Origin of the sequence: Paenibacillus sp. IHBB 3054, from assembly GCF_051594305.1 — a bacterium.
Classification (GTDB): Bacteria; Bacillota; Bacilli; order Paenibacillales; family Paenibacillaceae; genus Paenibacillus_AQ.
Genome location: NZ_JBOFBG010000048.1, coordinates 1 through 55,670, shown reverse-complemented (window position 1 = coordinate 55,670; position 55,670 = coordinate 1). Strand labels below are relative to the sequence as shown.

The 55,670-nt window shown below is 49.6% G+C and carries 49 protein-coding genes and 1 riboswitch; of the genes, 37 read left to right on the top strand and 12 right to left on the bottom strand.

All coding sequences use genetic code 11. The annotated features are described in order from the left end of the window. The first annotated feature begins 423 nt into the window (after positions 1–423). From ACQ76X_RS31775 to ACQ76X_RS31745, 7 genes are all read left to right on the top strand, one after another. Positions 424–972 carry a TetR/AcrR family transcriptional regulator gene (locus ACQ76X_RS31775; protein WP_438497744.1) on the top strand — a complete coding sequence of 183 codons (549 nt, stop codon included), beginning with the start codon at positions 424–426 and terminating at the stop codon, positions 970–972. An 821-nt stretch (positions 973–1,793) separates the two neighbouring features. Continuing rightward, on the top strand, positions 1,794–2,768 hold the full coding sequence (locus ACQ76X_RS31770) for an NAD-dependent epimerase/dehydratase family protein (protein WP_438497743.1): 975 nt from the start codon (positions 1,794–1,796) through the stop codon (positions 2,766–2,768). 102 nt (positions 2,769–2,870) lie between these two features. After that, the gene (locus ACQ76X_RS31765; RefSeq protein WP_038597878.1) at positions 2,871–3,227 is read left to right on the top strand and encodes a nucleotide excision repair endonuclease; all 357 of its coding nucleotides are present in this window, start codon (positions 2,871–2,873) and stop codon (positions 3,225–3,227) included. A 237-nt stretch (positions 3,228–3,464) separates the two neighbouring features. Further along, positions 3,465–4,187: a hypothetical protein gene (locus tag ACQ76X_RS31760; protein ID WP_038597876.1), complete on the top strand. Its 723-nt coding sequence runs from the start codon at positions 3,465–3,467 to the stop codon at positions 4,185–4,187. 5 nt (positions 4,188–4,192) lie between these two features. Continuing rightward, the gene (locus ACQ76X_RS31755) at positions 4,193–5,494 is read left to right on the top strand and encodes a polysaccharide deacetylase family protein (protein WP_438497741.1); all 1,302 of its coding nucleotides are present in this window, start codon (positions 4,193–4,195) and stop codon (positions 5,492–5,494) included. Positions 5,495–5,861: 367 nt separating this feature from the next. Then, positions 5,862–6,959 (top strand): 23S rRNA (adenine(2503)-C(2))-methyltransferase RlmN, encoded by a 1,098-nt coding sequence (gene rlmN, locus ACQ76X_RS31750; RefSeq protein WP_438497740.1) that lies wholly within the window; start codon positions 5,862–5,864, stop codon positions 6,957–6,959. Positions 6,960–7,082: 123 nt separating this feature from the next. Then, on the top strand, positions 7,083–7,370 hold the full coding sequence (locus ACQ76X_RS31745) for a DUF6509 family protein (RefSeq protein WP_038597869.1): 288 nt from the start codon (positions 7,083–7,085) through the stop codon (positions 7,368–7,370). Between the two features lie 110 nt (positions 7,371–7,480). Here ACQ76X_RS31745 and ACQ76X_RS31740 read toward each other — a convergent pair whose 3' ends face one another. Both ACQ76X_RS31740 and ACQ76X_RS31735 read right to left on the bottom strand, forming a co-directional pair. Continuing rightward, positions 7,481–8,230: an esterase family protein gene (locus tag ACQ76X_RS31740; protein WP_438497739.1), complete on the bottom strand. Its 750-nt coding sequence runs from the start codon at positions 8,228–8,230 to the stop codon at positions 7,481–7,483. 13 nt (positions 8,231–8,243) lie between these two features. Further along, positions 8,244–9,413, bottom strand: coding sequence for an ATP-grasp domain-containing protein (locus tag ACQ76X_RS31735; protein WP_342437622.1), 1,170 nt, complete (start codon positions 9,411–9,413; stop codon positions 8,244–8,246). A gap of 250 nt (positions 9,414–9,663) precedes the next feature. On the opposite strand from ACQ76X_RS31735, the gene greA reads away from it, so the two are divergent. After that, complete coding sequence (gene greA, locus ACQ76X_RS31730; RefSeq protein WP_038597863.1) at positions 9,664–10,149, top strand: transcription elongation factor GreA; 486 nt, start codon at positions 9,664–9,666, stop codon at positions 10,147–10,149. A 151-nt stretch (positions 10,150–10,300) separates the two neighbouring features. Here greA and ACQ76X_RS31725 read toward each other — a convergent pair whose 3' ends face one another. Together ACQ76X_RS31725 and ACQ76X_RS31720 are read right to left on the bottom strand one after the other, a co-directional pair. Then, the gene (locus ACQ76X_RS31725) at positions 10,301–11,020 is read right to left on the bottom strand and encodes an SDR family oxidoreductase (protein ID WP_438497738.1); all 720 of its coding nucleotides are present in this window, start codon (positions 11,018–11,020) and stop codon (positions 10,301–10,303) included. Positions 11,021–11,225: 205 nt separating this feature from the next. Beyond that, entirely contained in the window at positions 11,226–11,564 is a 339-nt protein-coding gene (locus ACQ76X_RS31720; protein WP_438497736.1) for a winged helix-turn-helix transcriptional regulator, read from the bottom strand. A gap of 179 nt (positions 11,565–11,743) precedes the next feature. On the opposite strand from ACQ76X_RS31720, the gene ACQ76X_RS31715 reads away from it, so the two are divergent. From ACQ76X_RS31715 to ACQ76X_RS31685, 7 genes are all read left to right on the top strand, one after another. After that, a complete protein-coding gene (locus tag ACQ76X_RS31715; RefSeq protein ID WP_438497735.1) occupies positions 11,744–12,673 on the top strand; it encodes an AEC family transporter in 930 nt (309 codons plus the stop codon). Positions 12,674–12,885: 212 nt separating this feature from the next. After that, a complete protein-coding gene (locus tag ACQ76X_RS31710) occupies positions 12,886–13,722 on the top strand; it encodes a hypothetical protein (protein WP_438497734.1) in 837 nt (278 codons plus the stop codon). Positions 13,723–13,851: 129 nt separating this feature from the next. Beyond that, complete coding sequence (locus ACQ76X_RS31705; RefSeq protein ID WP_438497733.1) at positions 13,852–14,733, top strand: AraC family transcriptional regulator; 882 nt, start codon at positions 13,852–13,854, stop codon at positions 14,731–14,733. A gap of 830 nt (positions 14,734–15,563) precedes the next feature. Next, positions 15,564–16,898: an SMI1/KNR4 family protein gene (locus tag ACQ76X_RS31700; RefSeq protein WP_438497732.1), complete on the top strand. Its 1,335-nt coding sequence runs from the start codon at positions 15,564–15,566 to the stop codon at positions 16,896–16,898. A gap of 192 nt (positions 16,899–17,090) precedes the next feature. Then, entirely contained in the window at positions 17,091–17,648 is a 558-nt protein-coding gene (locus ACQ76X_RS31695) for an RNA polymerase sigma factor (protein ID WP_438497731.1), read from the top strand. Then, positions 17,645–18,598: a hypothetical protein gene (locus ACQ76X_RS31690; RefSeq protein ID WP_438497730.1), complete on the top strand. Its 954-nt coding sequence runs from the start codon at positions 17,645–17,647 to the stop codon at positions 18,596–18,598. Before ACQ76X_RS31695 ends, ACQ76X_RS31690 begins: the two co-directional genes overlap by 4 nt. Positions 18,599–18,647: 49 nt before the next feature. Then, positions 18,648–19,385 (top strand): YwqG family protein, encoded by a 738-nt coding sequence (locus ACQ76X_RS31685; protein ID WP_438497729.1) that lies wholly within the window; start codon positions 18,648–18,650, stop codon positions 19,383–19,385. Between the two features lie 65 nt (positions 19,386–19,450). Here ACQ76X_RS31685 and ACQ76X_RS31680 read toward each other — a convergent pair whose 3' ends face one another. Beyond that, a complete protein-coding gene (locus ACQ76X_RS31680) occupies positions 19,451–19,819 on the bottom strand; it encodes a DUF1304 domain-containing protein (RefSeq protein ID WP_438497728.1) in 369 nt (122 codons plus the stop codon). 266 nt (positions 19,820–20,085) lie between these two features. Between ACQ76X_RS31680 and ACQ76X_RS31675 the strand changes: the two genes are divergently transcribed. Further along, positions 20,086–21,582 carry an alpha/beta hydrolase family protein gene (locus ACQ76X_RS31675; RefSeq protein ID WP_438497727.1) on the top strand — a complete coding sequence of 499 codons (1,497 nt, stop codon included), beginning with the start codon at positions 20,086–20,088 and terminating at the stop codon, positions 21,580–21,582. Here the strand turns inward: ACQ76X_RS31675 and ACQ76X_RS31670 are convergent. The 3 genes from ACQ76X_RS31670 to ACQ76X_RS31660 form a co-directional block, all read right to left on the bottom strand. After that, positions 21,579–22,562 (bottom strand): MerR family transcriptional regulator, encoded by a 984-nt coding sequence (locus tag ACQ76X_RS31670; RefSeq protein WP_438497726.1) that lies wholly within the window; start codon positions 22,560–22,562, stop codon positions 21,579–21,581. The two genes, ACQ76X_RS31675 and ACQ76X_RS31670, sit on opposite strands and share 4 nt — an antisense overlap. Positions 22,563–22,731: 169 nt before the next feature. Next, entirely contained in the window at positions 22,732–23,574 is an 843-nt protein-coding gene (locus ACQ76X_RS31665; protein ID WP_438497746.1) for an aldo/keto reductase, read from the bottom strand. A gap of 90 nt (positions 23,575–23,664) precedes the next feature. Continuing rightward, positions 23,665–24,870, bottom strand: a complete 1,206-nt coding sequence (locus ACQ76X_RS31660) for an MFS transporter (protein WP_438497725.1) — start codon at positions 24,868–24,870, stop codon at positions 23,665–23,667. 162 nt (positions 24,871–25,032) lie between these two features. On the opposite strand from ACQ76X_RS31660, the gene ACQ76X_RS31655 reads away from it, so the two are divergent. Both ACQ76X_RS31655 and ACQ76X_RS31650 read left to right on the top strand, forming a co-directional pair. Further along, positions 25,033–25,425, top strand: a complete 393-nt coding sequence (locus ACQ76X_RS31655) for a winged helix-turn-helix transcriptional regulator (RefSeq protein ID WP_438497723.1) — start codon at positions 25,033–25,035, stop codon at positions 25,423–25,425. A gap of 240 nt (positions 25,426–25,665) precedes the next feature. After that, positions 25,666–26,346, top strand: a complete 681-nt coding sequence (locus ACQ76X_RS31650; RefSeq protein ID WP_438497721.1) for an S-layer homology domain-containing protein — start codon at positions 25,666–25,668, stop codon at positions 26,344–26,346. A gap of 124 nt (positions 26,347–26,470) precedes the next feature. On the opposite strand, the gene ACQ76X_RS31645 is transcribed toward ACQ76X_RS31650, so the two are convergent. From ACQ76X_RS31645 to ACQ76X_RS31635, 3 genes are all read right to left on the bottom strand, one after another. Beyond that, positions 26,471–27,646, bottom strand: coding sequence for an ATP-binding response regulator (locus ACQ76X_RS31645; protein ID WP_438497720.1), 1,176 nt, complete (start codon positions 27,644–27,646; stop codon positions 26,471–26,473). Positions 27,647–27,698: 52 nt separating this feature from the next. Further along, positions 27,699–31,136: a response regulator gene (locus tag ACQ76X_RS31640; RefSeq protein ID WP_438497718.1), complete on the bottom strand. Its 3,438-nt coding sequence runs from the start codon at positions 31,134–31,136 to the stop codon at positions 27,699–27,701. A gap of 163 nt (positions 31,137–31,299) precedes the next feature. Further along, complete coding sequence (locus tag ACQ76X_RS31635) at positions 31,300–31,842, bottom strand: hypothetical protein (protein ID WP_438497717.1); 543 nt, start codon at positions 31,840–31,842, stop codon at positions 31,300–31,302. Positions 31,843–32,061: 219 nt separating this feature from the next. Then, positions 32,062–32,165, top strand: a riboswitch (purine riboswitch). 225 nt (positions 32,166–32,390) lie between these two features. On the opposite strand from ACQ76X_RS31635, the gene ACQ76X_RS31630 reads away from it, so the two are divergent. The 19 genes from ACQ76X_RS31630 to ACQ76X_RS31540 all read left to right on the top strand — a co-directional run bounded on the left by ACQ76X_RS31630 (position 32,391) and on the right by ACQ76X_RS31540 (position 54,181). Next, positions 32,391–33,008, top strand: a complete 618-nt coding sequence (locus ACQ76X_RS31630; RefSeq protein ID WP_038597834.1) for a xanthine phosphoribosyltransferase — start codon at positions 32,391–32,393, stop codon at positions 33,006–33,008. Continuing rightward, positions 33,002–34,297 (top strand): nucleobase:cation symporter-2 family protein, encoded by a 1,296-nt coding sequence (locus ACQ76X_RS31625; RefSeq protein WP_438497715.1) that lies wholly within the window; start codon positions 33,002–33,004, stop codon positions 34,295–34,297. Before ACQ76X_RS31630 ends, ACQ76X_RS31625 begins: the two co-directional genes overlap by 7 nt. A gap of 81 nt (positions 34,298–34,378) precedes the next feature. After that, positions 34,379–36,706, top strand: a complete 2,328-nt coding sequence (locus tag ACQ76X_RS31620) for a hybrid sensor histidine kinase/response regulator (protein WP_438497714.1) — start codon at positions 34,379–34,381, stop codon at positions 36,704–36,706. Further along, a complete protein-coding gene (locus tag ACQ76X_RS31615) occupies positions 36,658–37,476 on the top strand; it encodes a histidine kinase (protein ID WP_438497713.1) in 819 nt (272 codons plus the stop codon). The genes ACQ76X_RS31620 and ACQ76X_RS31615 overlap by 49 nt, the downstream gene beginning before the upstream one ends. A gap of 228 nt (positions 37,477–37,704) precedes the next feature. After that, a complete protein-coding gene (locus ACQ76X_RS31610; RefSeq protein WP_038601107.1) occupies positions 37,705–37,911 on the top strand; it encodes a hypothetical protein in 207 nt (68 codons plus the stop codon). 22 nt (positions 37,912–37,933) lie between these two features. Next, complete coding sequence (locus ACQ76X_RS31605; protein ID WP_438497711.1) at positions 37,934–38,626, top strand: hypothetical protein; 693 nt, start codon at positions 37,934–37,936, stop codon at positions 38,624–38,626. Further along, positions 38,623–39,840 carry a glutathionylspermidine synthase family protein gene (locus ACQ76X_RS31600; protein ID WP_438497710.1) on the top strand — a complete coding sequence of 406 codons (1,218 nt, stop codon included), beginning with the start codon at positions 38,623–38,625 and terminating at the stop codon, positions 39,838–39,840. Before ACQ76X_RS31605 ends, ACQ76X_RS31600 begins: the two co-directional genes overlap by 4 nt. Continuing rightward, positions 39,833–40,495, top strand: a complete 663-nt coding sequence (locus ACQ76X_RS31595) for a signal peptide protein (RefSeq protein ID WP_438497708.1) — start codon at positions 39,833–39,835, stop codon at positions 40,493–40,495. Before ACQ76X_RS31600 ends, ACQ76X_RS31595 begins: the two co-directional genes overlap by 8 nt. Next, on the top strand, positions 40,492–40,884 hold the full coding sequence (locus tag ACQ76X_RS31590) for a DUF350 domain-containing protein (RefSeq protein WP_038597825.1): 393 nt from the start codon (positions 40,492–40,494) through the stop codon (positions 40,882–40,884). Before ACQ76X_RS31595 ends, ACQ76X_RS31590 begins: the two co-directional genes overlap by 4 nt. A 97-nt stretch (positions 40,885–40,981) precedes the next feature. Further along, positions 40,982–41,995 (top strand): potassium channel family protein, encoded by a 1,014-nt coding sequence (locus tag ACQ76X_RS31585; protein ID WP_438497707.1) that lies wholly within the window; start codon positions 40,982–40,984, stop codon positions 41,993–41,995. Positions 41,996–42,382: 387 nt separating this feature from the next. Then, positions 42,383–43,351: a hypothetical protein gene (locus ACQ76X_RS31580; RefSeq protein WP_438497705.1), complete on the top strand. Its 969-nt coding sequence runs from the start codon at positions 42,383–42,385 to the stop codon at positions 43,349–43,351. A 46-nt stretch (positions 43,352–43,397) separates the two neighbouring features. Next, positions 43,398–44,939, top strand: coding sequence for a glycan biosynthesis hexose transferase WsfD (gene wsfD, locus ACQ76X_RS31575; RefSeq protein ID WP_438497704.1), 1,542 nt, complete (start codon positions 43,398–43,400; stop codon positions 44,937–44,939). 20 nt (positions 44,940–44,959) lie between these two features. Beyond that, positions 44,960–46,477: a hypothetical protein gene (locus ACQ76X_RS31570; RefSeq protein ID WP_438497702.1), complete on the top strand. Its 1,518-nt coding sequence runs from the start codon at positions 44,960–44,962 to the stop codon at positions 46,475–46,477. Between the two features lie 29 nt (positions 46,478–46,506). Beyond that, positions 46,507–47,757 (top strand): glycosyltransferase family 2 protein, encoded by a 1,251-nt coding sequence (locus ACQ76X_RS31565; RefSeq protein WP_438497701.1) that lies wholly within the window; start codon positions 46,507–46,509, stop codon positions 47,755–47,757. Between the two features lie 43 nt (positions 47,758–47,800). After that, on the top strand, positions 47,801–49,897 hold the full coding sequence (locus ACQ76X_RS31560) for a cellulose biosynthesis cyclic di-GMP-binding regulatory protein BcsB (RefSeq protein WP_438497700.1): 2,097 nt from the start codon (positions 47,801–47,803) through the stop codon (positions 49,895–49,897). Then, complete coding sequence (locus ACQ76X_RS31555; RefSeq protein ID WP_438497699.1) at positions 49,887–50,741, top strand: diguanylate cyclase domain-containing protein; 855 nt, start codon at positions 49,887–49,889, stop codon at positions 50,739–50,741. Before ACQ76X_RS31560 ends, ACQ76X_RS31555 begins: the two co-directional genes overlap by 11 nt. A 113-nt stretch (positions 50,742–50,854) precedes the next feature. Further along, positions 50,855–51,643, top strand: coding sequence for an SDR family oxidoreductase (locus ACQ76X_RS31550; protein ID WP_038597815.1), 789 nt, complete (start codon positions 50,855–50,857; stop codon positions 51,641–51,643). Between the two features lie 223 nt (positions 51,644–51,866). Then, the gene (locus ACQ76X_RS31545) at positions 51,867–52,115 is read left to right on the top strand and encodes a type B 50S ribosomal protein L31 (protein ID WP_038597814.1); all 249 of its coding nucleotides are present in this window, start codon (positions 51,867–51,869) and stop codon (positions 52,113–52,115) included. Between the two features lie 491 nt (positions 52,116–52,606). Further along, positions 52,607–54,181, top strand: coding sequence for a diguanylate cyclase (locus tag ACQ76X_RS31540; RefSeq protein WP_438497698.1), 1,575 nt, complete (start codon positions 52,607–52,609; stop codon positions 54,179–54,181). Positions 54,182–54,274: 93 nt separating this feature from the next. On the opposite strand, the gene ACQ76X_RS31535 is transcribed toward ACQ76X_RS31540, so the two are convergent. After that, complete coding sequence (locus tag ACQ76X_RS31535; protein WP_438497697.1) at positions 54,275–55,312, bottom strand: copper amine oxidase N-terminal domain-containing protein; 1,038 nt, start codon at positions 55,310–55,312, stop codon at positions 54,275–54,277. Positions 55,313–55,670 lie beyond the last annotated feature (358 nt).

Genomic DNA, 55,670 nt, shown 5'->3' with positions numbered 1-55,670 from the left:
TAAGAAATACATCTATCTCTAAAAAAGCTCTATTGTACCCCTGGATAGTTGCAGTAAATACATTTATTTTGAAGGGGGCACCATAAGCTGATTCAGCGTTCATTCGCAAGTGTGGTATCGGACAGAATGCTCAGGGGAAATCCCAAGCGTAACTATAATTCGAAGAAGACCTGCGGACTATTTCCTAAACGGCACTCTGGCTGCAAGTGATACGGACATTTCCATCCAGTCCTTCATTCCGGCTGAGGACGACAGTCACGCGATTGAAAAGGTGGAACAGCCGGCTAGGCGTTTAAAATACGGGCTTGATTATTTAAGAATTGGAGTATATACTTCTAACCAAGAAAGTGATTGATCAATAACCAACTATTGAGGCGTGAATTACTTTATCTACTTCATCAGAAAAGGAGGCATAAGGCCATCATGAACAAACAATCCAGTACGGTCCGGTCTAAGACAGATGAAGCGACCTCCGTTAACCGGCGGGAGCAGATTTTGGAGGCGGCGGTTGTGGCTTTTGCCGAACTTGGTTATTACCGGGCGACCACTGCACAGGTGGCGGAGAGAGTGGGTATCTCCCAGCCGTATATTTTCAAGCTGTTCAAGAACAAGGAGGAACTGTTTGTAGCCGCACTGGACCGTGCCTTTGAGCGGATTATCCGTACCTTTAGGAGTGTTGAGGCTCCGGCAGATCAGCTGCTTGCGGAAACAATCCGGGTATATGAACAATTGATGGAGACCCATCCTAATGAGATTCTTCTGCAAGTGCAGGCACTGGGCATCCGTGATGAAATGATCCTCCATGCGATGCAGAAGGGAATGCTTGAGGTCACCAATCTGGTTAAGGGGAAATTTGTGGCTGCCGGAATGGAGCATCCGGAGGTTGAGGTCAGCACCTTTATGGCCAACGGCATGCTGTGCAATATCGCAATGGCGCTGGGAATGCCGGAACTAAAGCCAAAGCATCTGTAAGCACCAGCGAGTACTAGGGTGAGTTTGGTTAGTGAGCAGGATCTAAGGGCGGAGTCCCTTAGATATTAATGAGTTTTAGTTAGTGATTAGCCAATAACAAAAGTGCCCTGTTAGAAACTAAAGTACTAAGGAGCAACGGTATCTCGAGCCGATTATCAACTGGTTAAATAGTCAATCACCAAGCAATAGTGTCCATCGGTATGCCGTATGGCCATATGGTTAAGTACCCGAATCGCTTAACGCCAATCTAATCGCCTAACGCCTATCTTACAGCCTATTCGCTATATCGCTAATCCATATCACCTTAAAGCCAATACGATTTCCTGATGGTTAACCCGTATCGCGTTCCGGACACCAGAGCTCTTATTTCGGTGAAATTGCCTGTTTGCGGCTGTGAACGGACCTCAGTGCAGCTATTGTTCACAATCGCACTCAATTTGTTGATTTTCACACTCAATAAGTGCATCTGGGTCCGAATGGAAGTCAAATAGACTCCGATCAGCAAGATAACGTCTCTCCAGTCCGGGACAGTCAGAAATCGCGAAAACATTAAGTTAGTGATCAATCACTACTGAATATGGCGAAACCCAAAGCCAAAATCCCAAAGCTGAAGCCCAAGAGCCAAGAGCCAAGAGCCAAGAGCCAAGAGCCAAGAGCCAAGAGCCAAGAGCCAAGAGCCAAGAGCCAAGAGCCAAGAGCCAAGAGCCAAGAGCCAAGAGCCAAGAGCCAAGAGCCAAGAGCCAAAAGCCAAGAGCTAGGGTCCCAAACCCAAACCCAAACCCAAACCCAAACCCAAACCCACTAATCAGGAGGTAATTAAAATGTTAAACAAAGCTGTCGTGTTAGGTGCAACCGGAGGAACAGGAATGGTCATTATTGCCGAGCTGCTGAAAAGAGGGGTGGAAACGATCGCCTTTGGGCGATCCCTGCCAAAGCTGGAGCAGCTTGCTGCGAAGCTGGGGAATCCAACAGGACTCCGCTTGAAGACCGGCGACGTATTTAAGGCGGGCGATGTACAGGAGGCCGCGCAGGGGGTTGATGTTATTTTCCACTGTGCTTCGGTGCCTTATCACGAGATGAGCACCAAGCTGCTGCCGATGGGGGAAGCGGTCTTGGAGGCGGCAAGCAAGCTAGGGACCCGGGTTGCTGCGGTAGACGGCATTTATCCGTACGGCAAAAGACGGAATGAGCAGCCGATCAGTGAGGATTATCCGAAGAATCCGCATACCCAAAAGGGAAAGGTCAAGTTTGAATTTGAGCGGATGTTCTTCAGCCCGCGCTGGAATCGGGCCAAAAGATTGATCGTTCGCTTGCCCGATTATTACGGTCCTACCGCCAACGAGGCATCGTATCTGGGCTCGACGCTGGAGGGGATTGCCGCCGGGAAACCGGCGATGTTCATCGGAAATATGAGCGTTCCGCGTGAATACGTTTATCTCCCGGATGCCGCAGTGATGATGGTGGAGCTGGCGGGCAGGGAGGAAGCGTACGGGCAGAATTGGAACATTCCAGGAGCGGGCATCATCTCGGGTAAAGAGATCGTCCGGATAGCCCGGGCGGCTAGCGGATCATCAAAACCGGTTATACCCGTCGGTGCCGCCGGCTTGTCGCTGCTGGGACTGTTCATCCCGGTCATGAAGGAGATTGTCGAGATGCTCTATTTAACGAAGGAGCCCCTTATTTTAAGCGGCAGCAAATATGAACGTACCGTTGGGCCGATTCCGGCCACACCGTTTGAACAGGGAATTACGGAAACGATCCGCGTGCTTAAGGCCCGGCAGGATAAATCTTTGTGAACACGCTTATAAAATACATCAAAGCCGCAGAAGATAGAAATAGTCAGGCCACTTGATCTGTGATACTATTTATTTCTATATACAAGAGGGAAGTGAGCACGAATGATCAGCATTACCATCCCGGCACCGGATGTTACGATTACCAAGCAGGAGAATCCTGTGCTGAGCCATATTTACGGATTTACGGATTTCCACCTGATTACGCGTGAAGCCGGCGGCATCTTTATGTTCTATAACGACAACGACGAGCTGTTGTTTGTAGGCAAGGCCAGAAAGCTGAGACCCAGAATCAAAAAGCATTTTGAAGATAACGTATCCGTAATGAAGCCCCATCGCGACGAAGTCACCAAGATTGAGGTATGCCTCGTTGAGGATCCGGTCGACAGAGAGATTTACGAAACCTACATTGTGAACAAGCTGAAAGCCAAGTACAATGTGGAGAAAGTCCTGTATAAATAGTGAATTTAGTGCAAAAGGCGTGGTCCAATGGGGCTGCGTTTTTTTTTGCGAAAAATTCGGAAACCGCGGAAATCCGGCCTATCGGCGTGGTTAATCCTTTCTGGGACAGCAAACTGGGTCTTTAGATGTATTTAGGAAAGTTAGATATTAAGGCTCACTTACATCCAGGACAAATCATCTATAATAAACTCGTATATGCTCGACATTTTTTGACATTTATAATGAGGTGATATATAGATGGCTGCTCCTTTTTTTAAGAAAAGAGACGCGGTGGACAAGACGCCGAAGCCGGGCATGGTTCAAAAGGTACAATTGGCGGAAAGTCCTCCTGAAGATTCGGAAAGCTATGAAAAGAGTGACAGCCAGAACAGCCTGATTTCGACGGGCAAAGCACAGCTGGACAAGAAATCACTGGATTTAATTTTTGCGGTTGAACAGATGATTCAGGACCGGACGCATGCCGAGACGAATAACCGTGAGCTTCAGGACCGGCTTGCGCATTCCAGCGGACATGTGGAGCGGTTGAACAAGGATCTCAAGAACCTCAATAAGGTGATTGAAGACCGGGAGAAGAACATTATGGAGCTGGAGCAGAAGCTGGTAGAGCGTAATCTGAAGGTGGATCAGGTGCTGGAGGATTACCGCGAGCTTCATATCACTTTTTCTGCAGAAATGGACGAACTCAAGAGCACCATTGACCTGGAGCAGCAAAAATACGTTAACCTTGTGCAGAAGCACAATGAGGTCCACGCGGAGAAGCTCAAGAAAATGAATGAGCTGGAAGAGAAGATCGGACGCCTGGAGACGGAAAATGGCCATCTTCGACAGAAATACGAAACGGTCCGGCAGGAGAAAGCCTACCTCTCCAGCATGATCAGCGATTTCACCAACCGGATGACAGCACCTTTTGGCGGCAGCAGCCTGCCTGCAGAGCGCAGTGATGAGAATGGGGATACATAATATTTATGCCAGTTGAGGAAAAAAGCGCCGCTCTGATGATAGAGTTGCTGTCGCTTGAGCACGGGCAGGACGGTTATCGGATGGAGGTAGGTCTAACCCGCAGCGGTGCCTTTACCAGACAAATGGTCCACATAGATGAACTTACATATCTGCAAATGAACGCACTCCCCCCTTTTGAAGGACAGCGGATTCGGCTGTCACTGTACGCGAAGTGGGATCCCTTCCGCCAGACACATTTCAGCTCGCTTATCAAAATGAACCGGACTTTCAGCGAAACGCTGTATTTCGCCTGCTCCGAAGAATATATCTCCTTACTTCATCGCTTGAAGCAGCCGGAATGGGTGGGTGCTGAACAGGTAAAGGACAAGGAGAAGGAAGAGGCAGCAGTGAGTCCTTCCCCAGCGGTAGCGGCAGTACCGAAACCGGTTAAGCGCAGCAGTTCCAGGGCTGGAGCCCGGTCGATTGCCCTGCGAGGACTTGTGTTGAGCCTTCTGCTGATCGTATTCTTGCTGCGTATGGACGATGGACTGTTCTCGGACAGTGCCGAAGCGAAGGTGGAAGTCACCCAGTCTGAGGCTGGTGCTCATAGTTCCGAGCAAGATGACACCTTGTCCGCTCCTTATACCCCTGTGGTGCGGCTGACTTCACTTGAGAGCAGTATAGCCGAGGCAGCCACGGTGCCAGTAGTGGATGAGAAAGAAGTGCAGAAGCTGCTGTACGAGGAGCTTGAGCTTGGCGGAGACAGCTATGAATACGCCTTGCCCAAGGGATATGTGGCGCTCTCCTTCGATGATGGCCCCTCGAAGTATACCAAGGAGATCGTGGATATTCTGCAGGCGGAAGGCATTGCGGCCAATTTTTTATTTATTGGACAGAATGTACTCCACTACCCTGAGGCAGTAATCTATACCGATGCACAGGGCATGGCGGTCGGCAATCATTCGTGGGATCACAGCGTCATGACCAGGAACAGCGGTGAAGAGAACCGGAACAATCTAAGTCAAGTTAACCATGCGCTGGCACAGCTCATCCAGTCTCCAGTAACGGTCTTCCGTCCTCCGTATGGAGCGGTAAATGAAGAGCTGGCGGCTGAAGTCGGCAGACAGCATATGAAGGTGTTGCTCTGGAACCGTGACCCTGAGGATTGGAAGGCGGACAGCCCGGAGGAGATTCTTCATTATTTCCGCGCAACCGATCCGTCGGGCGGCATCTATCTTTTGCATGAAAAAAGCATAACCGTAAAGATCCTCCCTGAAATCATCCAATATCTTAAGAGCAAAGGCTTGAAATTCGCCATCTTTAAATAATTTGCAGGGTTTGAGCGTATCCATCGTACATGGATACGCTTTTTAAATGCCCTACAACTAACTTAATATGTTGTTAGAAGAAGTGAAGAGACTCGCTGTTCTAGTCTCCGGAAAATTACCGGAGGGCAACGACCGGCAAGGCTGTCTGGATATAATGTGCATAGCCGGCTGCATACTGCTCCAGCTGTGTATCGGTAACTTCACGGATACGGGGCTGCAGGCCTGAAATTGTTAATATAACTGGGCTGCAGGCAGGGATTCCCCTTGTTTTAATATACGAAATTTGAGACAATAAGTAGATGTTGTTGGAAGAGTCCTGTCAAGGTAGAATAGATTGAACTTTAAAGTTTTGAAAAGAGGATATGAAATGAATAAAGAATCCATTTATGGATTAACATTGGATCAACTGGCGTCATGGCTATCGGAGCGCGGCCACAAAAAGTCCCGTGCAGCCCGGGTCTGGGACTGGATTTACCGCAAGCGGATTACGGATTTCACGGAGATGTCTGATCTGAATAAGGATTGTGTGCAGCTGCTGTCCGAGCATTATGTATTTCAAACGATGGATGAGCATGTGAAGCAGGAATCGGCTGACGGTACGATCAAGTTCCTGTTCCGTCTAAAGGACGGCAATCTGATCGAAACGGTACTAATGCGGCAGAAATACGGCTTGTCCGTCTGCGTCACCACTCAGGTCGGCTGCAATATCGGCTGCAGCTTCTGCGCGAGCGGACTGCTGGCGAAGAGCCGTGATCTGTCCAGCGGCGAGATTGTGGAGCAGATTATGAAGGTGCAGCAGCATCTCGATCAGGCCGGACTGGGGCAGAGGGTCAGCCATGTAGTAGTGATGGGGATCGGCGAGCCGTTCGATAACTTCGAACACCTGCTGAATTTCCTGACGATCATCAAGGACCACAAAGGGCTGGCGATTGCCGGCAAGGGCATTACCGTCTCCACAAGCGGTCTGGCCGACAAAATCAGAGAATTTGCTGATGCCAACATGCAGGTCAACCTGGCGATTTCTTTACATGCGCCGAATAATGAGCTGCGGACACGGATTATGAAGATCAACCGTGCGATTCCTATAGAGAAATTAATGCCGGCGATTGATTACTATCTGGAGAAGACGAACCGGAGAATTACGCTGGAGTACATTCTGCTGAAGGACATCAATGACCGTGAGGAGCATGCGCTGGAGCTGGCAGAACTGATCGGCGAGCGGCGTCAGCTGGCCAACGTCAACCTGATCCCATACAACCCGGTGGATGAACATAGTCAGTACCAGCGGAGCGAGCGGGAGTCGGTACGGGCCTTTTTTGACACGCTGAAGAAGCAGGGAGTCAGCGTCAGCACCCGGCTGGAGCATGGTACTGATATTGATGCCGCCTGCGGCCAGCTGCGCAGCAAGCAGATTAAGAAGACCAAGGACAGCAGCGCGGATAAGAACGGGGTAGTTGCCGGGTAAGGCTGGAGACCATTTCAACGGTTTGCGGACGGCCTGGTTAGCAGGACGTAATCCCTTCCATCACCTGCTAAGGATTTTTGTGATACAATAGCTTGGCAGTGATTAGGAAAGAAGGTATGCGTTGTGCTGACATTTACAAGCTACACCGTGGAAAATTTAAGAGACCCATTCGGTATTTTAAGCGGCAAGCGATATGAGTTCATGATTAACCTGGATGTGCCGGAAGAAGATGAACTGTACGAAGAGAACGGGGTATCGGCCCGCGTGATTTTCAAAGTTGAGGAAGAGAAGAGTGCCATCGTCAGTTACGATCTGCTGGAAACGACGACAGGCCGCGTTTTGGATTTCGATATGGAAGAGGACGAGGAAGCAGCACTGGCCTTGTTCTGTACAGAACATCTGCCGGAGTAAGGAAGTATGCAAGAGAACCACGGTGGCTATCTGAGGCAGTAAGACGGGTTCTGCATAGGAAAGGGGAGCTGCCAGCTATGGCAGCTCCCCTTTTTGCAACATTATAACGACTATAGGCAGCCGCTGACATAATAATGAATCTGTTTGTTCCACCAAGGCCAGTCATGGTTCACATCGTGGCCCCAATAGTCAAACCGGGCAGGGATCTCCTTGCGCTGCAGCAGTTCCTGCAACAGGCGGGTCTCATGAAGCATTTCGTCCTCATAATCGCCCTGGCCGACACAAATGATGATGTTGCTGTTCCTATATTGCTGCAGATAATAATCATCCTGAAGTCCCGGCAAATAGTGGAGCGGAGAGTTGAGATAGACGTTGTCGCTCATATAGTCGCCAAAGAAATAATAGGTGGAATAGACGCCGCTAAGGGCGATCAAGGTATCGAAATATTGCGGATAACGGAAAAAGAAGCTGGCACTGTAGTAAGCGCCCATGGAGCAGCCGGAGATGAGGATGCGCTGGTCACTGCCGCCATTGTTCCATTTGCTCTGGTGGAGAATGCCGGGGATCAGCTCCTGCGTGATGTATTTGTCATACTGCTCATGCCGTTGCACTTTGTCCTCGTGATTCCAGTGGGCAGAGAAGAAGGTCTCCTCATCAATGCTGTCGCAGGCCCAAATCTGCAGCTTGCCGGCCTCAATGAATTCCGAGAGCGTCTGGATTATGCCCGAATCTTCGTATTGATAGAATCTGCCGAGTGACGTAGGGAAGACCAGCATCGGTTTGCCGGCGTGGCCATATATTTTATACTCCATTTCCCTGTGCAAGTTATGGCTGTACTCCTTATGGTAGCTTGTCCTCATCCGTTAACACATCCTATCCCTCTTCTTGTTGAATATAGTTCACGATGTCTCTGACATCCTCTAATGCGGCGGAACGGAATTGATAGGCGCTGTTCCCCATAGCTCTGCTGAATACCTCTTCGATCTCGGCATAATTCACGATCTTGTCGCCATAGGTGCGGTAGATGTCTTCATGGCTGTGGGTGTAATGCTTATGCTTCTTGCGGCTGGCATAGCCGGTATAATATTTGCCTTCATAGGGTCCGCCAACCTCGTTGTGTGCGATCATGCTGGCCCATTCCTTATAGATGTCCACGTCGTATGAGAAGTTTATGGCATCAGTCATCCAAGCGCCTGGCGGACGCATATTCACTTCTAGGGCGATAATCCGGCCATCTTTATTCGACTTGAACAGCTCGATATGGAAGAAACGCTCTTTGATGTCAAAAGCCTTCAGAATGCTTCTGCCCGCCGCCTCAACCTCCGGACTAATCTCCCGCAGACAGAAATAGTACAGATGGTTATCGGTGTTGACGACCTCCATCACGCTGTTCTCGAACAGATGGCTTACGGCAAAGCGCACTTCACCATGGATATCGACCAGTCCGTCATAGGTCAGAATGACCCCGTCAATGAACTCTTCGATAATAAAGGGGACCTCAGCGGGTTTGGTGTCAAAAAATTGCTGCAGCTCATCCTCGTTATTGATCTTGTAAGTCATGCTGGCCCCGGAGCCGAGATCGGGCTTCACAACAAGCGGAAAGCCGGCTTCACGGATGAACGCATCGACGCTCTCCCGGGTGGTTCCGGTGGAGAACTGCACGGTGTTGACGCCGCTTTTGCGGAAAAATTCCTTCATCTTGGACTTCTGCTTCAGATTGTAGACGAAATCGGTCTTGGTGCCGTAAATGTTGAAGTCACTGCGGATGGCGGCATCCTGCTCCAGCCAATATTCGTTCAGTGACTCGAACCGGTCAATCTTGCCGTATTTATGTGTGAAATAGCCTACCGCCCGCAAGATCTCCTCGTAATTTTCCAGATCATTCACTTTGTAATACTCCGTCAGCGCGAGCTGCAGCTTGTCCTCCAAGTGTGCATATTCGGCATCACCAATCCCGAGCACCAGCACACCCTGACGCTGCAGCTGAGTACAGAAATCGGCACTGTTCCTCGGGAAATGAGGGGAAAAGAAAATAAAGTTCACGGCGATCAACCCCTTTGGCTGGAATATAATTCCGAGTTAAATTGTATGATTAATTTAATTTAATTTATCAGGTCCATCCCTATCCGTCAATGTTTTTGGAGAGTTAAGAGGGATTCATACTTCTTCGGCCTTGGCATCTTCGCATTTGTGCCGGGTAAAGGAGGAGGGGGTAATTTTCTTTTCTTCTTCGCATGTTTACGCAATATGGGGTAAAATACAATAAAGCAGGCAAAAATAGGAGTTGTAGAACATGTCTAAGTCCAATGAAGAAGTATTCTTGACTAAAGAAGGATTGGCTAAGTTAGAGGAAGAGCTTAGGGATCTGAAGACGGTAAAACGCAAGGAACTGGCAGCCCGCCTTAAGCTAGCGATCAGCTACGGGGACTTGAAGGAGAACAGTGAGTACCACTCTGCCAAGGAAGATCAATCGTTCATGGAAACCCGGATTATGATCCTGGAGAAAATGCTGACGAAAGCCCAGATCGTTGATTCGAGCAAAATGGATCTGAGTGCAGTCAGTGTAGGTTGCATCGTGATCCTGAATGACGTGGAATACTCCGAAAAAATCGAATATAGAGTGGTGGGCCCGGCTGAGGCTGATGTGCTCGACAACAAGATTTCTTATGAAAGTCCGCTGGGCAAAGAGCTGATCGGCAAAAAAGTGGGCGACATCATCAGCGTCAATGCCCCGATGGGCATCATAAAATATGAGCTGCTTGAAATCAAAATGCTGTAACAAACAAAATCCTCATCCCCTTGTCATTTCGCTGGGGATGAGGATTTTTGTTGTAGACAGGTGAGCGCATCTCCGGAATAACGGCATTACGGCGTAACGGCGGCCGGGGGAATGACGGAACGCAGCTTCCGGGACTGCGGCTCTGCCGCTTTCAGATCAGGCTATGGCCGCCGTCGATATGAAGTACCGTGCCTGTGGTGAATCCGTTATGGATCAGGTAAAGCACACCCTCAGCCACGTCCGCCGCGGTGCCTACACGCTGTACCGGCAGCTTGGCAGCTGTGCTGCTGTAAAAGGCATTCCGGGACTCCTCCGCCATCCCTGCCCGGGAAGGCGTGTCAATAATGCCCGGAGAGACGACGTTCACCCGCAGTGGGGCCAGCTCCAGGGCCAAGGTCCGGCCAAGATTTGCGACAGCAGCATTCACTGCGCCCAGCATGGAGGAGCCGATCATTGATTTGAACGCTACAACCCCCGAGAAGAGGGTAATGGAGCCATTGGGGTTCAGCATCGGAGCCGCATATTTGGCGGCATAATATTGGCCCCAGAATTTATTCTCGAACAGCGAGCGGGCAGTGCTTGTCGGCGTTGCCAGGAAAGGCCCGCCGCTTGTTTCGGCCGCACTGACAACCAGATGATCAAAAGTCCCGGTCTGCTCGAAGAACAGCCGCATCTGCTCCTCATCTGTCACATCCAGTATGTGTGAAGTTACTTTCGCCCCTGTACCGATGGCAGACTTGGCCTGTTCCAGCTTATGCCGGGAACGGCTGGCAATTACAATCTCCGCACCTTCCGCGGCGGCCCGTCTGGCCGTTTCCAAACCGATTCCCGAGCTTCCGCCGACAATAACTACTTTTTGTCCTGTTAACATCTCTTTTCCTCCTCAAAGGTTTATGGAGCATTACTTTCAGACATCCGCCGCAATAAAACTCGCTTCGGAAGCATCGCTAAGCATGTTGTGCTCTGTGAGGAGAGTATATGTCTATAACTTCCTTTTGGGAAGTAGTTACCTTATTGTTATACAGTTTCCGAAAGTATAGTTTTGTACGGCGGAAGGGTTGTCGGATTAAAGTTTTTTAGAGCGTGAGTCCGTATCGTTTAAGCTCGATAAAAATTCCTTCCAGCTGTTCCCCCTTCGTGGTCAGGGTATATTCTACGCGCGGCGGCACCTCCGGATATACTGTACGTTCCAGAATGCCATGGTTCTCCAGCTCACGGAGCCGCAGCGAGAGCGTCTTCGGGCTGATTCCCTCCAGGGATTTCAGCAGATCGCTGAAGCGCATCGTGCCTTCGATCAGCAGATCACGGATAATGAGAAAGGTCCATTTGGTCCCGATAACATCAAGTGTTTTGGCAATGGGACAGGGCTCGCCGGGAGTGCCCTTGGTTATAAAGACAGGCTCTGAATGGTTCATATTCAACTAGCCTCCTGAGTGAATACCAATTTTTCTTAATCATATCACTATACTATCTTTTGGGAAGTTATGTGCAGCCATAGGCAGTTTCTATTAAGCATATTGTTTCCATATCTTAGACGGACCTTGCTTCAGCAGGTATAGTAGGGAGTAACTATAGAACAGAGGAGTCCTGGCCCGTGATTGAGACTGTGTTGTCGACGTTATTTAAGGTCATAGTGCCGCTGTCCATTCCGGTCATCGCCGGAGCGCTGTTGGGCCGGTTCAAGAACCTCGATACGAAACCGCTGTTAACGCTCTATTTGTACTTTTTGAGTCCGGCGATCATCCTCGATACGCTGGCTACTGCAGAAATTTCCTTCGACGACGTCTATAAGACACTGTCGTTCTCCTTGCTGAATCTGTTTCTCTTATGGGGCCTGGCCAATGTGCTCGGGCGAATACTGAAGCTGGCTCCGGCGGAAGCCGCCGGACTAACACTGGTCTCCACGTTTACGAACAGCGTCAATTACGGGCTTCCGCTGGTGCTGCTGGCCTTCGGCCAGCTTGGCCTCGATAAAGCATCGGTCTATGTCATTGGCCAGATGGTAATCGTTAATACCATCGGCGTTTATTTCGCTGCGAGATCACAGTTCTCAGTGCGCAGCGCCGTTAAATCCGTGTTTTCGCTGCCGGCCATCTATGCGGCAATTCTGGCCTTGATGCTACGGGCGCTCGGCCTGCATATGCCGGATGAACTGGCATCCGGGGTCGCGATGGTGGCCGGGGCGTATTCGCCCGTGGTGCTTGCGATTCTGGGCGCGCAGATGGTCAAGGTCAAAGCGGCCCAGACAGAGCGCAATGTGCAGCTTGCCTTCTGGACCGGGATCACGGTCCGCCTTCTGCTGGCTCCGCTGCTTGCCGCACTCGTTTTGCTCCTGCTGAATATTACCGGCACCTTATTTTCGGTGCTGCTCATTCTGGCGTCCATGCCTGTCGCCGTCAATTCCGTCGTGCTGGCCGAACGGTTCAGCAGTTCTCCCTCCCTGGTATCCCGCTGCATTGTATGGACAACGCTGGCTTCTTTCCTTGTGCTGCCGGTGCTCATTGTGGTGGTCGGCGGCGTGTAACGAGCCGCGCTTCTGCCGCTCCTTTGCTACATTGATTTGTATATATTTAGCTAGATAAGGTACATGAAAGCCGATTCTATAATTGGAGTAACTATGGATTCCCAAAAAAATTTAGTTTAACCTATATATCTTTAATAATTCCGATTGTTGGAAAATCCATTAATAAATATAATAGTAGCAAATATAGTTATAGCCAGGAAGGGGAAGCTTAAATGATTCCATTAGATGATGTAGACAAATGCTACCCATTAATAAATGAGCGGGCACAACGTTTTTTGAGTGAGCAAGAACTGAAGCAATATCTCTCCCTCCCGCAAAACGAGGTTGAACACCAGCTTAAACTGTTGCTGGAAAGTCCGATTGCCCAATTTACCGTTGTAAATGAAGTCTACTTCAGAGCACGTTGGGCGGAGGTTTTTGAAGCACTGCAGTTGGGAGATGAACTGACATTATTGGAGGTGGCTTCCGGCGATGCAGATATGGTTCCCCAGGTCATGGCACGAACCCATCCGAACAGTACATACATAACGGCGAATATGAATAAAAGCCTCACCACCAGCTTGCTGCAGAAAACGCGGGGCCTTCCCCTGCATATGAAAATCATAGAGGACGATGCAGCTTATCTCGAACAACATCTGCCTTCCAGGTCAGTGGATCTTATCGTTTTTCAGCATGCGGTCAATGATATCATCCAGGCGATATTGTGCGGCCAGGCTGGAATCGACACCATACATACAGATTGGATGGAAACTCTGCCGGCCATGATCAAACTTCTTCAGCAGGAGGTTGCCTCAGGTACACTCGAAGTTCATGCCATGCAGCCTTTTATCACCTTGATCCACACTTTATTGATTTTTTTGCGAACAGATGGCATTATCGCTATGAATCATTATATGTTCCAATTAGACCTTGACTGGGGCTACCCGTTAGATTTGTTTGAGAATATCATCCCCCTGACCAGACGCTGGCTGAACGGGATTCAGGGTTGCGAAGAGATTTTTATTCCCGGTTTTGACCGGCAATGGTGGATCTTTTTGCAAAAAAGATAAGGATGTTTCACAATCGCGGTGGACCGTATCACAAGTAGGGGCAAGTTTTTCAGACAAAACGAAGCACTTTCGAACAGGAATTCTTTCAGCCGTTCTTCTAGACTGAATAATGAAAGGAGATGAGAGCGAGTGGAAACGCTTCGGTTGCTTCGGCAGGCGATTGATTACGTAGAAGAGAATTTGCAATCGAATATTGAGATCGACGATATCGCAAGGTCCGCGATGTCTTCGAAGTACCATTTTCAGCGGATATTCCATGCCTTGACGGGCTTTACGGTGACCGAGTATATGCGTAACCGAAGGCTCACGCTTGCGGCGGAAGATCTGGCAGGATCGGATAGTAAGGTCATTGATATTGCGCTGAAATATGGTTACGAGAGTCCTGAAGCATTTGCCAAAGCATTTCAACGGATGCATGGCGTAACACCACTTGCGGCAAAGAAAAAGAATGTGAAGCTCAAAGCGTTTTCTCGAATCTCCTTTCAAATTCAGATTAAAGGAGAAACAGAAATGAACTATCGTATTGTCGAGGAAAAGGCTTCAACAGCAATCGGCAAGGTCGTCATCATCAAGAAAGACCCTTTCACGGAGATACCGACTTTCGTAGAGGTAATTTGGAAGAATGGCACGCATGACCAGATTAACGAGACTGTTGGCAGGCCTGTAGGTTCTCTGTTAAATGGATATTACTTTGATTTCAGCGAGGATGGTACTAAGAGCTATATGACGGGTGTCGAGTTGCCAGAAGGAAGAGGAGTACCGGATGGGCTGAACATCCTTCAGATTCCTAATCAAAGCTACGCGGTATTCGATAGTCGAGAATCGATTCCAGACGACATGGAGATCGGGTTAGAAATCCTAAACGTCTGGAAACGAATTTATTCGGAGTGGTTCCCATCCTCGAATTTTGAACAAGTTGAAGGACCATGTATGGAGAAGTACTATTGGGTAAATGATGATCACACCGAATCGATTTGCGAAGTATGGATCCCGGTTAGAAGAAAGTCGTAATTTAATTTTAGGCCGCCATTATGGCGGTCTTCATTATATAAAAGATACTTGCCGTTACAGACAGCGTGGTGAACTGTATCACAAGTAGGGGCAAGTTTTTTGAAGAAAAGCTCGCAGGAACCAGTATTAGCATCATGCGGACCAAAGGAGCAGGGTAGGTAACACTCTGGTCGGAACGGTGCTAAACAGACTTCTGAGAGTTTTATTTGTGCTACAGAGGGCTGGTATTCGTTAGAACAGTACAATTTTATCCCTGGAGAGTGGGCTTACCCCGCTCCTTTCTTTTTGAACAAAGATTATAGTAAAGGCGTAACTCCGTTTGAAAGGAAATGAAAGCGGTTACTATTCTCCGCGATGGTCCTGGCAGTTGAATTGGCCAGGCATGCAGAAAGAGTAATCAAGGGTACCACCAAAAAGAGGAAAAGGGAGGGGGTTAATCAGCCGTAAAAAATGGGACTGGTTATACACTGTATTGGTTTCCCATGCTTAAGGAGCAGAATATTGCTTGAGGAGGCACTGTAACCATCACGGCAGCGGGCGACAGAATGCGATCGGGACCATTTTGGGAGAGGAGCGGTATTATCCGGTGTAAAAGTTGAAGTGAAAGATTGTTGCCCTTATCGTATAAACGTATAATTATGAGTGATTAAATGAGCACCCGTCAGGCGGAAGCTTGATCTACAAAAGAAAGGGTCATCCTGTGAAGGGTGGCCCTTTTCAAAACTGCCTTGCATACAGGAACTGTTGTAACTTACGGATATAAATTATATACATACTATCATTGTGGCAAACAAAGAAAACCTGGATATAGTCAACAGGAGGGTTCAAATATGTGGTTTGGGAAGAAAGAAACGCAACTGGATCGAATAAAAAACAAATTGAATCAAGCCATGCGCAAAGACACGGCTTTCTCGGAGTTTGGATCATCCTCACATCAATACAGGGTTAATGGGAAGCTTACAGCAAAAGAGCTGGCCGACTGGCAAGCCCACAATCAGGTCACACTTCCTGAGCCTTTCGCGCAGTTTTTAACGAAAGTCGGCAACGGAGGCGCCGGACCCTATTATGGAATTTATTCGATCGAAAAGGCAGCTTCCTATACCGAGCGCCAGGCGCTCCTTGCAGAATCTGTTCTGCATCCCGGGATGACCAAAGAGGAATGGAACCATCTGACGGAGCCCTTGACCAACGACGAGGACATCCCCGATGAGGAATACGACGACGCCCGTAATAAGGTGCTGGGCGGCATGTTGTGCATAGGCACCCAAGGCTGCGAATACGATATGTATCTCGTGCTTGAAGGGAAACACAGGGGGAGAATGGTGTACACCTCCGATTTTCATCCCGATCATCCCTTTTTCTTTGTCTATGAAGACAACTTTCTGGACTGGTATGAGCGCTGGCTGGATGAAATTATTCTGGATTATGATAACGGGTGGTTTGGCAGTCGAATGCCGGGTGACGAGAATGCGCTGATCCAGATTTATCAGAGCGCTCCAAACGAAGAAATCCAGGCAAAAGCGCTGGATGGAATGTTTAAGTTTAAGAAAACCTCCCAGACAACCCTTGATTTTTTGAAAAATGTTGCGGAGCAAAGTCCAAAAAATCGTGCCGCAGCAATTTCGCTAATCTGCAAAACTTCTTTTGACGCGGGTAGAAAATATCTTCTGGAGCTGTTGCAAGCGGATGGGCATGAGGGTTTTCTGCAAGCTTTAAGGATTCTGCATGCTTCCAGTAAAACTGTGGATTTAACGGAATTTATTCCAGTGATCTTGCAAAGGCTTGACAGGATTCACGACCCGGAAACGTTGCGTTATGCAGGGTATATCCTGGAAGATTACGGTGCGATTACTCTCCCGAACTTTGCGCCTTTCTTGTGTCACGCCGACCCGAAGATGCAAACCACTGCCATCTATGCCGCGCGCAGTTGCGAGAACAAGCAGGGAAGCTGGGAGATCATTGAACAGATGTTGATGGGGGGCGGCCCGCAGGTTCTGAATAACTCGATTTTATACTGGGGCATTATTCCACATGAGAAGTTGCTGCCTTACTATAAGGCGGTATGGCCGGAGTATAAAAGCAATCCGAATTTCAGAGAGAAATTTATCGGTTGTTTGCGGGAACTGCATTTGCCAGATGATTACTTCGACAAAGACGAATCGTGAGAATCGTAATCCATATCGAAATAGAGAATGTCAGTTCAATCTTTCCATGAAGAGGCCATCCCGTGCAAGGGAGGGTCCTTTCTTGCTGTTTGGACCCACTTGTCACTGTCTCCGGCAACACAAGTGCAACCAATCCTACGAACTTTCTACTATATAGATAAGAGGGATAAGATTTGTAAAGGAGAATACCGGATGGAAGACCAGGGAATAGTTCGCCTATACTTACAGCGTTCGCAGCAAGCCATTTTAGAGACTAAGAATAAATATGGGGCATACTGCAGAGTGATTGCAAGAAACACACTTTCCAGTTATTCGGATGTTGAAGAGTGTGAGAACGATACATACTTAGGAGCATGGAATGCAATACCCCCAAATGTGCCTAGGAAGTTCCCTGTATTTCTAGGGAGGATCACACGTAATATTGCGCTTGATAAACATGGTTATAACACAGCGAAAAAGCGCAATCGTGAGTTTGAAGTTATTTTAACTGAATTAGAAGAATGTTTAGCTTCCCCTGATACTGTAGAAACAGAGTATGAAGCAGGTGAGATAGCCAATATAATCAATCAATTTTTATATGCCGTAGATGAGCAAGCAAGAAATTTATTTATTGGGAGGTACTGGTACTCCTATTCAATAAAGGATCTTTCTATGAGATTTAATATGAGTAGTAGTAAAGTGAAGTCCATTTTATTTAGGTTAAGAAATAAACTTAAAGTTTATCTGGAGAAAGAGGGGGTTAACCTATGAAAAGAGAAGAGTTATATAGAGAGATCGGATTAATTGATGAGAACTTAATTGAAGCGGCCGAGCACAGTGGAACAGAGAAAAGGAAAAAAAGTATTTCTAAAAAGTGGGTTGTTTTGGTTGCCTGTCTTATCCTTTATAGTTCAACCGCTTCAGCTCTATTGGCAACAGAATATTATAAAAATCAAAATTCAGAGCCTTATATACGTTACTTAAGAGCTGAAGACATGGAGTTAGTACCTGTTACTCAATATGATGCGGAAAAATTTCTACACGCTTTAAAAAGTGATAATGAGGAACATGTATATATTGCTATTAATAGGCTAGTAGAATGCTTTAATAATCAAAAGTTGAGAGAAAAAGCGTTAAAGGAACTCCAGCCATTTTTAGAAAATGATAATCAAAAAATCGCCGATTCGGCTGCTTTCGCTATAGATATTCTGTCAAAAAGTTACCGGAGCCCTTATATTTTTAAGTTGGCAGACGGAAGTATATTGTTTACATTATTTAATAATTATTCGGATTATGGAAGTCAAAATGTCCTATGGAGGATAAAAGACAATGTGCTTAAAGAATATTCAAGTTTTTCGCCACCATCTATGTATATTACAGATATTATTCCTTCACCCAATAAGAAGTTAGTTGCGATAGTGACATGCTCTAATAAAAGTGAATTCGTTCAAATTATTAATATTGAAGAGGGAATGACAAGTCCAGAGTTAGTAGAATCTGCAAGAGTCAAATATGGTGCACAAAAAGAATTAGATACATGGATTCGCACAGATTATGAGAATTATAGCTATGCAGATAAAATAGTGTGGAAAGACAATGATACTTTAGAGTTTGAGGGCTCTCTTGCATATCAGGATACTGCGATTATAGAAAATGTTACTGTAGCGTATCAGTTTAGTAAAAAGGTAATAGAAGTAAAAGGACTTAGTGAGTCTAGATGAGAAGTAATTATAGGAAAATCTTGAAGTTTTCAAGGAGAGGGAGATACAAATGAATAACAACGACTTTTTAGAGACGATAGAACAGTCAGAGATAGCATGCCATAAAGAGTATCTACGCCAAGTTGTGAGACCGGCAATGGATATACTTAAGAATAATGATGTTGAACCACGATTGGGCTGTAGCCGTTTTGGAGGAGCGCCTGATTTACCAGCCGGTAGCGAATGGCCTACATATGAGGGCAATCCATATCGTTTCCTGGGCCAAATCAATTTTGCGGAAATCTCATTAACTGGAGCAGACTTGCCATCCACAGGACTCCTAAGTCTTTTTGTAGCGGATGATCCCGAGGGTGAGGGTTGCCTGGAGGCTTTTGAGGACGGATATGTTCATGCTATATATATTCCTGAATCCATAGATCTGGAGGAGATATCGCCGCCCAATTCCGATAATGGCAAGACCACTGTGATTGAATTTATCCCGGCGATGGATATTCCTTATGACGAATACCAGGTGAAGGCTTGGCCTTTCGGGGAAGAAGAGAACGACCTATACACTGAAATACGAGATTCTTTGCATAAAAGCTCAGACTACCTTCTAGGTTATTCTTCTCATTGTACACTGGCATATGATCCATCGCCTGGAGCAGGGTGGATCTCTCTGTTAACCATTGCTTCCGATGATGATCTTGAATGGTGTTGGCATGATGGCGACAATTTAATGATTTTTATAGAAACGGAACGGCTTAAGAAATTGGACTTTAGTGCGCTTAAGTCTGATGCCGGTTAATGTTCTGGAGAAGAGGGGACAAAAAGAGCCATCCACAAAGGATGGCTCACTATGGGGAAATTGACCTACAGATTCGCCACAAGAACAGCCAGAATAGCCACAAAGGCCGGGAGGCCCTGAACCCATAAAATCGACTTCTTGGCAGTGACGCTGCCATAAATCGCTGCCACACCGACACAGATCAGAAAAAATAGCTGAAGCTGAAATCCCGTCGTTTCATTCGGATGGAACAATCCCCATAATAAACCAGCGGCCAGGAAGCCATTATACAGTCCTTGGTTAGCGGCTAGTGACTTTGTTTCCTGCGCAAACTGCTTGCTGGTTCCAAACGCCTTCTGCGCTCTTGGAGTAGTCCACATAAACATTTCCAAAACTAAAATATATACATGCTCAAGCGCAACCAGTGCTACGAGTATCGTACTCAAAATCATCATTACAATCTCCTCCATTCCATTTAAATTAGTAGTTATCCAAATTATATTTTGCAAAATATAATATTACGAAATTAAATATATCTAATATCCGAATTTTTGTCAATTGTTTATGAAAGTGAGCACTCCTAATCGCTTCTTCCTGGTACAAAGCCCCTCTGAAAATTGTCTTTTTTCATATTAACTCTTGAACCTCCTGTTACAGGAGGTTTTATTGTTTGTCTACGGCAGATTCAAGCCACAGAAATATTTAAGGGGGTTTTCAGGAGATGAGATTATTTGAGGCAATATTTATCGTATTTAATGTAATGCTGCTTATAGGGTTGCTGCTTGGCGCCAAAAAGTCACGACCTATGCTATGGGCAGCTGTTACTGTATCGGGTGCTTTATTTCTAATTCATTGGCTGCTTGAAGGCTTGCGATGGCCGCTAATCCCAGCGTATGTATTGATTGTTTCACCGTTACTTGTCTTGCTATGGAGACGGATTACAGGTGCAAGGAAAGCCGGAGGCTTTCAAGGAAGCAGTGAAGCAACCAAACCCCGCTTGCTTTTTCGGGTAGTGGTTTGGCTGGGTGTGGTGTGCTATGGAGGAATTAGCGTAGCAATGCCGCTATTATTTCCTATCTTCACTTTTGATAACCCAGAGGGAGCCTACGGTATAGGAACTGTTACGTATTCGTGGGTGGATGAGGCCAGAGAAGAAACCTTTGCTGCCGGAAGAGGCAGCGACCGGGAGTTGAGAGTACAGATTTGGTACCCTGCAGATAAGGAAGCTCAGGGAACAACTTCACCCTATGTGCCTGACCCTAAGGTTTATGCTGAGGCATTTCAGGAGGTATTAGGTCTTCCCCAACCGCTTTTCACCAGCTTAGAATATGTTCGTACACATGCAGTAGAGCAAGCAGCATTATCAGAAGAGGAAGCTTCTTATCCCGTGCTTATTTTCTCCCATGGGCTGCATGGATATGAGAGTCAAAATACGTTTCAGGTAGAGCAGCTCGTGAGCCAGGGCTACATCGTGGTTGGCATTAATCATACCTACAGCAGTCTGGCTTCAGTTTTTCCTGATGGCAGGGTTGCTTTGTTTGATTCCCAAGGGAGGAAGGGGTTTGAAGAGCTGCAGTTTGATTTTATGGACAAGCTCAATGAAACATGGGTGAAGGATGTTAAATTTGTACTGAATGAGCTGGAAGCCCTTAATGGAAACGATTCAGATGATCGGTTTACGGGACATCTCGATCTGGAGCGTCTTGGAATGTTCGGACATTCCTTTGGTGGAGCTACTACGCTGCAGATGTTGATGGATGATGCCCGCATAAAGGCAGGCATTAATATGGATGGCGTGTTATTTGGAGAAAAGCGCATTCCAGTAGAAGGAGTAGGGAAGCCATTTCTCATGCTAAGTGCAGATAGCACTTTAGCTGGAACCAGTGTTATGAGTGAGGATCAAATTGCTGCAATGGGAACAACCCGTTCGGAGGCAGAGGCCTATTATGAGGAAGTCTATGCACGATATGAGCCGGTAGCAGCAGGAGGGAATTACTGGATTACTCTAAACAATACGCTGCACTTGAGCTTCTCTGACCTTTACCTAATCTCTCCATTGCTGGAATGGATGCAGGGTGTAGATCCAAGAGGGACGCAACGCCTAGTGAATGAGCTTACACTTGAATTCTTTAATCACTATTTAAAGGGGCAGCCCTTACAGCTATTGAATCAAGAGACCGGAGAGCACGAGGGATACAACTTGGAGCGTGGAAATTAATTGTTCCTCTTCTTGGCCAATAATGCTTGCATGCCCTGCATCAACAGTTCCATTCCACCCGTAATATCTTGCCACTCCGGGTTTACAATGGTACAGAGCTTATTAAATCGCAAGATTCGCTCCGTTACGGAGTCCAGCAGATGCCGGGCTTGTCTTGGGATGAACTCGTCAGGCTGACCAAGCTCCTCCACATTTGCATATAGTAAAAGAAAGTCATGTGTAAGGGTCTGGACTGCAGGGCTGCTTGGCGGCCATTGGTGCTGGATTGCTTCCAGGGTGCGAAGGCGGATTTGCTCCATTTGCCCAATCCAATCGTGGGCTTGATGCTGGGGATGAAGCGCCATACGGAAGAATGGAAGCTCACAACTGGCTAGTTCCTCCATATATGTTGAATCGTTCATCAATTTTTGCAGCTCTATCCATGCTTGTGTCTGGCGGGCGGTTAGCTTGGACTCCTTCATAATATATTTGTTGAAGAGATGCATAAATGATGCTTGCCAATCTTCTGGCAGATCCTCTAACAGCTTTGTCTCTTCTATTTTATTATTGATAAATTGTTGGCGTTTTACAGAATGGGCAGAGCGTGAAGCAACCAGATCGGCAATATAATGCATGGAATCCTCTGAGCTATTATGAATGGTGCGTTGTCTCGCTTGTTTCAAAATAGCGAGCATCGAGGAGATCGCACCAAGCTCTACCTCTAATGCATCAATTTGCAGGTTTAGAGCCTCTGTCATGCTGAGCTCTCCTGAAATCATTTTGCGTATATCTTCAAGGCTGAAATTAACATAGCGCAAGGTTCCAATAAGCTCCAATGTCCATAAATCTGCTGCAGAGTATAGCCGATGCCCTCCTTCAGTGCGTTTTGAAGGCCGCAGCAGGCCAATTTCATCATAATAATGAAGGGTTTTAACAGTAGTGTTAACCATGGAAGCAGCCTGCCCGATGGTGTAGGTAGGTTGATGCTCGGTAGGGGTCATTGCAATTCACCTCATATGTTATTATACACGCCCCATTCGTTAGGCATTATTTGGCGAATTATTTCCGGTATCCGAAGGAGAAATATAAAACGACGGCAGTCTAGGACTTTATTCTTGTCCATGGCTGCCGTCGTTTCTTTTATTGTAGCGATTCTAGCGCGGTGTCTGCTTAGAAATCAAAGTTATCGGGATCCGGACCGACCCGCTCATCGCGGTTCAGCCCGTCAATCCGGCTCATATCTTCATCGCTGAGCTGGAAGTCGAACAAAGCAGCATTCTCGATAATCCGCTGTTCCTTCGTTGACTTCGGAATCGTGATAATGCCATGCTGCAGATCCCAGCGCAGGATAACCTGTGCTACGGATTTGCCGTATGCGGCGGCGATTTCCTTCAGTACAGGCTGCTCCAGCAGCTGTCCCTGCATGAGTGGCGACCAGGCTTCGATCTGGATGCCCTGTTCCTTGCTGAAGGTTCTCAGGGGCTGCTGGGACAAGTATGGATGCAGCTCCACCTGATTGACCATCGGCTTGATTACGGCATCCTTCATCACATCCTCCAGATGATGAATCTGGAAGTTGCTGACGCCGATCGCTTTGACCCGGCCCGTTGTGTACAACGTTTCCAGCGCCCGCCAGGACTCTTTGTATTTGCCCTGTACCGGCCAATGGATGAGATACAAATCCAGATATTCCAGGCCCAGCTTCTCCAGACTGGCTTCGTAGGCGGCAAGTGTTGCATCGTAGCCGAGATCAGCGTTCCAGACCTTGGAGGTGATGAACAGTTCTTCACGGTTCAGTCCGTTATCCTTCATAGCCTCGGCTATCGCCTGGCCAACGCCCCGTTCGTTCTGATATGCGGCAGCGGTATCAATGCTGCGGTAGCCATGGGCAATGGCCTGCTTCACGGACAGTACCAGTTCCTCCCCGTCGGCGACCTTAAAGACTCCCAATCCTAGCCAGGGCATCTTCACGCCGTTCTGCAGTTTAGTCGTATCCTGTAAATGCTGTGCCATCATATAATAACCTCCAGAATGTAATGTGATTAGTGATTTGCAGTTTGTACTTTGTGTATTTGAAACAGGATTGTATGGAGCGGCAGGTGATCAGGCGGCTTCAGTCTGAAGTGTAAGCTCGTCTTTTCGTTCCAGCGCACGGCTCCAGGCGGTAAGGATTACAGCCCCAAATACCATGATTGATCCTACCCATGTGGTATGAATCAGTCCCATATGATCGGTGACAAGCCCTCCAAGGTATGCTCCGATGGCAATGCCGGCGTTAAAGGCGGCAATATTGACAGCAGAGGCGATATCTCTGGCGCTTGGCGCATACCGGTCGGCGAGCATTACGACAAAAACCTGCAGGCCCGGTACGTTCATGAATGCGAGCAGCCCCATGAAGAAGATGGTGACCAGTGCTGCGGCCTTAAAGGGTGCCGTGAAGGCCAAGACCAGCAGAACGACAGCCTGCAGGGCGAACATATAGAACAAGGCATTCATCGGCTTGCGGTTGGCTGCCTTGCCGCCAATCACATTGCCGATGGCGATGGCGATGCCGTACACCAGCAGAATGACGGCAACCGTCTTTTCCTTGAAGTCGCTGATATCATGCAGCAGAGGCGATAAATAGGTGAAGACGACAAAGGTGCCGCCGTATCCCAAAGCTGTAATTGCAAAAGCGAGCAGCAAGCGGCCATTCGTCACCAGCTTGACCTGGTCGCGCAAAGGCGTCTTCGTGCCTTTGCGCAGACCGGAGGGAACGAGAACCAGGTTCCCGATCAGCGCGACGAGGCCGGTAATGACTATGGCGATAAAGGCAGCCCGCCAGCCAAGCTGCTGCCCGAGGAATGTACCGAGCGGCACTCCGGTTACGGTAGCAACCGTAAGTCCGGTGAACATCACCGAAATGGCGCTGGCCCTGCGGTCCTCGGGCACGAGATCGGCAGCAATGGTTGAGGCAATGGACATAAACAGGCCATGTGAGAGGGCCGAAATGACCCGTGCGGTTAGCAGCATGGCAATTCCGTCAGCAGCAGCGGCCAGACTGTTGCCGGCGATGAACAGAACCATCAGCGCCAGCAGCAGGGTTTTGCGCGAGACCGCCGTGGTCAGCGACGTTAACACAGGTGCGCCGAAGGTAACACCCAGCGCATATAGAGTGACGGTCAATCCCGCAGTAGTTACGGATATATGCAGGTCATCAGCAATGAGCGGCAGCAGGCCGACACTGACAAACTCGGTTGTTCCTATCGCAAAGGCGCTGATCGCCAAAGCCAGCAGCGCCAGGGTGCTTCTTTTTTTATCTAAGAACATGTTTTCCACTCCTACAGTATGGTAATCACCGGCCGGTAAGTGCTATTATGGATTACCAGGACGTTAAAGGATAGTACGTACTTTTTAGTGCTATAGGTACCAAAAAGTACCCGCAGGTGTGTTTGAAGACAAAGCTCACCAAACTTTTCAGGAGGAATCCTCATGGCTAAAAAATATAATATTTCCGTGGAAGCGACGCTGGAGGTGATCGGCGGCAAATGGAAATGCGTTATCCTCTGCCACCTGACCCACGGCAAGATGCGGACAAGTGATTTGAAGCGCCATATGCCGAATATTACACAGAAGATGCTTACCCAGCAGCTCCGCGAGCTGGAGCAGGACGGCATCGTCAACCGGATCAGCTACAACCAGGTGCCGCCTAAAGTGGAATATGAGCTCAGCGAATACGGCTTGTCGCTGCGGTCGATTCTGGATTCCCTCTGCGCTTGGGGGGAACAGCATATCATCAGGGAATATGGCGATAAATTTGCCGTTCTGGAGGACAATGTGCTGAACCACAAAAAGCTGGACGTACAGACGGCCAGCGTAGAGTAGCAAGCGGTCCACTGCCGGACCCGCGCCTATTCAGGGAGGCTGCAATTCCATGTAGCTGATTAAAGAGACCCTAACACTAAGACAGACGAACAGCCCCGGCTCTGTGCGGAAATGACGCATTGAGCCGGGGCTGTCCTACGTTCCAATAGCAGCAGATGAACTGCAACTTTTTATAATCGGCTCCGTCTGGTAGAAAGAAGGCACGATCAAGCAAGTAAAACTACCGTGAGGTGAGTAGACATGAATAATCATACATTCAAACAGCTTGTGCTGTCCGCAGCGGCAGTGCTGACGTTGACTTTTGCCGGGCAGAGCTTTGCAGCCGCCGCTTCTTTTCAGGATCTGGCCGGTATCCCGGCTAAAGCAAAAATTGAAGAGCTGCAGCAGAAGGGGATCATTCACGGGGTCACTGATAGTAAATTCCTGCCGAATGCTCCGGTTACTGCTGCCCAAGGCATTCAACTAATCGTCAACGCCCTGGATCTGAATATCGACATGGTTCGCTTCATCAAAGCCCCGCAGGCGACGGACTATTTCACGAATGCCAGCAATACAGCTTGGTATGCAGATGCGCTGATTATCGCTGCCAATAACAATATTGGCCTGCCGGCAGATTTGGACCCTGCGGAGAACTGGACGCGGGAAGAATTCACCCATCAGTTGATGCTGGCGATTGAGAAGCACAGCAACCTTCCGATGATCAAGCTCATGCCGGTGGATATTGCCGACGGAGCTGATTTTACGGGCGGTTACGACGGCTCCATTCAGCGGGCGCTTGCCCTTGGAATCGCCAGTCTGGACAACGCGGGCAATTTCCATCCGGCCAAGGAGATTACCCGCGCAGAAGCAGCGGAACTGATCTACAATGCCCTGGAATATATCGCTGCCCATCCAGCTCCTGCCGGTGGATACGGTGAATAAGTAAGCGCAGGATAACGGGATCGCCCTCTCTTTTACAACCATAGAACCTGCCAGACTGACACAAAAAACCGCAAGCCTCCAAGGAATGGAGCGATTGCGGTTTTTCTGTGTTCCCTTAAGCGGACTAGTCCGGCTGGCCTTCGGTAACCTGAATGGTGAAAATGAATACGGCGCCCTGTTCGCTGCCCTGTTTGGCATAGATGGTGCCGCCCATGAGTTCAACCAGCATTTTGCAGATGGACAACCCAAGGCCGGTTCCGCCGAACTTGCGGTTGATGGTGGCACCGATCTGTGTGAAGGGCTGAAATAAATAACCCATTTTATCCGCCGGAATGCCGATGCCCGTATCTTCAACCACAAACTCCAGCTGCAGAACTCCATCCAGCGATTGTCTGAGACGGGTATGTACCTTTACACCGCCGCTTGCCGTGAACTTGATGGCATTGCCAATCAGATTGTTCAGGACCTGTCTAAGACGGTTGGGATCGCCAACCAGCAGCGCGGGAATCGCCGGGTCGATATCCAGTTCCATACTTAGGTTGCGTTCCTTGGCGAGCGCGCTGAACAGATCCATCGTTTCTTTCAGGCAGGCATGCAGGTTGAACAGCTCGTAGTCCAGCTCCATTTTGCCCGATTCAATCTTTGTGAAATCGAGAATGTGATTAATTACGGACAGGAGTGCATGACCGCTGGTATGAATAATTTCTGCCATTTCCAGATCGTCTGTCTTCAGCTCTGAAGTTCTGAGCACATCCGACATTGCAATAATTCCATTCAAAGGGGTGCGGATTTCATGGCTCATCATGGCCAGAAACCCGCTCTTGATCCTCAGGGCAACCTCGGCAGTCTCCTTCAATTCAGTAAGGATGACATTTGCCACTTCCAGCTCCTGCGATTTGATCTGCAGTTCCTTATGGGTCTGATACAGGCGGACAAAGCCGTCTATTTTGCTTTTCAGGACAATAGGGTGGAAGGGCTTGGTCAGAAAATCAATCGCTCCCGCCGTGTACGCCATCATATAATTCTCCAGCTCGGAGGTTAGTGCGGTTAGAAATATAATGGGGATATCCCGCGATTTCTGGCGCGTTTTAATCCGCTTGGCCGTTTCGAAACCATCCATGTCCGGCATCAGTACATCCATAATAATAAGAGCGAATTCCTGCTCCAGCAGGCATTTCAAGGCATCCATGCCAGAACTGGCGCCAATTAGCTGGTAAGGAGTGTCTGCAAGCAGCGCCTGAATGGACAGAAATTCATCCGGACGGTCATCAACAAGTAAAATATTCACAGGATAATCCATATTGCCTCCCACAGCCAGCTAAAATTTCTAAAATATGAAGTCTGTCTGGTAATTATTGAATTAACCACACCTTCAGTACAGTAACCAGCTGGGTGGTATTAATCGGTTTGGAGATATAATCGGAAGCGCCAGCCTGCAGACATTTAACCCTGTCTTCTTCCAGAGCCCGGGCGGTCAGGGCAATAATCACAAGCTGATCATACTCCGGCATGGCACGGATATGCTTCATCGTCTCGTACCCGTCCATTTCCGGCATCATAATATCCATAAAAACAAGCTGGGTCTCGGGATGCTGCTCCAGATGCCGTAACGCTTCTTTGCCGTTCTGCGCAAAACTGATATCCATATTATAACCTTCCAGGACACTTGATAACGCAAAGATATTGCGCATATCATCATCCACGAGCAGGATGCTCTTCCCGGCAAAAGCCGCTTCCGGATTGTGCAGCTTCTCGATCAGGCGCTGCTTGTCCGGCGGCAGATCGGCATGCTTGCGGTGCAGGTACAGCGCGGTTTCGTCGTACAGCCGCTCCATGGAGCGCACGTTCTTGATGACAATGCTCTCGGCATAATGCTTCAGACGTTGTTCATCGCCCTTGCTGAGGTCCTTGCCCGTATAAATGATGACCGGCAGGGTTTGCAATTTGCGGTTGGTTTTGACCTGCTCCAGCAAATCGAAGCCGCTGATATCCGACAGGCCCAGATCAAGGACCATGCAGTCAAAATGATGGCTCACCAGCTGCTCCAATGCTTCCCGCCCTGTCCCCACTGCGACAATGCGTACATCGGGATGCCCGATGAACTCTACAAGGCTGCTGCGCAGATCCTTGTTGTCCTCAACAATTAGCAGGCTTTTCACCGGCCTTCTGATATAGGTTTCAATCTGCAGGAAGGCAGCTTCCAGCTCGGCCTGATCGCTGGGCTTCTTCCAGAAGGAGAGTGCGCCCATGGCCAGGCTCTGCTGATTCTCTTCGGCGGTTGAGATCACATGCACCGGAATATGACGCAGCTCCGGCCGGCTCTTCAGGCGGCTGATGATTGACCAGCCGTCAAGGACGGGAAGATGCAGGTCGAGCAGGATGGCATCCGGCTTGTAGGCATGTGCCAGAGCCAGACCCTGATCGCCCTGAAAGGCGACGATCGCCTTGAAGCCTCTGCTGCGGGCCAGCTGCAGCAGAATGGCCGCGAACTCGGCATCTTCTTCAATGATCAGGAGCAGCGTGTCATCGCTGAGCAGATTTCCCCGGTCATCCTCCATTTCAGCGAACTGCAGCAGCTTCGGATTGGATATGGAAATATCGGGCACGAAGGATTCCCGGAAGGCGGTATTCTCCTGGCTGCTGGTGTCCGGATTGAGAAGCTCGCTGCTGGCGGCAGCTGCGAACGTCTCAGCTGCCTGGGCAAGAGCGTTACCCTCCGGCTCAACAGCGGGAATAGTCAAGGAGAAGGTGCTGCCTTTGCCTTCTGTGGATTCAACTTCAATTCTTCCACCCAGCATGGTGGAAAGCTCGCGGCAGATGGTCAGGCCAAGACCGGTTCCCCCATATTTGCGGCTGATTGTGCCGTCCGCCTGCTGAAAGGCCTCAAAGATGCTCTCCAGCTTGGATTCGTGAATCCCGATACCGGTGTCGCTGACGGAGAAGACCGCCTCATTTCCGCTCATGCGGATAGATAAAGAGACGGAGCCCTGCTCCGGAGTGAATTTAACGGCATTCGATAACAGATTGTTGATGATTTGCTGCAGCCTGTGGCCGTCGGTCATGAGATGGTCAGGCAGCCTGCTGTCACAATGGACATCAAAGCGGATATTCTTTTTCTTGGCCTGCTGCTCAAAGTGGCGGAACAGGTGGTTGCTTAGATCATGCAAGGAGACCGGTTCAAGGACAGCGGTCATCTTGCCTACCTCAAGCTTGGCCAAATCGAGAATCTCGTCGATCAGCTGCAGCAGATCTTTGCCTGCGGAGAAAATGGTATGCACATATTCAAGCTGCTTAAGGCCAAGATTGCCTTCTTTGTTCTCGGCAAGAATCTGCGACAGAATCAGCAGGCTGTTCAGCGGAGTGCGAAGCTCATGCGATACATTGGCTAGAAATTCTGATTTGTACTGGGCGGCCATGAAGATTTCTTCCGCCTGGGTTTTGATTTCCTCTTTTTGCTGCTCGGTCAGTTCGATTTGCTGCTGCAGGTGAATATTTGCGGCCGAGATCTCTTCCGTCTGCGCCTGAAGTTCTTTCGTCTGCGCTTGAAGTTCTTCGGTTTGCGCCAGCAGCTCGTCGGCTTGTGCCTGTATTTCTTCCTTTTGCCGTTCGGAAATCTCCATCTGCTTCTGCAAATCTTGGTTAGAGGCAAAAAGTTCTTCCGTCTGCAGCTTTAATTCGTCGGCCTGGGCTTCAATTTCGGCTTTTTGCTCTTCCGTCAATTCCATCTGCAGCTGCAGCTGCTCATTCGAGGTCAGCAGGCTGTCTGCCTGCATCTGCAGTTCTTCTCCCTGCGCCTGCAATTGCCCGGTCTGTGAACGCAGCTCATCGGTCTGTGCCAGCAGCTCTTCGGTTTGCGCTTCGAGCTCCTGCGTCTGGGCCTGCAGTTCCTCTGTCTGGGTTTCCAGCTCTTCCTTCTGCAGCTGGGTTTCACCCAGCAACTCTTCGATTCTGGCCACGTCTGCCAAAGTATTGATCAGCACGCCCATGTTCTGGCCGGTCCGTTTAATCAATTCGTACTCTTTGTCAGCCAATGTGTTCAGGGTAGCCAGCTCGACTACGGCGACAACATCCTGCTCATAAATGACAGGAACCAGGATCAGCGTAGTGGGGGCAGCTTCACCCAGTCCGGAATGCACGCGGATGTAATGCTCCGGCAGATCATGCAGCACGACCATCTTCTGATCGAGTGCGCATTGTCCAACCAGTCCGCTGCCAAGCGCAAAGGGTTCGCGGCGGCTAGCGGCTTCATCGAAGGCATAACCGGCGGTGAAGTGCAGCTTGTCCCCTTGCTTCAGATAGACCGCTCCGTAGGTTCCGCCGACAGCGGCGCTCAGCTTGCCGATAAAAACCCGGGCTGTGGTCTCTAAATGTACCGATCCCTGAAGCATCAGGGCCATTTCTGTAACTTGGGTATTGATCCAGGCCTGCTCTTCGGCTTGGAGCCGCAGGCTGCGTTCTTCTGTGGTCTTGTGCTCCAGATTAACGGCTAAAGCGTGAAAGGAATGCGCCAACTGCCCGAAATCATCTCCAGTTTCGGGGCTGATTGCGGAGGAATCAAGGGTGCCTTGCGCAATATCTACGGATAGCTTCATAATCCTATCCCGACCCCGGCGGATGTTCCGCTGGATACTCATCATGAGTCCACTTCCAAGAATAATGCCGGCTGCACCGAATGCTAAAGACAGGAGTAGAGGAACCCCTTCAAGATAAATTATAGATACAGCAATCATGCTGCTGAGAAAAAGGATAAAGGCAAATGATGCTAACCAAACCCGTTGTTTTATTGTCATGCTCGCCCGTCCTTTGTCCAGTTAGTATCACGAATCACCTTTAATTATACTTTTAATAGAGAGGAGGCGATAGGGGAAGGCGAGAGAAAACGCCGGCATATCCGCAAAAAAACAGGATTTACTGGCGTTACTCTCAGATTACTCTATGAATTGCGGACGAAAGTTAACGGGACCGTCTTTTTCCCTGGCGGTGCTTGGCTGAACCCCTGTTCAGGGCATGGCCTCCTGCGCCCCCGCCGACCGCCTGCTGCTGGCGTGTATAGGGGCTGTCGATGGCAGAGTTAGTTCCGCCTGTACTGTATGTTCCGCCGCCGCTGCCTACCTGTGTCGCCGATGAACTCATGCTGCCTTTAGGGAGCTTGACCGTCTGGTTGTTGATGACAACGACGATCTCCTTGCCGCGCGGACAAATCAAAGGGAGAGGATGTTTGCCTCCGTTTCGTCCTTTGCTCCCCAGGTTAGCGGCATCTCCTCCGGCGCCGACGCTCTGCTGCTGGCGTGTATAAGGGGAAGCAATGGCCGCATTGCTGCCGGCTGCGCTGCTTCGTCCCGCACCGCTGGCAATTTGGGTGGTATTGGCTGCGTTGGTGTATTGATTATTGATGACAAATACGAGCCGGTCTACTCCCGCCAGCGGCGTCCGTGTAACAATCCGCCGTTTTCCCTTTTGAATAATAACGACAATCCGGTCCTTTTGTTTGGCCACCCGTATCGTTCCTCTCTGAGTAGTTTTCCTTATCATAAATGCATGGGGGCGGAAATCGTGAGCAATACGGGCGGAGTGTGCTTAGAAACAAACGCTTGCCTAATAGGCTGATTGAAAACATATGTATTTCATGAAAATATGTCATAAATGGATGAAATAATGCTTAAAATTTTGCTTGTAAGGTTCGGACAGAGCGTGTAAGATATACAAGGTATTTACTACGACTTTTCATAAACAACTCATATAATCTTGGGAATATGGCCCATAAGTTTCTACCGGATAACCACTGTAATTATCCGACTATGAGTGAAATAGCGCATCTAGGGTTCCGTTTTTTGTGCCGCGGCATAAGAAGGGCTGGTCCAAGCGATGCGGACACTGCTTATGTGTTACACCACTTAGGGACAAAAACCCAGAGGGACAGATTCACTTGAGAAACACTCAAGGGGATCTGTCTTTTTTATTTAAAGATAAGAATTTATATGTTTCCACTTGTCACGATTCAAAGAATTCATCAGATCATATCAAAGGAGCGATCACTCGCAGTAATGAAAATATTAGAGGAACGCATCAGAGAAGAGGGCTTGATTCTGTCGGATACGGTGCTGAAAGTAGACTCGTTTCTGAACCATCAGGTGGATACGGAGCTTGCGCTGCAGATCGGGCAGGAATTCAAGACGATCTTCGGGCATCTCCCGGTTACGAAGGTGTTGACGGTTGAGGCCAGCGGAATTCAGTTTGCGATGGCGGCAGGCATTGCCTTAAAGGTGCCATTCATCTATGCCAAGAAGAAGAAAGCTATCACGCAGTCGGAGGACGTCTATTCGGCCCCGGTACATTCCTTTACCCGTCAAGAGCATTACCGGATCAGCATCTCGCAGAAATATCTGGGCCCGGGCGACAAAGTGCTGATCGTCGATGATTTCCTGGCTACGGGCGCTGCTTTGGTGGGACTGGCTGATATCGTGGAGGAATCCGGTGCAGAGCTGCTTGGCGTGGGCTGCGTGATCGAGAAGAGCTTTCAGGAAGGACGCAGTTTGCTGGAGAAAAGAGGAATCCCCGTGCATGCCTTGGCACGAATCGCTTCCATGGCGCCTGGAGAAGTTCATTTTATAGACAATACTGCTGATATTAAAGAAATGATCAAGGAGAGTGCAGGATGTTAAGCAAACAAAAAGTCTTCGCATTAGGACTCCAGCATGTGCTGGCCATGTATGCCGGCGCGGTCATTGTGCCGCTTGTTGTCGGAGGGGCGCTGAACCTGAATGGAACACAAATGGCCTACCTCATTGCTGCGGATTTGTTCACTTGCGGACTGGCCACGCTGCTGCAGGTCATGGGCAGCAAATATTTCGGCAGCGGCCTGCCGGTGGTGCTGGGCTGCACCTTTACTGCGGTCAGTCCCATTATTGCCATCGCCTTGGATTCCAATCTGGCAACAGCCTATGGTGCGATTATTATATCGGGATTGTTCGTTGTGTTTGCCGCCCCGATCTATGGAAAGCTGCTGAAGTTCTTCCCGACCGTGGTAACCGGCTCCGTGGTGACCATTATCGGGCTGTCGCTCATTCCGGTTGCTATGAATAATGTGGCCGGCGGGCAGGGACAACCTGATTTCGGAGAACCCCGCAATTTGCTGTTGGCCTTGATTACACTGCTGGTGATTCTCGCTGTGAACCGGCTGACGACCGGGTTCCTGCGTTCCGTTTCTGTACTGGTAGGTCTGGTTGTCGGGACAGCTATCGGCTACTTTATGGGCATTGTACATTTCTCCACTGTCGGTTCTGCCTCTTGGATCAGCGTGGCCCAGCCGTTCTACTTTGGCTGGCCCGAGTTTAACGTTACGGCCATTTTCACGATGATTATCGTAAATATCGTATCCATGGTAGAATCGACCGGCGTTTACTTTGCCGTAGGCAAGGCTACAGACCAGAAGGTCGAGCAGAAGCAGATTGTCAACGGCCTCCGCTCTGAAGGTCTCGCCATAATGCTTGGAGGGCTGTTTAATGCCTTCCCGTATACCGCATTCTCCCAGAACGTCGGACTGCTGTCACTGACCCGTGTCAAGACGCGGAATGTGATTTTTGCCGCCGGCGGTATCATGGTTGTGCTGGGACTGTTGCCTAAATTGGCTGCGTTAACCACAATCGTGCCGAATGCGGTACTCGGCGGGGCAATGATCGTAATGTTCGGTTCGGTCGCGGCTTCCGGAATGTCGATCCTCTCCGAGGTCGATCTGCGCAAGGATGGCAACCTGCTGATTACCGCCTGCAGCATCGCTGTCGGCCTGGGCTCGGCGGTATTGCCCTCCATGTTCGACCAACTGCCGGAGTTTGCCAGAATGCTGCTGCAAAATGGTATTGTTTCCGGGTCGCTCACTGCGATCATTCTTAATCTGTTCTTATCCAAAACACAGGATAATACAGCTCCTGCCACCGTGCAGGATGCAAAGTAATTCCAATATGCACCTCTAATAAGAATTACCGCCGGTTCCGAAATAAATGGAATCGGCTTTTTTTAGAAAGGGGGAGGAAATATGCTGAAATATTGGCAGCGTATTCTCGGGAGTCTGCTGCTGGTATCCCTATTGCCGCTGCTTTCGGTCCTTCATCTTTTTACGGGCCAGCAAGATATACCGGTCTCCCGCCAAGGGGTCATGGATCTTCGGGCTTGGGATTTCCGCCATGACGGCGTGGTGAAGCTGAACGGGGAATGGGAATTATACCGCGATGCGCTGCTGACGCCGGGGGATTTCAGCCAAGCTGATCCGGGCGGGGCGGGAGTGCCGGCTTCTACCATAATCGAGGTGCCGGACAAATGGAACCGCTATCTGTCAGATACCGGCAGCCCAGAAGCCAGAGGTTATGCCACCTATCGGCTGCAGGCCATGATTCCCTATGGAGAGGATGTTATTTACGGCCTTCGGACGGCTAATATCCGCACGGCAAGCAAGGTGTTTGTGAACGGACAGGAGATCGGCAGCAGTGGAAGTCCGTCTGCCTCCTCTTCTGAGGGGCGGCAAGAAAACTACCCCTACATGGGATTCGCTGCCGTGTCCGGCGACAAGCTGGAGATTATTGTCCAGGTGGCCAACTACAGCTACTCTTCCGGCGGGATCGTTCTGCCGATCGTGATTGGCTATCAGTCAGACATTCTGAAACACCGTGAATTCGCTCTTTTTGTGGACGGTGCAACGCTGTTTGGTTTTTTTGCCCTCTCCTTATTTCTGCTGATGTTCTCCAGAGTAAAGGAAAGCCGGGGCATCACTTTAAATTTGGGATTATTTTGCACAGCGGCCTTTGTCTATGTACTGACCCACGGGGAGAAGCTGATCTCCTTCGCGCTTCCGGGCCTGCCTTATGAAATTGTACTCAAGCTGCAGCTGGCTTCATCCACGCTGGTTTATTTTTATCTGCTCAGATATGTTGCCCACTCGGTGAACTATCCAATGCCTCCGGCGGTCATCAAGACCTCTAAGGTGATCACTGTCGTCCTGCTGCTTATCGCTATATTTGTGCCTGCTTACTGGTTCAGCTATCTTGAGGGGCTGCTCTTGACCTGGGGCTCCATAAGTTTGAGCTTTGTCCTCTATTCCATGGTTAAAGGTACGAAACAAAATACGCAAAACATGTTCTTCATGATGGTCAGTATTGAGAGCTTAAGCATCGTCATTTTATGTTACCTGCTTACGTTTACCGGCCTTGCCCTCAGCTATGTCATTACCTCCTACGAGATCATTCTGTTCGGATTCTTTCAAGCTGCGCTAATGACCCGCAAATACGCTGCCTCTTTCCTGGAAGTGGAGCAGCTGTCACGCAGGCTGCTGACGCTCGACGGACTGAAGGACGACTTTATGGCAGATACCTCGCAGGAGCTGCGGAAGCCGCTGCAGGGCATTGTAAACATTGCACAGACGCTGGCCGAGGGTGCAGCCGGGGCTTTAACTCCTGAGCAAACCGGTCAATTGTCCATGATAGTCTCTACGGGCAGGCGGCTGTCTGCATTAATTAATGATATGTCGGATTTCGCCAGGCTGAATCACGGGGATTTCTTTCTGCGGCGGCAGGCGGTGGACCTGCGGAGGGTAGCTTCTTCCGTAATGGAGGTTACCCGCCATGTATCGGGCAATTCCCGCTTGGTCTTCAAGCTGAACCTGCCGGAGTCTCTCCCGCTGCTGGAAACAGATGAGCAGCGGCTGTCACAAATCTTATTCAACCTGTTGTCAAATGCTGTGAATAATACCCCTCAGGGTGTGATAACCCTGTCTGCCGAGGTTAAAGAAGAGTATGTTACTATCCTTGTAGCAGATACTGGATTAGGGGTCGCTCCGGAGCGCCTGCGTACCATTTTTGACGCGTACGATCCGCAAGGGGCGGCCGCCCAAAAAACTTACCGGGAAAACGGCCTTGGCCTCAGCATCACCCAAAAGCTGGTAGAGTTGAACGGAGGGAGAATCGAAGCCGAGTCTGAACCGGGTCAAGGCTCGGTATTCCGCTTCACGATGCCGATACTGCAGAAACGAACAGCGTTTCTGGATCAGGACTATCTGGAGATTACCGGCTGGGAGTCGGCATCGGCTTTGGAGTCTACAGGAGAAGAGCATGCGCTTCCCCTTGAGGGGGAATGCTGCTATATCCTTGTTGTCGACAATGATCCGGTCAATCTCCAGGTGCTGGCCAATGCGCTGCAGCTGGAGCAGCATAAAGTGATTACCGCAGGCAGCGGACCCGATGCGATTATACAAATGCAGAATCATCCCGAACTGGACTTGATCATTATGGATTGGATAATGCCTGAAATGCCGGGACTGGTGTTATGCAAGGCGATTCGCGAGCGGTTTGTTTTATCGAGCTGCCGATCCTAGTACTGACAGGCAGCAGCCGCCCGGAAGATATTCAGGCTGTTTTTGAGGCGGGGGCCAATGATTACTTAAGCAAGCCGGTAGAGCTGCGGGAATTCAGGGCACGTGTGAAGACGCTGCTGGATATGCGCAAGTCCATCCGTACGTCGGTACAGACGGAAATTGCCTTCCTGCAGGCCCAAATCAAACCTCATTTTCTGTACAACGCGCTTAATGCCATTATCTCGGTTTGTTCCGATGATCCGGATAAGGCGACCGATCTGCTGCTTGATCTCAGCCAATATTTGCGCAGCAGCTTTGATTTCCAGAACCGCGGGCAGACGGTGCCGATTGGAAAGGAACTGGAGCTGGTGAGGTCCTATCTTGCGCTGGAGAAGGCGAGATTCGATGAGCGGCTGAATATCGAGTTGGATGTGCCGGAAGGTCTCCACGAACTGGTCCCTCCGCTCAGCATCCAGCCGCTGGTGGAGAATGCGATCAACCACGGCCTGATGCGGAAAATGGCCGGAGGGACCGTCAATCTGTCCGTTAAGCTGCTGGCCGGGCAGCTCGTTGTTGCGGTATCTGACAATGGGGTGGGCATCACTCCGGAACGGATTGAACAAGTGTTGTCCGAAACGCACTCCGAAGGAGGCATCGGCCTGAGGAATATCCAGAGGCGGCTGCTCAAAATATATGGAACCGGTCTGATGATTACCAGCACGCCGGGCAGGGGAACTACGATCTCTTACACCATCCCCAGAGGGAATCCTTCCATAGACAGAGCAAAATAGCATCCATCCGGACTGCCAATGAATAGCCGGGTTCGGAACATATTGTGAACAGACTTCCATTAACGTATTTCCGATTGCCAAGATTATTCCAATACCATAGAATTTACTTGGACCCTAACAGATAAAATAGATAGGGATGGACTGCGGGCTCATGAAACGAAATTGTGCTTACAGCGTATCAGAAGCATAACAGTTATCAGGAAAGAAGGGTAATAAGTGGATAATGGAATGAAGGTCATCCTGTTTGAAAAAATGCCGGAAGGCGATCTGCGTGTCATCGAGGAGCGTACCTGGAGCATGAATATGATTACTGCCCTGGAACATGTCAATTATATTGTAGTGGGCAGCCGGGAGTATGAGGCAGTGGAAGGACGGCTGAACGTGGACGAGGGAAAGCTGGAGCTTTTGCTGGTTCCGATGCGTGCTGAAGGATAAATTGTCAGGAAAGGAGGGGCCCATGTTGGGAAAAGATGAAAATACTAAAGAACCCGCCGTGTCCAAATTGTTCAATGCGGAAGGCAAACCGCTGCGTGTATTGTCCACCTCGCTAGGGATTGCGCTGCTGGCCAATGCACTGTTTGTACCGGGCGGGGCGGGTGCCAGCGGCAGCTCGGGCGAAGAGCCGAAGCTTGTCTCCTGGTCCACCGAAGAGGTCAAAGCTTATTTTGATAAAAATGTAGACTGGAGTATTCCGTACCCGGAAGAGAATGTGGAAGAGACCGTGCAGGAGGGCAGCGGGGTAGTAACCTCCGGCGGGACAACCGTCATTAACAATTACGGCGGTTACAGCTCGGGTTTCGGCTGGGATGATATGCTGCTGTACCACATGCTGTTTAACAGCGGCTCGTTCTACTCCTCCAGAGGCTGGTACAATGACCGGCCGACCTATTACGGAGGAACTCGGACTACCTACAAGCCGCCGACCTACAGCAGCGGCAGCTTCCAGAACAAAAAGGTAGCCGGATCTGTGGCAAAACCGAAAACCTCTACTTCCTCCACCGGCTCCATCACGAGAAGAGGAACATCCTCGAAGAAAGGCGGCATTGGAGGCACATCCAGCGGTTTAGGCTCCAGCAGTAAATCAAGCTCCTCTTCGTCAAAATCAAGCGCTGGCAAAAGCTCCAGCAGCAAGAGCGGTTTCGGCGGATGAGTTCTGCAGAGAGTGTCTTTCAATTTGTGGATCAATCGGGTCTGGAACGGGCGCCAAGAGTGGAGAAGCTGCGTGAGCTTGGCTTCACCTGGGCAGACCTGGAGGATGAAGAATATTGGCTCGATGCCGTTGCGGTGATGCGCGGCGAGACTTACCAGGAACTTGAAGAAGCCTCGGTCAAGCTGTGGGCTATACTGGACAAAACAGTCCGCTATGTCCACCGTAGACATGATCTATATGATTTGCTCGGCATTCCCCCCGTCCTGTGGCAGATGCTTGATGAATGCCCGCTGCCGGAGCCGGGCCGCATCAGCCTTTATGCCCGGTTCGATTTCGCCGTGGCGGACAACGGGGCGATTAAGCTGCTGGAATTGAATGCCGATACACCTACCGGTTATGTGGAGGCCTCCATCGCTACGCCCTGGATCTGCGAGCAGGCGGGAATCGCCAGCCCCAATGGAGCGATGAAGGGACTTCTTGCGGCGGCTTGGGGCACAGAACGGCCGGACACGGCAGCTTGTGTCGCCTACGGTTCCCATCAGGAAGACTCCGGCACGATTGAGGCGCTTGTGAAGCACAGCGGCCTGGATATCAAGTGCGTGGATTGTCTCGATCTATGGATTGATGAAGGGACAGTACGGGATGGAGAGGACCGGGTAATTCAGCGGATGTTCGCCCTCTATCCCAAGGAATGGATGGCCGTAGACGAAGGCGGCGATGCGCTCGCCTACGCCGTAGAGAGCGGACAGCTGGAGTTATTCAACGGACCGCACAGCATCCTGCTGCAGTCCAAGGGATTGATTGCGGCGGTATGGGGGATGTATGAGCTGGGGCTGCTGTTTAGTGAGGAAGAGCGCGAGGCGATCTCCCGCTATATTTTGCCGACCTACAATAAGCCGGTATTCTCCGGGAGCTTTGTCTCGAAGTCTGTATTCGGCCGTGAAGGCGGTTCTGTACGTCTCTTCGATGACAACGGCACACTTGAGCTGCAGGACGAGGAAGGTTTTGACAGCAGTACACTATTCCCCACCGTCTATCAGAAAAGAGCCGAATTGGCCCGGATTCAGACAGCGGAAGGGGAGTTTCATCTGCTCACCGGCATGTTCGTCATTAACGGGAAACCTTGTGGCCTGCTCGGGCGGGCAGGCGGACCGATTACAGGCAATGCCAGTCATTTTATCGCGCTAGGAGTGAAGGAACTTGGAGATGAGTAAGAGTAGAAGGGGGCGGACCGGGCGCTTCGGGGTAATTCGGTTGGGCGCGGTCCTTGGAATACTGCTGTTGTCGGTGCTGCTGAGCGCATGCTCAAGCAATGAGGACAGTGTGTTTCATACAGGTGCTCCTGCAGCGGAAACAACGGACAGTGTATCCCGTGTACCGTGGGATTACCGGGTAGTGGAGAGCACAGTGGGGGATTTGATCGGCAGCGACATGACGGTTTTGCCGGACAACGAGCTGCTCCCGAACGATGGCAACTATGCCACCGGGGATAAGATCTGGACATTGCAGTTCATGGATGCCGAGCTGGTTACGGATGCTGACCAGAAGAATGAGATCCGCCTGTCCGCCTGGTCCACGCTTAAATCGTATGGAGACCAGAAGACGGCTGCAGAGGATCTGAAGAATCTTAAAGTATCCATTACCACCGATGTGGATCTTGTCGGAGTCTATAAGACTAAATTCAAGGAGAAGACAAGAAACTTCGCCGTGCTTGAGCTGCCTTCCGGCAACCGGATCAAGCAGCCGATTGACGACAAGCGTTATACGGCGCTGGAGAAAGAGAAGACAGCCTCCGTGGTGCTGGAGGAAGTGCATGATTTTGCCGATTATGATTCGGCTTATGCGAAATTTCGGGGGTGGGCCAATTGACGATTGTTATTAATTTGATAGTCAGCGTTCTGACTATCATTCTGCTTCAGGTGCTTGGCATGGTTGTATTCGGCTTGATGACTCCGTTCAAGGATATGGAGGAATTGAAGAAAGGCAATGTGGCGGTAGCTTTGGCGCTGGGAGGCAAATTTCTGGCCACAGCGATCGTACTGGGCGTAGCGGCATATACGAATACTTCTATCTGGCACATGATGTTATGGTTTGCGGTAGGTTACGTCTGCCTGATCGCCGCTTACTGGATCTTTGAACTGTTTACTCCCAATTTCAGGATTTCCGAACAGCTGGAGCAAGGGAATGTGGCCGTAGGCACAATGCTCTGCCTGGTATTCATCGGAACTGCCTTTGCCGTCAGCAGTCTGATCATTTAATTCAGCGGGCTCCCTGCTGGGGGCCGGCAGATTTAAGGCTGCGCGTGCCGGGCCACGGTGCGGCAGCCCTATTTAACATCGGAAGCGGGGCGGAAGGGTGCATTTTTTACTCAGAATGTCTGGAAAGCTGATGCGTCTAAAGAAGAAGTCGATTGGGCTGATAATCCTTTTTTTTATTGTTCTGAGCGCAACCATCGCGTTTATTCTAGAGCCGGGTACATTTCATAACTGGTTCAACGCCTTCTATTGGGTCATGACTACGATGGCCACCGTTGGATACGGTGACTTTTTTGCGACTTCGGTAATGGGGAAGCTGTTTACCATATTTTTGTACGTATTCGGCATCGGCCTGCTCAGCTTGGTCATCGGGAAGATTGTTGAGGCCATGGGAGAGGTGCAGAGAAGGAGAGGAGCGGGAACCTTGAGCTTTCACGCCGCAGATCATATTGTATTGATTAATTGGAGCCGCAAAACGCAGGCAGCCGTCGAAGAGATTCAATGCTACACACCGAAATGCAAGATCGTCATTATTGACGAATCAGGGTGTCATCCGCTGGAGCATATGGAACAGGTTCATTTTATCAGCGGCGATGCATCCAGTGATGAAATTCTGCAGAAGGCCAACATTCATGAAGCAAGGGCAGCCATTGTGTTCGGTGACAACCGGATCGACGAAGCTTCGCTGATTGACGGCAAGTCGCTGCTGATCGCTTCGAGCATTGAGCGGATCGCGCCGCAGGTACATACTACTGTAGAGATTATGCAGGAGAAGAATATTCAGAATTTCCGGCATGTTCAGGTGAATGAGTTCGTGCTGTCGCATGATGCCATCTCCAGATTGGCTGTGCGTTCCGCACTGCAGGAGGGGAATTCGGAAGTCATCACCCAGCTGCTCAGCCGCCAGCATGGCGACGACATTTATGAGATCCCGCGGAATCCCGCTTGGCAAACCTATGGAGATGCCTTTCAGGATCTGCTTTCGCAGGGGGCAACCCTGTTGTCCGACCACAGCGACCTGAGCATCAACCGCAAGCTTAATCAACCCATTCCGCAAGATGCCAGATTATATATTGTGTCGGATGAGGAGACGTACCGGAGAATTAAAGGATAGAGCCATTATATGCATAAAAATGAAGCTGCCCGGGCCGGTAAATGCCCTGTAGGGCGGCTTTTGTCTATTCGGCGCATAAAATGTAAATATTTAGATATTTTTTATTGTTTTGACACATAATGATCAACATTAATCTACATTTAGTGACTTATATTACCGTTATAATAGTATCGAAACCTTAATGCTATCTCTAAAGGAAGTGATAGATTGGGAAATAAAAGCGTTCAAGCCGCGGCTATTATGCTGTCTCTATGTTTATTGGCCTCCTGCAAGAGCAATGGGGAGCAGCCAATATCTTCCCCGGAGACCAGCACGGGTTCTTTGCCTTCATCCTCTACTCCCTTGAAGAGCCAACCAGCCGTCCATATAGATAAAGAGGAACAAGAGTTGTACACATTCATTGCAAAACAGCTTACGGGTCCTTATGGCGTCTATACGAATTTGCAGGACACCGACCAGACGGCAGAAGCAGCCACTGGCCACGAAGTACTAAGCGAGTCTGCTTCACTCATGATGAGGATCGCCGTACTGAGCGGCAATAAGGAGCTGTTCTCCTCAGAATGGGCAAAGGCGAAGCAAACGTTCAGTACAGAGGGCGGTTTCAGCTATCGTTATAGTCCGAAACTCCAAAAACACTACCCCCTTAATGCCGCCGTTGATGATTTACGCTTGATCGGCGCGCTATATGCAGCAGGAGACACCTTTGCCAACAAGGAATACACGAACGAAGCAGCCGAATATTCTAAGATTTTTTACCGCAATAATGTAAAAGATGGATATATGTACGATTTCTATGACAATGATTTCCGGGTGACCAATGACTTTGTTACTTTATGTTATATTAATCTGGATGTCTTGCAAAAATTGTCGATAAATGACGAAATTCGCGGAATTTTATTACACAACATGAACACAATTCTCGAGGACGGGTATCTGTCAGATGAGTTCCCGTTCTATGAAACGAGATTTAATTATAAGACAGGTAACTATAGCTCGGAAAAAATCAATACGGTGGAATCGCTGCTGAGTATTCTGAATTTGGCTGAGGTGGACCGGCAGAAACCACAGAGTATCCGCTATATCAAGGAGCAGGTAGAGGCGGGAACGCTGTACGGGCAATACACCAGGGACGGCCAGCCGGCCAATGATATCCGCTCCACGGCAATTTATGCCCTTACGGCAATGATTGGCGCAGAGATCGGCGACGACTCTCTTTATAGCAGAAGTATAGAAAGAATGAACGAATTTAGAGTTACGGATACAGGGAGTGTCCTATACGGCGGGTTCGGAAATCCTGAGACGGGACAAGCCTATTCTTTTGACAATCTTATGGCCTTACTCGCTTATTCCTACTAATTTAATCTAATAGTAACGAAGGTGAACCCGCATGGATGACAACACAATGAAAATACCTTTGCGCAGAGGTTTAATCCCTGTTAATTTAACGGTAACCCCTGCTTTGACAGCGGCCATTGGCGTACTGATCATTACTGTCTTCGCCTTGTTTACGGCTCCCTATGTGGGGATGGCCGATAACGGCGACTTTTTCCGCATCATCTACAGCAACGGCCTCTACTTCAACTTGCCGGATTATGACAGCCAGTATTTTGGCTATTTTGTTAAACAGTTCGGAATCTATCAATATTATAATGAGAACAGCTCCATGCTGGTCTCCTCCCAATCCCTCTTTATTAAGCTGGCAATTGGAGTCAATAAGCTGTTCTTCAGCAAAGAGGTCTTTGATATCCGCTTTCAGGCAGCCATTTATCTGATTCTTTATGTCGCAGCTGTTTATCTGTTAATAGAGGCTGTTACTTGCCGTATGTCCCGCAGACGGGGGATGGTCACCGCGGTCATTGCGATTGTTATCTTCGGAGATACCGGCTATACGGCGTATTTCAATTCCTTCTTTGGCGAGAGCATTGTGATGATTACTATGCTGTTCATGTTCGCCTCATGGCTGCTTCTCTACCGCGGAAGATACAATGATTATGCCATGCTGGCGGTGTTTCTGATCAGTACGCTGATCCTGACGACCTCCAAGCAGCAGAATGCTCCGGTGGGCATGGTGATTTCCCTGTTCGCGCTTTCGCTTATCTGGATTCGCAGGGAACGTCTCTTCCGCTGGCTTACTATTGCTGCTGCGGCGCTGATGATGATCACGGGTGTTGCAACCTATTTGAACATCTCCAAGGAGTTCGTGAATATTAACCAATATCATGCCATGACCCGCGGGGTGATGATGCAATCCGACAATCCGGAAACGGCTCTGAAGTCCTTTGGTATCAACGAGCAATACGCGATTCTAAGGGAAAATACGTATTACGACCAATACGGCACAGTTGATGTGAAATCGGACATTCTGGAGAAGGACTTTTACAGCCAGTACGGCTTTGTCTCGGTCCTGAAATATTATCTGGCCAATCCTGCCCAGATGGGCTCTATACTGGATACTGCCGCGAAAAGCGCCTATACCATCAAGCCTGCGGCGATGGGCAACTACGAGAAATCAGTAGGTAAGGAATTTCGCGCGCAAAGCCATTTCTTCACCCTTTACAGTATGCTTAAAGAAAAGCTGGCCCCGCGAACCTTCGCCTTTATTCTCTTATGGATGGCGGTTATTATAGGGATTTTTACGCCGTCCTTTGTGACGGCAGCGAAAGCCGGGAATTTCAGAGGCCTGCAGAGATTGCTGCTGATTATAGCGACGATGCTGGTGGGGCTGTCCGGTATCTTTGTATCTATTATCGGAGCGGGCGATGCCGACATTGCCAAGCATGAATTCCTGTTTACGTTGTCGTTTGACTTGGTGACCTTCTTTACCGTATCAAGCGTCATTGGACGGGGGCTCTTCTTGAAAAAGAAAATCTCAACCGCGACTCCCGCGAGCCCTGCCGTCCCTGCAGGCGAATATTCCGTAGCCGAAAAGGGTGTGAGTGCTTGAACCGCAAGAGGATCATAGGCTTGCTGCTGGTTATATTCGCACTGCTGCTTCCGGCTCCGGTTCCCGTACATTCCGCTCCCGCACCGCAGCAGACCCTGCTGCTGTTCGACAGCTTGGCGAAAGGAACGCCCCGGGAAGGAAATATCACGGAGCTTCAGCGGCTGCTGGCCGCCTACAGCACCAAAGTTACACTAATGAGTCTGGATGAATACGAGCAAGGCACACTGGCATCGTACTCCAGCGTGATAACAGTCATAAACAGTGAAGATCTTGCCATTACGAATAAGGCGTACTTAGAAGATGCGGATAATTATCCGGGGAAGGTTCTGCATGTTGGTTACAACATCCCAGTCAAGATGAAGCAGACGCTGCAGCTATCCACGGCTGTATTTCACGGGCAATATGCCAGCCTTTCTATAGGAGAGTTCTCCGGAGTTGGCCTGAATGTGCCAGAGATGCCCTATATTGCGGCGAGCAAGGCAACGCATGCCTACGGTAGTTTTTCATTTCAGGGCGGCAGTCTGCAGGCGCCTTATGCCGTGAGCCGGGGACAATATACTTATGTACCCTATTTGGAGAAAGGGAATTTCAGTACTGTCGCAATGGCTTATGTACTGAAGGATTGGCTTCCGTCTTCTGTGGCACCTCAAACCTATCTGGTGCTTAAGGAGATTTACCCGTTCTCGGATTTTGAACTGCTGGAGAAGACAGCAGACCGGCTCTATCAGAACGGAATTCCGTTCATTGCCAGTGTCCGGCCGGTGTTCGGCAACACCGACTTCCCGGCGATGGAGCGTTATTTGGAGGCGCTGAGAATTGTGCAATCCCGCAACGGCAGTATTGTGGTGAATGCGCCTGCGGTAAGACCGCCTATCAGCTTGAGCGACCGCTCACTGAAGGGCAAGATGAACGGGTTCATCAATGTGCTGGTGGCGGGCGGTATAGCACCGCTGGGCATTGGAGCGGAAGGATACTGGACCTACGACAAAGAGTATGCGGGGGCAGGAATGGGCTTTTTCGACTCAGCTGTGCTGTATCCGGATGAAGAAGCCCGGTATATGGAGCAGACCGACACTTCGGCGGTTTTTGCCTCCAGCCTGTACAGTGTGATGCCGGAGTTCCTCCTGAGTTTGCGGCATACCGGAAAGGCTATGCCCCAGTTACCGCTGGATACCGCGGTTGTTGTCGATCTTCCGGAGGACGACGAAGGACTGGAATCCATGCTGCGCACGGTGGAGCAGAGCTGGATCTCTTTTGCCGATTATAAGCAGGGAGCCCATAAGGTAGTTACCGATACGAACACTATTGCCTCCGTAGACGGTGTCATCAGAGTGGGCGGCAAGGCACTTAATGTCGGGTATGCGCCGGAAGTGGTGGACAGCGATTACCAGTATCAGAAGGAGCAGGTCAAAAGCTTCACCCGGCTGTTCAGTGCGCAAAATCAGTTTTTTATTGTGGTCATCATCATCTCTCTGCTCGTGTTCGGCAGCCTGTTGATTATCGGTTACAGGATGTACCGGAGAAAATATTTGAAATAAAGAAAATTTATCAATGGTAGGAGAACAATATGACGATATCGGATGTGCTGATGGTGATCGCGGTGATCTGCATCTGGTCGCTGCTGCTTGTGAATGTGGCTTTAATCATCGCGGGATATTTATATTACATCACAACGGAAAACGAAGATGTCCCCGAGATTAAGGGCGAGTATCCCTTTGTCAGCATCATGGTTCCCGCACACAATGAGGGAGTGGTCATCAGCAAGACCGTAGAGTCGCTCCTGGCCCTCGATTACCCGCATGACCGTTACGAGATTATCGTCATTAATGATAACTCCTCGGATAATAGTGCATTGCTGCTGGGGAGCATTCAGAAAAGACATCCGCAGCGCAATCTGATGATCATTAATACGGATGCGGTCACGGGCGGCAAAGGCAAATCCAATGCGCTAAATATAGGCTTTGCCCGCAGCAAGGGCGAATTGATCGCCATTTATGATGCCGACAATACACCGGAAAGAACGGCGCTGCGCTATCTGGTGGCGGAGATTATGAATGACTCCACACTCGGCGCGGTAATCGGTAAATTCAGAACCCGTAACCGTGATGCGAGCCTGCTCACCCGGTTTATTAATATTGAGACGTTGTCTTTTCAGTGGATGGCCCAGGCGGGGCGGTGGAAGCTGTTCAAGCTTTGCACCATTCCCGGCACCAACTTTATTATGCGCAGGTCTATTGTGGAGAGCATCGGCGGCTGGGATGTCAAAGCAATCGCTGAGGATACCGAGATCAGCTTCCGGATTTACATGATGGGCTACCGGATCAAGTTTCAGCCGAAATCAGTGACCTGGGAGCAGGAGCCGCAGACGGTAAAGGTCTGGTTCAAGCAGCGGACACGCTGGGCGAAAGGCAACATCTATGTAATCGTCAAGAACATTCCGCTGCTCTTCAATAAGTCGGCTGCCAAAATACGCTTCGATATCCTGTATTACTTGTCGATCTACTTCCTGCTCCTGATCTCACTTGTGACATCGGATATCTTGCTGGTTCTCCATGCGATGGGCTATGTTCATACTACGATTGCCGGACTCAGCAGCTTCTTGTGGCTGCTTGCCATCATCTTGTTCGTGGTTGGAATCTTCGTCACGCTGACGACGGAGAAGGGCGAGATGAGCTTGTCTAATCTATGGATCATTCTGCTGATGTATGTTTCGTACTGCCAGCTCTGGATGGTTGTCGCCGCTTACGGTTTATACAACTATCTTAAGGACGTCATTTTCAAACGGGAAGCCAAATGGTACAAAACCGAACGCTATTAAAGCGCCGGAGCAAGAGAAATAAGATGCACAGGAGATACGGAATATGATAAAAAAACAGATGTTGTTATGGGTGCTCTGCTTCTCCCTGCTCCTGCTCCAGCTCCCTGCGGCTTCTGCCGCGCCGGCACTTCCCGGAGATGGCAGGCTGACTTATGAGACATCCTTTACCGCAACGGATACTGCCCTTTCGGGATCCAGCTCCATGCAGCAGAACTTCACAATAATGGATTATTGGAATGTAGATGAGCTTAAGATCAATCTGCATTTTCAAGTTTCGCAAATTACAGCGGAGCAGATTTCGAGTGTCACCCTGTCGCTTAACGGCAGTCCATTCTACTCGTTCAGGCCGTCACTGCAGAATAACGGGGAGCAGAGATTAAGCCTTAGTGCACCTAAAGGGTTCCTGAGAGAGGGCAGCAACGTACTGAGCATTAAAGGAAATCTGCGGACTACGACAGCAGATGACCAAATATGCTATGTGGACAACAAGCAGGGCAGCTGGCTGCATCTGTTCAACACCTCCAGTATTGCAGTAGTGTACACCCCAAAAGCACTAACCGGAGGTATCAGTGACTTCACGGAAAGATTCTCCGGGATTGATACGTTAAACAGCAATAAGAGCCTTATTGCCATACCGGAGAATGCCAGCGGCTCCGAGTTGGAGTCTGCCACCTATGCTTTGTCGGGATTGGTAAAGGGGAATACGCTGGAAGACCGGACGATTCCGCTGCTGCCCTACCGGGAGGATACGATCAAGGACAAGGGCTTCGTGGTCGTGGTGGCGATGTACGACCATGTTCCCGCCGGACTGATGAAGCTCCTAAGCTCCACTGAGGATCTTAGCACCCATGCCCTGATTCAGCTGGTCCAGAAGGATACCCGGCCAACGCTGGTGGTGACCTCGAAGGACGAAAGCCTGCTGATCAAAGCCGGACGGCTGCTCGCAAGCCAGGAGCTGCTCAGCCAGATCAGCAGTGATGTGAAGGCGGTTGACGATGCCACCGAAGTTGCCGATCCGGCCTATTCCATCAGTTCGAATGTAACCTTTGCCGAAGCGGGCGACAAGCTGACCGGCCCCAATCATCAGGAACGGACTTATTTTGTTTCCTTGCCCTCTAACCGCTCCATTGCCGATTCCGGTAAAATCAGTCTGGATTTCCGCTATGCCCAGAATCTTGATTTTGAGCGGTCTCTGGTTACAGTGAGCATTAACAATACGCCAATTGGCAGCAAAAAGCTGACGAAGGAGCTGGCTAACGGCGATACCCTGAATGTATCGGTGCCGCAAAGCCTGAATATTTCCGGAAACTTCTCTGTCACGGTCGCTTTTGATCTGGAAATGGCAAGTGCCGTCTGCACGCCGAATACGGAGCAAATGCCTTGGGCCTATATCGGCAAGGAGTCAGCGATGCATTTGAATACAAAGGACCGCACGGAACTGCTGTTCAATAACTATCCGTATCCATTCCTGCGCGATGAAATTTATAACCATGTTGCCGTTGTGCTGCCTGCTGAGATGGATGATTACTCCTATCAAAGTCTGGGCAATGTCTTCAATCTGCTTGGGCGGTATGCCGGCGGCAATACTGGAGATATCCACTACTATACGGATGATGTAAGTGCCGATAATCTGAAGAATAACAATATCATTGCCATAGGTTCCTACAAGAATAATAAGGTAATCCGGGACAATAACGACAAGCTCTATTTCCGTTACAATACGGACGGTTCAACGCTCCTCTCGAATGAGAAGATGAGTATTGAAGAGAAGTATGGTGCAGAAATCGGAACCTTGCAGCTTGTCGATTCCCCGTATGAGAATGGGCGCGGGCTGCTGGCAGTAACCGGGGTCAACTCGGAGGATTATTACATGGCCTCCAAGCTGATTTCTACCGAGAAGGATAAGTGGAAGGTGTACGGCGACGGGGTCATCCTTGATAAAGACGGCAACGTCGGCGCTTACCGCTTCAAGACGATTACCGGTGCGGCCAAGGATTCGGTGTTGAAGCAAATTACAGCCCGCAGTGATGTGCTAGGCTTTGTGGTGGCAGTCGTGCTTGTGGTCACATTGGTGCTTGTGGCGCTGCTTCTGCTGCTTCGCAAACATTTCAAGAAACGTGGTGATCAGCGTGAGACGTAACCGCAGCGGACTGATATCCGACCTGGGCTTTCTGGCCTTCCTGGTGCTGATATTCATATGTATTGTATTTATCTCCGGATCGCCGGATCACTATATCCAGAATATCATCATTCTGAATCTTGCGTTTCTGCTGGCGCTGGTCACCTACTTCACCACGGTAACCGCCGGGCTCACGCTGAATCTCGCCTTCATCTTCGGCTATGGTTTCTTTATCGTCTATCAGACGGTATCGCAGGGGGAAACGATCGGTGTAGACACCTATTTCTGGCTGATCATGACACCGCTGCTTACCGTAGTGTTATGGGTGTTCACTACAAGCAGCCGCGAGCTGCAGGCAGAGAACGAGCGGCTGATGAAGAAATCCGCCAATTTGGCCACGGTTGATGAGAATACCGATTTGCGGAACAGCGTGTCTTTCCAGAAGGATGCCAGCCTCTTTACAGGCATCTCAACCCGGTACAATATCCCGCTCACGCTGCTTGTGATTAAGGTGAAATATTGGAGCGAGATCCGCCGGCTGATTCCGGATGACCAACTGTCCGAGGCTATCTATGATGTATCCCAGCTCAGCCAGTCCAGCATCCGTACCAATGATGCACTGTATTTACTGGATAAGGACGATGCTACCTGGGGGCTGCTGTTGTTTACTGACCAGGAAGGCGCTAAGATTGTCATTGAACGGATCAAATTTAAGCTTCAGGAATTAAACGATACGGAGTTCTCCACCAAATACAAGGTAAATCTGGGACTGAAGATTGGTGCTGTGGAATATGAGGCCGAAACCATCGAGAATCCGTTTGATTTCATTGTTCAGGCCAAGAAGCAGCTCGAATATGACGTTTAATTTAATATGAAAATTCAGGACAAGCTAATAATAGTCCAAATATTCACCGTAGTTACGTCCTCGCCCAAATGGGTAAATCTTAAATTCAATCTATATAGTAAGGAGGAAGAAGCATGGATTTGGGTCTGAACGGAAAATCGGTATTTGTGGCGGCGGCGAGCAAGGGACTGGGACTGGCAACTGCTCTGGAATTTGCGCGTGAGGGAGCAAAGGTGACCATTTCCAGCCGGAACCGCCAGCAGCTTCTTGCGGCCCGGGACAAGATTGAGGAGGCGACCGGTCAGCAGGTTGCCATACTTGAAATGGATGTGACGAGCCCGGAGGATATCCGGCGAGCGGTTCAGGCTGCGGCTGAGGAGGCTGGGGGCCTTGATGTGCTTGTCACCAATGCCGGGGGACCGCCAGGTGGAGGGTTTGCTGATATGGCGGATGCCGACTGGAACAGCGGCTTTGAGCTTACACTGATGAGTACGGTGCGCCTGATCCGGGAAGCACTGCCGTATTTGCGCGCAGCGGGTGGCGGACGTATCGTTGGCATAAGTTCCGTTTCAATTAAACAACCGATCCAGGGGCTGATTTTGTCCAATGTATTCAGGGCCGGTGTGAATGCGCTGACCAAAAGTCTGGCGACCGAGCTTGCCCCGGAGGGAATTCTGATTAACTCAGTTGCACCTGGGCGCATCGGAACAGACCGGATTATGCAGCTTGACGGCAAACGCGCCGAAGCCCGGGCTGTCCCGCTGGAGCAAGTTCAGCAGGAGGCCCTTAGCCAGATTCCGCTTGGGAGAACAGGCACTCCGGAGGAGTTCGCAAAGGCCGCCGTATTCCTGGGGTCCTTCGCGAATACTTACATTACCGGACAATGTCTTCTGGTTGACGGCGGCATGGTAAAGTCGCTGTAGAATCCGTAGAGGTGGAGGAATAGAATGCCATTCACCGGAAGAAAATAGGAATAAAAATGGGCAAAAGGTTGACTCCGGGGGCGGGATCGCGTATGATGGAGTGGCGTAATTTGATCGTAGAAATTACGAATCTCCCTTCGTCTAAGTATCTTTGCTTAAATAGACCTAGAGATGGCTTCATGTTACCATAGAGCATTATTTACCCGGGAAGGAGGTTATTGCAATGAGAGAAGGCATACACCCGAAATACAACCAGGTTATCTTTCTGGATGCCAGCGTAGGCTTTAAATTCCTGAGCGCTTCTACCAAGTCATCCGGTGAAACAATGGAATGGGAAGATGGCAACACGTATCCGGTGATTCGTGTGGACGCAAGTTCCGCATCGCACCCGTTCTATACAGGTAAACAAAGAGATGCAGAAACTGGCGGCCGCGTGGACAAGTTCAAACAACGTCTGGCACAGAAGAAATAACATTTTCCAGACAAACAGGGAGATTACGGAAGTCATGCAGATGGCGGACCGGGATCTCTTTTTTTTTGTCATTTATTGTTTTGCCGCCGCTGGGAGCGGGTAATAATAAGCAGGTGGGAAGTGGAAGGTATCAATTAACGGATGGAACGGCATGTGAATGTGTATTCCGAAAGGTAGTTGATTAACCCATGTACTATCTGAAAGGGAAGACCAAATCGAGATTGCGTCGATTGTTTTCTGGAACAGCACCCTAGCAATTGGAAACTGGCATAATTAAAAATTCGCTTCTCACCTTTTGAAGACTCTACGGGCTGCCCGTAGGGTCTTCCTGTATGTTGGCCTGTCCTCTGCAGTAACCGGCACACTTGCCTATTGGACAATAAGTTTCCACAATCCCGAAAAGAAAGTAATTTTTTCAAGGAGTGATTCATTTGTGCGAAATAGTAGGATATAATAAGGCAAAGCTATCTCAAAATTAGGAGAAATATGACATGCCATGGATGCAGGGTTATCCGTATTATTTACTAATGGGCAGTGTTCTAAGTCTCTACATGGGCGTCAGTTCATACAAGCACCGCAACACACCTGGAAGACGCTATTTATGGATTTTAATGTTGCTTGTCAGCGCAATCTTCGCGGCTACGGCCGGAGAAATCCTCTCCCTTTCTTTTCAGGCCAAGCTGTTTTGGAAAAATGCTCAGCAGGCTCCGCTGTTTTTGAGCACGATATTTACTTACGCGGCGATTAAAGAGTATGTGTCGCGTTCTTCGGAAGGGCTTGACCGGCGGCTTGCCTTCTTTTGCGTTCCGGTTGTGCTGGATGTTGTGCTGATTTTCACGGACTCCGCTCATCACCTGATGCGCAGTGAAGTTGGCATAACCACTGTAGCGGGGATAAGCGGAATAATGGTTGAACCGACGGTTCTGAGTATGATCCTCATAGCCTACGACCAGCTCTTTGGTTTATATGCCGTCTATCTGCTGGCCCTATCTCTGCTGAATGCACCCAAGTATTTTTTTAAAAGAAATCTGCTCTTGCTGGCCGGACTTATAATTCCGGTAATTTCTGTTTTCTTCCTCCCGCTCCTCAAAATTTCGGTTACAGGCTTTACAGCATTTACATATCTGCCTCCGGTACTGGCGGCGTACCTGTCCTTGTTCCGCGATCCTCGGCTTTCCCTATATCCGCTGGCCAAGAATAAGATCTTTGAGAACATGAAGGACGGCATCGTGCTGACGGACCGTTATGACAGCATTATCGACGTCAATAAAGTCGCGGAGACCATGTTATCGGCTTTGATTGGAGAGCAGGCAAGCAGCTGGGAAGGCCGGAGCATTTATCATTTGCTGAAGCATTACGGTGACATCGCCAGTTATTACAGACAACGGGTTGAAGGGCAGTTCGAAGTCGAGGCCCCCGGCACCATGGACGTCTGTTACGGGGTGTCACTAATTGCTTCAGGGCGCAGAGAGACGGGGCCTTCCGGCATGCTTATTGTGGTCAGCGATCTCAGTGAGAAGAAACGGTACGAGCGTGAACTGCTCTACCAGGCAACTGTTGATGATCTGACCGGGCTGTACAACCGCAGGCATTTCATGCGGCTGGTGCAGAAGTACACGATTCGCGAGGGGGCAGGGATGGCCCTGCTGCTGTTCGACATAGATGATTTCAAATTGATCAATGATACATATGGGCACATGGCAGGTGATCAGGCTCTGGTCGATCTCTCCGGTAAAATACTTGCGGTGTACAAGGATAACGGCATTGCCGGCAGAGTGGGCGGTGAGGAGTTTGCTGTATGCTTTTTTACCGGCAGTGAGAGGGCAGCGCTGACGGAAGCTGAGAACTTCCGCGCCATAATGAGCGAGCATATTGTTCAGCTGGACGGCGGACACAGCATCCAGCTCACCGTAAGCATCGGGATTGCATTTACAGAGCACAGCGATATCTCCTTTGAGGATTTATACCGTGAGGCTGACGAGGCGTTGTATCTATCGAAGGCTGCCGGCAAGAATAGAGTGACGCTGGGCCGCAAGCCTGTACTCAGAGAGGCAATTAAGGGATAAGGTCTGTTAAGGAATATCACAGAAGACCACGCTGACAACCTTTGCAGAAAGTGTGGTCTTCTGTATAAATCATCTTTATGTCATTCTGCCCAATTATTCCTGGACTGTCTCCACAACGACCTTCAGGGCTGTGCCGATCGGCGGCAGGCTTTTGGTCATTAAGGGGCTATAGAATCCGATAACCTTGGCGCCTTTAGCCAGTGTGCTTGCCTCTACAGCCTCGCCGCTTTCATTAACAAGCGCGGTATCTTCAGCCAGACGAAGCACAACCTCGCTTGGCGATTGCTCGCTAAGGGCAGTGCCTTTAATCCGGATGCTGCGCGAGCCGTCTTCGGCTTTGATCACCTCTTCGACAGTACCTTGCGTCGCCAGCGTAGTGCCTTGCTTTTTTGAGTCCTGGACAGTGATCTTGTAAGCAGGGGTTTGCGGCGGCAGACTCAGGGTGGCGAATATGGCATGCTCTGCTTCCACAGTCATGCCGAGCTGAAGATCGGTAAATGCAAGCTTTGTGCCGTCAGCCATTTGGATAACGGTATCCTTGCCCACATTCAGCACAATACCTGCGGTGCCCGTACCTTTGATTTGTACAGACTGGAACTTACCGTCATTGCGAAGGGCAGTAATGACGCCACTCTCATTCTGATGTTCTACGGCTGGAGTAATCACGATTTGTTTTCCCTCCACGGAGATGGTTTGGTGCAGCACCTGGCTTACAAAGGAAGCCGGAACATACAGCTGGTTCCCTTTCGTCTGCGGTGCTGTTCCGAGCGTTGTATACATTTTATTGATGGCATAGCGGTCTTCACCGTTCTTCACGGTTGTAAAGATGTTGCCCTTATTCAGATCAACGGCTTTGGTATCTGTATTCCATGTGACGGTAAACCCAAGCGCCGCAGCAACGGTGCGAAGGGGAACCAAAGGTTCTTTGGCACTGGAAGGCTGAAATCCGGTATCAGAAAGGGTTGAGCCGTTGATTTCAATAGTGAAAGTTTTAGCCGCCGTGCTGGCGGATACCTGTGGCGTTTTGTTGTTTTTGATGGAGGTTGTGGCTGGTGCGGCCGATACGACTCCTGCAGTAAGGGCCAATGACAATGTTAAGAGGGCAACGCTTGTTTTCAGTGACTTGTTCATGTGTGTAGTCTCCTTTAGTTGAGTAATGTGTCAGGTGCGCGTCATCTTCTTAACGGTGATCATTTTGCTTTTGTTGCAATTTTTTATGAATTGAAATAAAAGTACTCTATATAGATTGAATTCTGAGAATTACATTTTGGGAAAAGTGGCGGAGGGGAATTTTGGAACTGTAGGAGCGATAGCGTCCGCCTGAAAGCTTTCCGCAGGAAAGCTCGCTTCGAAAGCAGCGTGCCCAGCTAAGCACGCAACCTCTAACCGGTGAAAGTCCGGTCGCGGGAGGGGCCAAGCCCCCGCGTAGCTAGGATGCCTGCGCATGGCGAAATCTGTGCGTAGAAGCGCATCGACAAAAGTACCGGTA

Excerpts from the sequence above, each read along its gene's own strand:
- ACQ76X_RS31775 (WP_438497744.1), top strand. The coding sequence starts at position 424 with ATGAACAAACAATCCAGTACGGTCCGGTCTAAGACAGATGAAGCGACC.
- ACQ76X_RS31770 (WP_438497743.1), top strand. The coding sequence starts at position 1,794 with ATGTTAAACAAAGCTGTCGTGTTAGGTGCAACCGGAGGAACAGGAATG.
- ACQ76X_RS31765 (WP_038597878.1), top strand. The coding sequence starts at position 2,871 with ATGATCAGCATTACCATCCCGGCACCGGATGTTACGATTACCAAGCAG.
- ACQ76X_RS31760 (WP_038597876.1), top strand. The coding sequence starts at position 3,465 with ATGGCTGCTCCTTTTTTTAAGAAAAGAGACGCGGTGGACAAGACGCCG.
- ACQ76X_RS31755 (WP_438497741.1), top strand. The coding sequence starts at position 4,193 with ATGCCAGTTGAGGAAAAAAGCGCCGCTCTGATGATAGAGTTGCTGTCG.
- rlmN (WP_438497740.1), top strand. The coding sequence starts at position 5,862 with ATGAATAAAGAATCCATTTATGGATTAACATTGGATCAACTGGCGTCA.
- ACQ76X_RS31740 (WP_438497739.1), bottom strand. The coding sequence starts at position 8,230 with ATGAGGACAAGCTACCATAAGGAGTACAGCCATAACTTGCACAGGGAA.
- greA (WP_038597863.1), top strand. The coding sequence starts at position 9,664 with ATGTCTAAGTCCAATGAAGAAGTATTCTTGACTAAAGAAGGATTGGCT.
- ACQ76X_RS31725 (WP_438497738.1), bottom strand. The coding sequence starts at position 11,020 with ATGTTAACAGGACAAAAAGTAGTTATTGTCGGCGGAAGCTCGGGAATC.
- ACQ76X_RS31720 (WP_438497736.1), bottom strand. The coding sequence starts at position 11,564 with ATGAACCATTCAGAGCCTGTCTTTATAACCAAGGGCACTCCCGGCGAG.
- ACQ76X_RS31710 (WP_438497734.1), top strand. The coding sequence starts at position 12,886 with ATGATTCCATTAGATGATGTAGACAAATGCTACCCATTAATAAATGAG.
- ACQ76X_RS31700 (WP_438497732.1), top strand. The coding sequence starts at position 15,564 with ATGTGGTTTGGGAAGAAAGAAACGCAACTGGATCGAATAAAAAACAAA.
- ACQ76X_RS31695 (WP_438497731.1), top strand. The coding sequence starts at position 17,091 with ATGGAAGACCAGGGAATAGTTCGCCTATACTTACAGCGTTCGCAGCAA.
- ACQ76X_RS31690 (WP_438497730.1), top strand. The coding sequence starts at position 17,645 with ATGAAAAGAGAAGAGTTATATAGAGAGATCGGATTAATTGATGAGAAC.
- ACQ76X_RS31685 (WP_438497729.1), top strand. The coding sequence starts at position 18,648 with ATGAATAACAACGACTTTTTAGAGACGATAGAACAGTCAGAGATAGCA.
- ACQ76X_RS31680 (WP_438497728.1), bottom strand. The coding sequence starts at position 19,819 with ATGATGATTTTGAGTACGATACTCGTAGCACTGGTTGCGCTTGAGCAT.
- ACQ76X_RS31675 (WP_438497727.1), top strand. The coding sequence starts at position 20,086 with ATGAGATTATTTGAGGCAATATTTATCGTATTTAATGTAATGCTGCTT.
- ACQ76X_RS31670 (WP_438497726.1), bottom strand. The coding sequence starts at position 22,562 with ATGACCCCTACCGAGCATCAACCTACCTACACCATCGGGCAGGCTGCT.
- ACQ76X_RS31665 (WP_438497746.1), bottom strand. The coding sequence starts at position 23,574 with ATGGCACAGCATTTACAGGATACGACTAAACTGCAGAACGGCGTGAAG.
- ACQ76X_RS31660 (WP_438497725.1), bottom strand. The coding sequence starts at position 24,870 with ATGTTCTTAGATAAAAAAAGAAGCACCCTGGCGCTGCTGGCTTTGGCG.
- ACQ76X_RS31655 (WP_438497723.1), top strand. The coding sequence starts at position 25,033 with ATGGCTAAAAAATATAATATTTCCGTGGAAGCGACGCTGGAGGTGATC.
- ACQ76X_RS31650 (WP_438497721.1), top strand. The coding sequence starts at position 25,666 with ATGAATAATCATACATTCAAACAGCTTGTGCTGTCCGCAGCGGCAGTG.
- ACQ76X_RS31645 (WP_438497720.1), bottom strand. The coding sequence starts at position 27,646 with ATGGATTATCCTGTGAATATTTTACTTGTTGATGACCGTCCGGATGAA.
- ACQ76X_RS31640 (WP_438497718.1), bottom strand. The coding sequence starts at position 31,136 with ATGACAATAAAACAACGGGTTTGGTTAGCATCATTTGCCTTTATCCTT.
- ACQ76X_RS31630 (WP_038597834.1), top strand. The coding sequence starts at position 32,391 with ATGAAAATATTAGAGGAACGCATCAGAGAAGAGGGCTTGATTCTGTCG.
- ACQ76X_RS31625 (WP_438497715.1), top strand. The coding sequence starts at position 33,002 with ATGTTAAGCAAACAAAAAGTCTTCGCATTAGGACTCCAGCATGTGCTG.
- ACQ76X_RS31620 (WP_438497714.1), top strand. The coding sequence starts at position 34,379 with ATGCTGAAATATTGGCAGCGTATTCTCGGGAGTCTGCTGCTGGTATCC.
- ACQ76X_RS31615 (WP_438497713.1), top strand. The coding sequence starts at position 36,658 with ATGCAAGGCGATTCGCGAGCGGTTTGTTTTATCGAGCTGCCGATCCTA.
- ACQ76X_RS31610 (WP_038601107.1), top strand. The coding sequence starts at position 37,705 with ATGAAGGTCATCCTGTTTGAAAAAATGCCGGAAGGCGATCTGCGTGTC.
- ACQ76X_RS31605 (WP_438497711.1), top strand. The coding sequence starts at position 37,934 with ATGTTGGGAAAAGATGAAAATACTAAAGAACCCGCCGTGTCCAAATTG.
- ACQ76X_RS31600 (WP_438497710.1), top strand. The coding sequence starts at position 38,623 with ATGAGTTCTGCAGAGAGTGTCTTTCAATTTGTGGATCAATCGGGTCTG.
- ACQ76X_RS31595 (WP_438497708.1), top strand. The coding sequence starts at position 39,833 with ATGAGTAAGAGTAGAAGGGGGCGGACCGGGCGCTTCGGGGTAATTCGG.
- wsfD (WP_438497704.1), top strand. The coding sequence starts at position 43,398 with ATGAAAATACCTTTGCGCAGAGGTTTAATCCCTGTTAATTTAACGGTA.
- ACQ76X_RS31565 (WP_438497701.1), top strand. The coding sequence starts at position 46,507 with ATGACGATATCGGATGTGCTGATGGTGATCGCGGTGATCTGCATCTGG.
- ACQ76X_RS31560 (WP_438497700.1), top strand. The coding sequence starts at position 47,801 with ATGATAAAAAAACAGATGTTGTTATGGGTGCTCTGCTTCTCCCTGCTC.
- ACQ76X_RS31550 (WP_038597815.1), top strand. The coding sequence starts at position 50,855 with ATGGATTTGGGTCTGAACGGAAAATCGGTATTTGTGGCGGCGGCGAGC.
- ACQ76X_RS31545 (WP_038597814.1), top strand. The coding sequence starts at position 51,867 with ATGAGAGAAGGCATACACCCGAAATACAACCAGGTTATCTTTCTGGAT.
- ACQ76X_RS31540 (WP_438497698.1), top strand. The coding sequence starts at position 52,607 with ATGCCATGGATGCAGGGTTATCCGTATTATTTACTAATGGGCAGTGTT.
- ACQ76X_RS31535 (WP_438497697.1), bottom strand. The coding sequence starts at position 55,312 with ATGAACAAGTCACTGAAAACAAGCGTTGCCCTCTTAACATTGTCATTG.